Here is a 57671-nt window from a genome sequence, read left to right as displayed (position 1 = left end):
TCAATACCAGTGAGTATGAATAGGGCTTGGCGGCTGAATCGATAGGTGAGTCAAAGCCTCGTATCGGGATATTTTATCTTTGAACTCACTGGTGGCGATTGCGATCAATGTTTATCTGGTGACAGGCGAGTGCAAACACCCCTGCTCCGTACCTGTGGTTGTTTTCTCCGCGAGGATACCTGTACAGGAGATGATGACCACATGGTTGTTAGCAAATATGTTCGGTAAGAGCACGCTCTTGATTACCCAGTGATCAGCAGCATCAATATCGACTTGCTCTCACTGGCCAGTATCCGCTCGGTGTTGTTCAGCTGGCTCTGATTGGCCACTGGTGCTATGGACTGCAGGCCGGAAGAGAAAAGGATTGATGGACTGTTCGGTCAAGGTGTTTGACATGCTGGCGAGTAACACACCGATACGCGCGGAGTTCATTCTTGGGTCACCTTGGGGCATTACGTCGCCGATGATGGTGCCGTCAATGTGTTGATATCGATGTCAGGTATCTGTGAAATCAATGCTTTGAGTACGCGGGGCAGTATGCCGTTTGGGTGGGTATGAAAGAACATGCTTTGGTGTCGCCTTGTCGCCTGAAGGTTGGATGGTAGCGATGATCTGAGCGCCTTGGATCTACTTCGTGATTGGAATCGCTCCAGATTCTTGGAACTCTGGTGTCATGCTGAGGGTAAACCGGTCGGTACAGAACGACAGAGTTGCGATGCTGTGCGATTGGTTCTGTTGCGTAAGCATTGGCGAAATCTTCGGGTTCGAGTTAGAGCGGTCGCTCTTTCGAATCTGTACTTGACATTTCTGCCGCATAAGATACTGATGATTTCGATGTTGTGCTTACCTCATCGAATAGTCTGTATGTTGATCAACATCATTTTAACGTAACGATAACGATGTTATAGATCATGGGGATGTGCTGAGATCGAAGTGATGCACGATAGGTTTTCCTGTCATGGTGACTCCTTCAGCCTTAGCTAAGTATTAAGTATAGGCGGTGTGCGTTGAATATCACTTTGCCTTAGACCCAGGTCTCTTACGTTTTAATTGCTGAGGGTGCGACTTTATCTATCCTAATGGCCTTGAATATCTTGCTTTAAGTTCTGTAAATACGTTGTCTGCCCTGTACCGTGCGCAGTGTCATTATCCTGAGAGGAGGATTACCGGTTGGCAGAAAAGCGATGCAGCCTTTGACTAGAAGGTCGGTCAAGTTGGTGCTGTTTGAAAATGTTTCTTGGGGTTGGCAGATTACCCGACCGGCGAAATCGCGATTGGTACGGGGGGACACTTTGTTAAATCTAGGTAGTACGTGAGGGGAAAATGGTCAGACGTAAATTTGCCGAAGTTTTTGTTGTTCTAAGGGAAGCGGGGAGAAAGATCTGCACAAAGGTACCAACGTTCATCTATAGCAGCTAATGCGTTAGCTTGGCGAACGCTCCTAGAACTGCACTTGCGTTATTAGAATGTTGGCGTAATACGATCTGCAATTGTGGTATGAGTTCAGTATTCTCTATTGCAATGTACGGCGCAGAAAAAACGCATTGAATCCAGTAATTATCATTGGAAATATTGATAATGAATTTTTAAAAATTCACCGATGTGATGCTAGCATCGCTGGTTGCTCGGTACGGCGGGGTTTTCTGGTGCAGTCGTTATCTTGGGTATGTTCCTTGCTCGAGGTCTGAGCAAGCAAAATCAAGAATCAAACGAATCGCTAGAGATTATATATTTGCACTTTATGGTTCAGGAATGCCTACGTGAGCAGTGTGCAAAGCGGGTTGCGACCAGCTAGAATTCACCCTTGTAAAACTATAGGCTAAGCCCGCGTTCAGACGCGGGTTTTTTTCATGTAGACTTTCGGGCTATCAGTGGCCCGCCCAACAGGAGATCCTGTGCATGGCGCTCGAGCGTACTCTTTCGATTATCAAGCCTGATGCTGTCGCGAAGAACGTGATTGGTGATATCTATAGCCGTTTTGAGAAAGCTGGTCTTAAGATCGTTGCTGCTAAGTATAAGCAGCTGTCGCGTTGTGAGGCCGAGGGTTTTTACGCTGTGCATCGTGACCGCCCGTTTTTCAACCCATTGGTTGAATTTATGATCTCAGGGCCAGTGATGATTCAGGTGTTGGAAGGTGATAATGCTGTGGTTCGCCATCGTGAATTGTTAGGAGCGACTAATCCGAAGGATGCCGTTCCAGGTACGATCCGGGCCGATTTTGCCGAGTCAATTGAAGCCAATGCTGCCCATGGTTCGGATTCGGTCGAGAATGCTGCGATTGAGATGGCTTACTTTTTTGCCGCTACCGAAATTATTTTGCGATGAGGTCGTAGGCATGAATGGGTTTGTGGTGATTCCCAGTGTGACAACCACCAGTGGTGAGCCCATTGCTGGCGATGTTGTCCAAAAACAAAATCTGCTGGAACTTGACCGCGATGGGTTGGAACGCTTCTTCGAGGATGTTCTCGGTGAGAAACGCTACCGTGCCCACCAGGTCATGAAGTGGATCCACCACCGTTATATCGCTGACTTCGAGCAGATGACGGATATTGGCAAGGCGTTGCGTGTCAGGTTACAGACATGTGCTGAGGTGCGAGTTCCTCGTATTGTGTTGGACAAGCACTCAGCCGATGGCACACGCAAGTGGTTGCTCGCGATGGGCACTGACAGTAAAAATGCGATTGAGACTGTTTATATCCCGGACAAGGGGCGTGGTACGTTGTGTGTGTCTTCGCAAATCGGCTGTGGTTTGAACTGTACTTTTTGCTCGACTGCCACTCAAGGCTTTAACCGAAACCTGACGACAGCCGAGATTATCGGTCAGCTTTGGGTTGCCGCCCGTGACCTTGGTAATGTGCCGCACCAGCAGCGTCGTCTCACCAACGTGGTGATGATGGGCATGGGCGAGCCGTTAATGAATTTCGATAACGTTGTGCGTGCGATGAGCGTGATGCGCGATGATTTAGGCTACGGTTTGTCCAACAAACGTGTGACTCTGTCGACTTCCGGCTTGGTGCCAATGATCGATCGCCTCTCGAGCGAAAGTGATGTGTCGCTGGCTGTATCACTGCATGCTCCGAATGACTTACTGCGTGAGCAGCTGGTTCCGTTGAATAGAAAGTACCCAATTGCTGAACTGATGGCATCCTGTGAGCGTTATTTGTCTGTTAATCGTAAACGTGAGTCCGTCACGTTCGAATACACCTTGATAAAGGGCGTTAACGACCAGCAAGAGCATGCGCATCAATTGGTCAAACTGATGCAACAGTTTGAGTGTGCGATGCAGGTTAAGGGTGCAGCGAAGGTTAATCTGATTCCGTTCAACCCATTTCCAGGCACTCGTTATGAACGTTCGACAGAAGCCGATATACGCGCCTTCCAAAAGATCATGTTGGATGCACGGATTTTGACGATAGTACGTCGTACCCGTGGAGACGACATTGATGCGGCGTGCGGGCAGTTGAAGGGTCAAGTCGTGGATCGTACTCACCGCCAAGCCAGGTTTCGCCACACTCTAGAAGATCGGGTTGGTCGAGATGTTGCTGCGTGATACATGTCTGATGTTAGTGTTTGCTGCTGTGCTGATCTTATCTGGCTGCGTAGCCATGCCTGATAAGAAAGAGACACGTATTAAGTCAGTTCAGAATCTTGCCCCTGTTTATAACTTCCATGATGATGCCAAAACTCGCCGTCGTGTTGCGTTGACTCAGAATCTTGGACGCGCCTATAACCAATTTAATGCTGGTGATGACGCGGCTGCGGAACGGCTGATACAAGATGTGTTGAGGCAGGATCCCTCATCAATTGATGCGTGGACGCTGCGTGCGGCGATCTACAGTAGGCGTGGCGATGTGGTTCGTTCCGGTGAGTACTACCGCAAGGCTGCCGAGTTGGCACCGCAGCGTGGTGATGTGCTCAATAACTACGGCGCTTGGTTGTGTGCGAATGGGTATCCAACCGAGGCATTGGTTTGGTTCGAACGTGCGATGACTGATCCGGCTTATGGTGAGCAACCTGGTACTCTGGCCAATGCCGGTGGTTGTGCGCTTCAGTCTGGGCAGCGCGACCGTGCCGAGCACGATTTGCGTAGGGCGTTGGAGTTGGATCCAGGCAATGCTTACGCGTTGGAATCAATGGCGCGAAGTGAGTACGACAAACATCGTTATTTCGAGGCGCGCGCCTTCAGCGAACGGCGCTTGGCAACTGCGCCTGCAACGGCTTCAGTGTTAAAACTCGCGATTCAAATCGAGCAAGGGCTAGGCGACAAGGCTGCTGCTAGCCGATATCAACAGCGGTTAATCAAGGAGTTTCCCGAAAATGTAGCCGCGGAACCCAGGGGCTAATGTATTGTGATCAGCGATTCCAATCCTAACCCTTTCGAGCATGATTCGAATCCTAACCTTTTTGAACATGCGAAAGGATGTGGGCAACGTTTACGTGATGCGCGGATGGCGGTTGGATTGACCATTGAGGATGTAGCAACTAGCTTGCGCATGCCGGTACAGGTCGTGCTTTCATTAGAGGAGGAGAACTGGCAACGTCTAGGGGCACCGGTATTCGTCCGTGGTCAGTTACGTGGTTATGCGCGGTTGCTCAATATCGATCTTGATCCATTGTTTGAACAGGCGTTCTTGACCGAAATCGAGCCAGCCGAATTGGTGAGTTATGCCCATATGCAACGAGCGCGACACCTTCTCGAGGGGGTCACCCGTAAGGCGATGTATGTGGTGATCACTGGTGTGTTTGCTGTGCCGGTATGGTATGCCATGCGCAGCAATTTCGAGCCCCACGCGCTACGTACTGCTTCGTTGGAGATGGTACCTGAGCAATCAAAGTCTGAGGTCCTTGGTGGCACGCTACCTGACTCGGAGCGTAGTTCTGATAGGTCTGCGCCGTTCATCGCTTCGATTGCACCGGTGCCGCGTAACGATTCGATGCCTGCGGAGCAGGCTGGTAGTCTGACCCTGAACTTCAAGGGGGATAGTTGGATAGAGGTGATCGCCTCCGATGGAAGCCCGATGGAGAAAGCGTTAATCCCTGCGGGGGAGATACGGCATTATGTGCTTGGCCAAGTAGGTCGTGTAGTACTGGGTAATGCCGCTGCGGTGGAAGTCCAAGAATCTGGAAATATTGTCGATCTGACACGCTACAAGCGCGCTAATGTGGCGCGTTTTGCGGTATCCTCCGATGGTTCTGTGGTTCCAGTTTCAAAATAAATCACAGCCCACAGCATTGCGTTTTCCGTTTTTAAATTAAATAGGTCCCACTGGAACGGTGGGTTTGAGGATATCGATGGCGATCGGCGATTTGCACGATGAGCAGGAACATGGCGAACGCATTCGCACTTGGTTGCGTAAGAACGGCGTTGGATTGTTATTGGGTGTGTTCCTCGGTGTTGCTGTCATTGGAGGTTGGCACTGGAGAAAGGTGAAGCAGGTCGACCAGCTCACCTTTGCTGCGCAGCAGTTCGCTGTTTTCGGTAAATTGCTCCAGGCTAAGGAGTTAGACAAGGCTGCCCAGGCGCTGGCTAAGCTTGACGGTGCTAAGGCTCGATTGTATGTCGAGCTTGGCGCATTGCAGCTCGCTAAGGCTCAGTCCGAGGCCGGCAACACTGGCGAGGCACTCAGGATCCTGCGCACGCTGCCGGTTGATAGCCAATTTAGATTGATTGCCGATCAACGTTTGGCTCGTTTGCTGGTCGCTACTGGCAAGGCCGATGAGGCGAACAAACTGTTGGCTACCCACAAGGATGAGGTCAGCTTTGAGATTCAAGGTGACGCGTTGTTGGTGCTTGGCAAGCCGGAACAGGCACGTGAGCGCTACGCTAAAGCGCTCTCTATGGTCGATATAGCTGCGCCGCAGCGCCGCATTCTAGAAATCAAGTTGATGGATGTGGGAGGCCTGGTGCCCGGGCCTGTGGATCCGATTTAAATGAGAGATGTTATGAAGTTCACGCAATTTGTCACCGCTGCATTGTTGGCGACGCTTTTGGTCGGATGTGGCAGTGTGAAAAGTGTTTTTCGCGGCAAGGACGCCGATGCTAAAAAGGCTCAAGAGCCCGCTGATCTGGTGGGTTTTACTCCGACAATGAAGGTTGGCAAGCTTTGGTCTGTGGATCTGGGGAAAGGTGAGGGCCGTATCGCTGTGCGTCAACACCCGGCTGTGGTCGATGGCAAGGTATACGCAGCGGCAATCAGTGGTGGTGTGTTTGCACTGGATTTACACACCGGAAAGATGTTGTGGAAGTATGTTGCGAGTCAAGGACGTAACGCGAAAGACAATAAGAAATCCATGCCGCGTCTTGCTGGCGGTCCCGGTGTCGGGGATGGCTTGGTGGTGATTGGTACGTTGGATGGTCAAGTGATCGCTTTGAACCAGAGCGATGGTAGCGAGAAGTGGCGTGCCAATGTACCCAACGAGGTGATTGCAGCGCCGGCTGTGGCGCAGAATCTGGTCTTCGTGCGCAGTAACGACGGTCGCGTGACCGCATTTGACGTTGCTACTGGTAAACGTCGCTGGTTTAGTGAACGAGAGTCACCCACCTTGACCGTTCGTGGTAATGCACCAGTGATCCCTGGGCCGGATCTGTTGTTCGTCGGCAACGACGACGGTACCATCAGCGCATTAGCGATGCATGACGGCCGTTCCCTGTGGGTACAGTCCGTTGCTATACCGGAAGGTCGCAGTGAATTGGAACGCATGGCTGACGTCGACGGCGTGCCTGTCCTGGAAGCAAACACCTTGTATGCAACCAGCTATAAGAATGAGACCGTTGCGATTGATAGGTCGAGCGGTCGTATGCTTTGGAATCGTGAACACGGTGGAGCTGGTGGTGTCGGTGTTTCTTCCGGTTATGTCGTGGTGGCTGATAATGCTGGCACCGTATGGGGATTGGACAAGCCGACCGGCAGTGCCTCCTGGTCTCAACCTGCCTTGGCGCGCCGCTCCTTGACAGGCGTGGCGATCCAGGGAGACTACGCCGTGGTGGGTGACTACGAAGGCTATGTGCACTGGTTGCGTCTTAGTGACGGTGCGCTCGCTGCTCGCGAACGCTCTGGGAATGCCGCTATCGTTGGCCAACCTGTTGTTGCCGACAGTGTGCTTCTGGTTCAAAGTGCCAACGGAAAGCTTGCTGCTTTTCGTCTGATGCAATAATTACGGATTTTGATGCGATGCTCCCTTTGGTCGCCCTGGTTGGACGGCCGAACGTTGGTAAGTCGACCTTGTTCAATGCGTTGACGCTCACGCGTGATGCACTGGTACATGACCAACCCGGTGTCACCCGTGATCGTCACTATGGGGTTTGCCGCCTTGAGGGGCAGCCCTCGTTTGTTGTCGTCGATACTGGAGGCATCGTTGGTAAAGAAGATGGCTTGGCCGGCGCCACTGCGCGTCAGGCGCGCGTTGCTGCGGCTGAGGCTGATGTGGTGCTGTTTGTGGTCAACGCGCGTGAGGGTGCGTCTGTGCTTGACGACGATATCCTTGCTTGGTTACGCAAGCGATCGCAGCCTACGTTGCTGGTGATCAACAAGATTGATGGTGTTAGTGATGCTACGGTGCATTCGGAGTTTGCTCACTACGGTTTTTCCGATGTAGTGCCGATCTCTGCTGTGCATCGTCAAGGCTTGGATGACCTTGTCGAACAGGTGCTTGCGTGGCTGCCTGAACGCGGGATTGGCAAAATTCTGGATGAGGATTCAGGGCGTATCCATATTGCTTTTGTTGGTCGGCCGAATGTCGGTAAATCGACATTGGTTAACCGCCTGCTTGGCGAGGAGCGGATGATTGCCTCGGAGTTGCCTGGCACAACCCGTGATTCGATCGCGGTTGATTTGGAGCGTGACGAGTACCAGTACCGTTTGATCGATACCGCGGGCTTACGACGCAAGTCCAAGGTTGAAGAGGCGGTGGAAAAATTCAGTGCTTTTAAGACATTGCAGGCGATCGAGCAATGCCAGGTTGCAGTGTTGCTGTTGGATGCCGGTGAGGGTGTGACTGACCAGGATGCCACCGTGCTTGCTGCCATCTTGGACGCTGGTAAGGCGCTGGTAGTGGCTATTAATAAATGGGATGGCCTCAGCACTTACCAGAGAGAACAAACCGAGGGCTTACTCTCACGTAAATTCAGCTTCGTCAATTGGGCCGAGGTGGTGCGACTCTCTGCCAAACACGGCTCTGGGTTACGTGAGCTATTCAGCGCGATTCACCGTGCTCATGCGGCGGCGGTGCGTCAGTTCACCACCAGCGAAGTCAATAAAGCGCTGGAAATTGCTTACCAAACCACTCCGCCGCCGAGCATACGTGGTCATGTGTCTAAGTTGCGTTATGTACATCCGGCTGGCAGTAACCCGCCAACCTTCATCGTTCATGGAACCCGCCTGAAAATGTTGCCGGATACGTACAAGCGTTACCTAGAAAATTTCTTCCGTAAGCATTTCAAACTGGTTGGCACCCCGGTACGTTTCCTGTTCAGAGAGGGTGACAATCCTTATGAAGGTAGGAAGAACGTGTTGAGCGAACGCCAGATCCAGCGTAGACGCCGTTTGATCCGCCATGTGAAGCGCAAGCAATGAGGCCGATTGTGCCAGCCCCATGTATGCCTCGGGAGAATCGTAACGCCTCTTGCCTTTAAGGAGGCTGGCTCTATTTCTGCAGTGATCCAGTTAAATTCTGGTCGATATCGAGGGTGGATGTGCTGCATATTTCGATTTTACCGATGAAAGGCACATCTGCTTTGGTTGCTGGTGAGAGCAGTGCCATGTGTTGGTTTATCGGCTGGGCTGAGCATACTGCTTAGAGTGGATTGCGGCAGAATGCGGCATAGTCAATGTACCCGGGGAACGCCCGTCCTGGCGCACAAAGTGGACACTCCGGATCCGGGGCCAGACGTATTTCCCGAAAGTGCATGGCCAGCGCATCGAAACAGAGCACACGTCCGCGTAGGGGCTTGCCAATACCCAGCAGCAGCTTGAGTGCTTCGGTGGCTTGGAGCATCCCGATGACACCAGGCAACACACCGAGCACCCCGGCTTCGGTGCAACTGGGGGTGAATTCTGGCAGCGGTGGCTCCGGGAACAGACAGCGATAACACGGCGCCTGTCCACGTAGGCGGCCGGCATCGAAGACACTGACTTGGCCCTCAAACTGGTGTACTGCACCGTAGACCAGAGGTATGCCCAGCTTGACGCAAGCGTCGTTGAGCAGGTATCGCGCTGGGAAATTGTCGGCACCGTCGATGGCTACGTCGACGTCCTGCAACAGCGCTTCGATGTTGCTGGAATTCGCTCGTACCTGCATTGCCTCGATCTGGACGTGTGGATTCAGAGCCGTCAGGCGCCGTGCTGCCGATGCGGCCTTGGGAGCCCCCAATTCCGCATCCACGTGCAGAATCTGTCGTTGCAGGTTGCTACGTTCAACCGTGTCATTGTCGGCGATGCGCAGATGGCCGACGCCGGCGGCAGTCAAGTAGAACGCGGCGGGTGATCCCAGGCCACCGGCACCAATCAGCAGCACACGTGCTTCTGTCAGGCGCTGCTGTCCATGTGGCCCGATCTGAGGCAAGCGTAAGTGGTGCGCGTAACGCTCCATGAAGTCCTGCTCGTCAGTGGTCAGGGTAGGGCGTAGCAATCGCAGCCCAGCCTCGCGCCATGCATCCGTTCCGCCAGCGACCGAGTACAACCGCCGATAGCCGGCCGCTTGCAGTCGCTCGCCGGTGTACCGGGAGCGCTGACCGGACTGACAGATCAGTACGATCTCCGCGTTTGTATCGGGTAGATGTGTGCTGGCATTGGCTTCGAGTGTGTCCTGGTCGATTCCGAGTGCACCTTCGGCTTGGCCGCTCACCCGCTCATAGGGTTGGCGTACGTCAATGAAAGCGGCACCACGGGCGATGAGAGACCACGCTTGATGCGGTGTGAGTTCAGTCATGCTCATGGTCGCATTGTCTAGTAATCCACATGCGCCGTTGATGTGTTGCGGTTTCTGGCGGCGTCAGTGTTTTGGATGTTAAGGATGCTGTGTGGGTTACTGGTGCTCAATTTCAATGATTTGGCTGCAAGGTGTGGCTTGATGTCAACGATGTTATGGGACGAAACATAACGGCGCTACCGCCAAACAACGCCAGTGTATTTGAGTGCTCCTTCCAAGTACGCTGGTCATCGCATCACCGGCGATCGTGGTTGAACTTTTTGCACACCTGCGGCTTTAAAAAAGCGTTGCGGGCTACAACGTGGACTGGGAGTTTCGATGTTCAACATCGGAGCGTCGAGCATGAACATGGGGCGAAAGTTGCAGACCATGATAGGGCGAGGGCAGCCTCTTGTTCCGAACGTCCTGTGTGTTACATGTTGCCAGAGGTAGTGAATGCGGCTTGCAAATACGGATATACATCGTGTATCTGGGCATGATGTCCAGGTGATTGCATCCGCACGCTGATCGGTGAGCGCCGCATTTCAGTGCGCACACACCAAAATGGACCAGAGCGGAGCGCCCTATCATCACGTTGGATGCTTAGATTTAAGTGCATCGAGACGCAGTCTGAGTGGGCGCAGCACCTGGATTCACTGAGCGCTGTCCCCTGTGGTGAATCAAAACGCCAATGTCCAATGCAAGCCAGCCGATTTTTAGCCCCTGACGCGATGCAGTTGTGGGAATCTCTCCCCCTTCATCATGCGGTGGCTAGACGGTTCAGAGAACGTCGCTGTTTCGATCACTTTGGGTAGCCTGATGATGTACTCCAATGTCTCAGCAGCCATCACTTCCTTCTTCATTTCCGGCAGCCTGTTTTCTAGTGAATGTAGTGGACCTCTGCCTCTCAACTGGTGTCGGTGTGATTGCTTGCAATGCCTCTGGGGTTGCAGCCATTGAGTGATCCATCCTTTTATGCAACAGAACCAATGCGTGTTGGTGCGCTTGCTGGAGCGCTGTGCCTTTGCATGCTTATAAAAGATTGCTGATGCTGCACGCTCCATCAGTGACGTGGTCGATGCATCAGCAATGCGTTTACCCACCCTCCAGGTGATAGGGACAGCACAGCTGTCGTTGAGCAACATGTAACGGACACCGTCGGCCATTGGCTTGCTCCTGATGTCTGGCACAAGGGCCAATCATCCAGGCTTCTTGTAAACGCTCGTATTCAATCGCTGTGAGATGGCGAATTTTTGTTGCAGTGCGATGATGTGTGCTTCGGGAAGCCTCGCATGAAGCGCATCTACAACGATCAAGTTGGAAAGGCAATTTTGCTTAGCATCCAAAGCAATAGGCCAGTGGCATAGCTGTTGTCGAATGCCTTGATGATTCCTCCGTCGAGTGCGAAGCCTATACCAAGCCTGCTACCACCCGAAGTGCGTGTGCTAAGGGGTGTGGCAGGTCTTCCCTTCTGCTTCCCGGCGTGGTGCACAAGCCCCCGCGCTTCAGCAGTATCGGTGGCTGATTGGCCTGACCTCCAGGGTCCAGGATGGCGAAACATGCGACCCCGCCACTGCGTCATTCCGAACCACGGCGTGTCAAGCACTCCCCATTTCACAGGCCCAGTGTTGCCTGGCGTTCCCCCCCTTCCATTTCCCAAGCCATCTATGGGGACATCAAGGACCTACTCTGCCAGGCTCCCAACCACAACAGTGCTTGGCTGGAGTCACTGCTGAGCTCCTTCACGGCATGCAAGTTGTATACGCCATCCAGACGGTTCGCTTCCAAGGACACTTCGGACCAATCGCGCCGCCTGATGCGCCATGCTCAGTGCAAAAATCCCTTCCTTAAACCATCAATGTCCGATGCGCATTCGCAGGCGTCTTGCGGCACAGCCAATGACACTCTGGATGCACATGCGGCGACGTGTCCTTTGAATGTTTGTTGTATTGAGACACTGCTTACCAGCCGATGGAGTGCTGTGAAGGATTCGAGGGCTTGCACGGTGTCTCGTCTGTTGAGAGGTGCGACGTTTGTTTGTGGCGCTTCCGCAAGACTGGAGTGGAACTGGAATGCCACCTTCGCAGCACAGCACATCGCCCATTTTGCCCAGCATGTTCCGTTCCGCACAGGTGTCAGTTCATCTGGCCGGACACCAGAAGCGACATGCGGTGGAAAATGAGCGATTTCAGCCTGAGATATGCGCACCAAAGCGCAGCGCACAGTGAAGAGACTATTTGCCGATACCAGCACAGGTTGCCTGTGTTCGTGTTGCTTGCAGGAGGGGCTCTCATCGATTTTCAGCAGACACTCCCTCCAGGTCGATGTGCTCCTGCGCCGAATGAACAGCGCAGGTTTGGTTGCCATGTCGGCCCTCGAAGTACTTCGCAATCAGCGTTGTGGACGCGGACTTCTGCCAGCTTGGAGCGCTCACGGAGGTGCAGTGTGACCGCAATGCTGGTGGGCGGGTGTGTCCATGCTGCACGTCCAGATACCACCGCTAGCTTAGTAGCGGTGTCTGTGCGATCTGATTCGAAAAACGCATCTTCAGAACTGCAAGGGTGATCCATGACGGGCTTCGGGAAGGTATTGACCAACCTTTGACAGTGGCAAGCAGGTACTTTGTATCCATGAACAGGTCGATGCGGATGTCCGGTGATACGACCACATGACAGGCTTGATGATCACACCTAGTACATAGCTGTTAAAGCCGCTGCCCAGATGCAGTTAGATCAGTGCGGGATTCCAGTGCATGACATTGTTGTCCCTATTTCAGTAGGACGTGACAGTTCCATGCCAGCACGGATGCAAAGCACATCACCTGTGAGTCTCCACCCTGGGTGGTGGACGGTATGCCGGAGACATTGTGTCGTTTGAGACCTGATTGTCTTGGAATAGACGGCAAGCATCGAGAGAATTCAGGTACATCGTTGTAGAAGAAAATGCGATTGCTTGAATTTTTTCCTGTCATGAGTTGCCGCGGTTTTGTGGTTTCCGCCCTTGTTGGTCCGCAGCATATGAACTGGACAGTTGCAATAAGTTTGAGAAATGTCACCGACCATCCTGATCCAGTTGATCGTTACACGCCATGCGTTTAATGAGAATGCATGGAGTGCAGCTGCAACGTTCGATGAGGTATCAATCTTTTCTGCATGGGTCTCATCCCACCAGCGTCACGGTAACCTTTGGCTGTTCAGGGGTGACAGGTCGTGTTATCAAAACGTTGCTGAGTGATGCCGATCGATCCCGGTCGCGCAGCAGGTCGGAGAGCAAGGGTGGTGGTGCCGGTGATTCAGTACGGATTGTTGCTGCAGTTGTCCTGGTCGATGAAGTCGGTGCCCGCATCATTCAGCTTGGTTTGCTGAGTAGCCAGGCAGTCGTGTCGGATGCAGGCGAGGTCATACCGTGTCAGCGTTGTATTCGTATCCTCACTGCAAATAGATCATTGTGGCTAGTGGAGTACAGATCTTGAGGCACATACGCGATACGGTTAAATACGCATTTGTCTTGCAGCCAGGAGAGTATTGTTAACTAAACAAAAGGGTTTAAGTGGTGTGTGTTGCAGTCCGAGATGTGCGATCAACACGCTTTAAGATTTGGAGCATGACTGCATGATTCACAGGCCAGTGTGTGGAGCGAATATTTTTATTAAAGTGTGCAGTTGTTGCGACTGCTTCCGATCAGCGTGTTGTATGCAGCTGCTGTGCAGATGTGTAGATTGGAGGCAATGCATGCTGTTCAGAGGGGGTTCCAGAGGATGATGAATGGTGCTGCTCAGTGCGGCACGGCTGTAGATCTTTCAGTAAGATGGCTGTCTTTCTACAGGAGTGCTGGAGAAGTCTCCGGCACCCACCAGTCAGCGCAGGTGATTCCGCCTGTTGTGATCCCATGTAGAAATAAAATGGAAAATATTACTTAAGTAATATAAATTCTCCAGATTTAAGTGGCTAACAATTGTGTTGGATATACCGTGGCGTTATTCAGATGCAGTGTGCACTCCAGTATTTCGAATCTCTTGGCTGTCATTGCTGTGACTTTGTGACCCTCCCTTGAAACGTCGTTGGGCTCGTATCGTTGGTGCCACGCTTTGCATAGCGTGTCTTGCCGTTTCAGTGGCCTTGGCTGATTACTATGCTTGGTTCACGACCCAGCGTCACGAGCAGCAGCGCCTACGTGACTTGGCTCAGCAATTGGGCCAGCGAGTGGATCAAATTGTTGTTGAATCATTGTTGGTACTGTCAGACATAGAGCATTCGCAGCTGACCCCGTGTTCTCCAGAGCACATCACGCGGATGCGTGCATTGGTGCTGTCTACCCACTACATCACAGAACTCGACTATGTTCCGGCACAGAAGCTGCGCTGCACATCGTGGGGACTGTTTGATGTTGCGCGCAAAGAGCCGCCGGCCAACTATGCCAGAGACGATGGCCTTGAACTGGTGAAGCGGGTACCTTCAAAGGTGAACCCTGAGCAGCGTCTGCTGGGTCTGCACCATGGTAACTACCATGCGCTGATGAAGCTCAGCACCATTACTGATTTTTCAATTCCACCGGGTGTTGAATTGGCAGTGGCCACCATGAATGGGGTACTGCTACAGAGCACCGGTGCTCATGTGAAGGCACTGTTTGGTAAACGTGCGGGCGATACTTTGCATGGCTTGGTAGCGGCCCGCATCCAGAATCGTGATCATGATTGGCAGATCGCCGTCATTGAACCAATACAACAGTTGGTAGGTGCGGTCCATCGCAAAGAGTGGCGAGCAATCCCGCTTGCTTTATTGGTTTCATTGAGCTTGTGTGGCTTCGCGATCTTGTATGTGCGCCGGCGGCGTTCTCCGTTGACTCGGTTACGTCAGGCGGTGCAGCGATGTGAATTCTTGGTTTGCTATCAACCGATCGTCTCACTGAGCGAGAATCGTTGTGTCGGTGCAGAAGCATTGGTGCGCTGGCGCCAGCACGACGGTACGTTGATCTTGCCGGACCAGTTCATTCCACTGGCCGAGCGGAGCGGTTTAATTCTTCCAATCACCGATCAAGTCGTTGCAGAGTCCATGCGTGAATTGGGGCCATTACTGGTGGCCGATCGTTCGCTGCACGTGGCGATCAATGTTTCAGTCAGGGACATCGAATCAGGACGCGTGCTGGAGGTGTTGAAGCTTGCTTTACAAGGCAGTGGTGTATGCAGCGAACAAATATGGATCGAAGCAACGGAGCGCAGTTTCATGGATGCGTGTGCCGCACGCGAGCATATTGTTCGCCTGCGCGAGGCTGGATATGCCGTGGTGATCGACGACTTCGGTACCGGTTATTCAAGTTTGCAGTATCTGCAGCAACTCCCCTTGGACGTGCTGAAGATTGACAAATCGTTCATCGACACGGTCGGGCGTGATGCCAATAACACAGCGGTTGCTTCGCACATTATCGACATAGCGAAGGAATTGGGCATGCGTACGATTGCTGAAGGTGTTGAGCGTGAGGAACAACTCGTTTATCTGCGTGCGCGTGGTGTGGATATGGCTCAAGGTTGGTTGTTCTCACGTCCATTAAGCGCCCCCGGATTTGCTGACTATCTTGCTCGCAATCGCAGTATGCAACCCGGTTGCTGAGGTACGTGGTGCTTGCTGTAGCGCCCCTTGGGCAAGAGGTCGGATTCTTGAAGTTGACGTGTGGCTGGGATGGACCAGAGTCGCTTGGGTAGCGAGAGCTACACATCTCGTCAGATCACGAGGCCAAATGAGTGCCGTACTGGGCTAGTCTTGTGAACCTGGTTGTCATGCACGCCGTGAGGTAAAACGGCGTGCAACGTTCTTCTAGGAACAGGTGCAAACATCTGTCACGGATGTCATAGTCCATCCCACGTATATGGTGTATAGAGATGGTGTTTGAAGCGATGTATCTTGCGCCGCTGGTTATCGGTTGCGACGGCGTTTGATGCATAGGTGTTGTCATTTGACCCAGGGATCGCTGATCCAATCGTACTGAGCGTGTATCGCCGCTCCATGTTCTTTAATACCTTAGAGACGATCAAGAACATGACATCCGTCATCTACACCGATACCACAACGTCCATTGCGCGGATGCGCTCAGGAATAACAGTGCACGGCGATGTGCAGTGCATCAGTCTAACTGTTGTAACAATGCACTGCATGCAGGGCGTAGGGCGTAGGGCGTAGGGCGTATCGCGGATGCGGTCCATCCAATGGTGCGTTGCAGGCTTGCAATTCAGTCTTGTTCAACAGGCGATTTTGGGCGTGATGCATGTAATGTTCTGCAACGATCCAGGATCGGATCGATACTTGGTCTATTCGCCCATCACCGTACAGTGGTGACTGGTGTGCTGTCGGGTGTACTTTTGATCAGGTGAAGAGTGATACAAGGCGGATATAAGCACAGGCATGACAGAACAGATATTGATATGGAGGTTGGCCGTAGGTCATGAGTTCACTGGCGCTCCAGCAGCAAAATTCCGCATGGCAGTTGCAGTGGCCAATGACGACGTGCCAGTACGGTGCCTATCTTGTCTTGCTTGATGACGACTTATGTTTAGGTTTGAAGCAGACACCATCCCTTGCAAACCATCATGGGCAGCAGTTACGAAATTTGTCTGGGCCGCACGGCATCGTTTGAGGCGTACGGAGCGCCTTGGAATGTATTCAGAGGGCAACGTGTCGATCCGTGGAGCTAGTTGCTTGTCCGCAGCAACACAGGCAGATATATCGCGTAATCACGGCTGGATGACAGCGGCAGCGTTCTTCGTGTCCTGTCATCCGTCAAGCGTTTTAACTGGGTGCAGAGTGATTCGCGTCTCTGTGGAGATTTTCGTGGAACCGCACTATCCCAGTGATCATGTTGCCGCATCTGTGGTTGGTGCATCTCATGGCAAGTACGTCTAAGGGATCTCTGTGATCAGTGTGTACGCCGAAAATGGTGTGTACTTGCCGACGACCCTGCAGGTCAATGAGGTGCATAGCCCTTCACAACGTTGATCGCCATTGTTGACGTTGTGTGACATCTGCTGGTCTGTGTTGGGTATGCTGAGGAGTGCGCTACATTGTTGCCATTTGGTAGGACAGCACAGGTGATGCATGAAACACGGCAGTGAGGTGATGGTGCGCGAGCGCACAGTGGTGGATGCCAGGATCTACCCAGGTAGCGGTTTGGATCTGTTGTCGCGAGTGGAGGTGGCACGGCTGCGCGATGTTTCCAGCGGGGGGATACACGAGTTGTTGCGCCGTTGCGCATTGGCGGTCCTGACCAGTGGTAGCGCTTCGGATGATCCACGCGCCATCCGCGATCTATATCCGGATTTCGACATTCATGTGATACAGCGCGATCGTGGTGTGTGTATTGAGCTCAGCCATGCGCCCGCAATCGCATTTGTAGATGATGAGATCATCTGTGGTGTGGCTGATCTGCTGTTTGCGGTTGTTCGCGACTTGACCTATATAGCGGTTGATCTCGCATCGAGTGATGCCGCTGACCTGGGGACTGGGAATGGCATCACCAATGCGGTGTTCGCGCAGTTGCGCAATGCTCGCATTTTGCAGGCGTCTGCAGAACCCAATTTGGTCGTGTGCTGGGGAGGTCACTCGATCTCGCGCAATGAATATCTGTACACCAAGCAGGTTGGCTATGCGCTTGGCTTGCGTGGCTTGAACATCTGCACAGGGTGCGGTCCCGGTGCGATGAAGGGACCGATGAAGGGCGCCACGATCGCGCACGCTAAGCAGCGTCGCCATGACACTCGCTACATCGGCATTACCGAGCCCGGCATCATCGCAGCCGAATCGCCAAACCCGATTGTCAATCATTTGGTGATCATGCCGGATATCGAGAAGCGCCTGGAGGCTTTTGTCCGCATTGGCCACGGCATCATTGTGTTCCCCGGTGGCGTGGGCACTGCCGAAGAGATTTTGTACTTGCTGGGCTTGCTGTTGCGTGATGAAAACCGCGAGCTACCGTTTCCGTTGATCCTGACAGGTCCGGCCACCGCCGTGCCGTATTTTGAGCAGATTGACCGCTTCATTCGCTTGACTTTGGGCGATGAAGCGCTGTCGCGATATCAGATCGTGATCGGCGACCCGATTACTGTGGCACGCAAGATGAGCGATGGCATCCGCCAGGTACGCGAATTCCGTAAGGAACGTAAGGATGCTTATTATTTCAATTGGTCGTTACATATCCCGTTCGAGTTTCAGCAGCCGTTCGTGCCCACCCATGAGGCTGTCGCTGCGTTGGACTTGCATCATGGCCGTCCGGCGCACGCGTTAGCGGCAGACTTGCGCCGGGCGTTCTCCAGCATCGTGGCTGGTAACGTCAAGGAAGATGGTATCCGTCAGATCGAACAGTTTGGCCCATTCCGGATTCATGGCGATCCGTCAATGATGCAAGCGTTGGATGCGCTGCTGTTCGCGTTTGTCGAACAGCGTCGGATGAAGCTTGCCGGAGAGTATAAGCCTTGTTACCAAGTCTTGGCCTGAGGACTGGAAAGCGATTGAAGTAGCAGTTGTTTAACGTTTGTCGGTTGCCACTGACCGTTTGTCCGACAGTGTTTGCTCTGTAATGTGCTGACAGTGTCTGCTTTACAGCGATAGTTTTAGACATTAACGCTGTGGAGCATTCAGATGCCACACGATGTGCGCGGCTTCACGATAATGGAGCTAATGATCGCGGTTGTTGTCGTCGCTGTTTTGGCGGCGATGGCGTTTCCCAGTTTCCACAGTCTCATCCGCTCGACTCGAGTTTCGTCCAGGACCAATGAACTGATAAGTTCTATCGCGTTGGCACGCAGTGAGGCGGTGTGCAGCGCGCATGGTGGTGGTGTGTGTCCAAGTGCTAATGGCGATACGTGCGGTGATCAATGGAGTCAGGGTTGGTTGGTTTGGAATGATGCCAACGGTAATGGCATTTTCGACAAGGGCGAGGCGGTCTTGCGCTACGTTCAGGGCAGTCCTCAATTGTCAGTATCAGCGCTCAATGCGTTGCCTATTGCTTTTGATGCTCATGGGTTGCGGCGTGGATCGAACAATCAAGTGGTGACGCTCCGTCCTGATGACTGCGAAGGCCAACCATTACAGCGTACCGTCACTATCACCGCGACCGGTCAAGCGAAGGTGGACAAGGGTGTGTGCCAATGAGAGGGCGCTCAAACCGTTGTTGGCAGTGGTCTGTGCGTCCGCTTGGAGTTTCGTTGATCGAAGTGCTCATCGCGTTGCTCGTCCTTGGCATAGGTCTGCTGGGTTTCGCGCTTCTGCAAACCATGAATGTGCGTTTCACTAAAAGTGCCCAGCAGCGGACGATTGCCAGTAACTTGGCTTACGAGTTGATAGACATCATGCGTAGCCAGCGCAGTGTGGTTGGCTATTACGCGGCCATCACCTATAAAAGTTTCGATGGTGTCGACGGCACCGATTGCAATCGTTCTGAAAACGCTACCCCAGTTGCCAACATGGCACGTTGGCGTTGTGAAGTGGTGAGCGCGCTCCCTGATGGCCGTGCAGAAGTAAAGTTGGCGACTAATGGGAAAGTCACCGTGACGATGCGTTGGGGGGATCAAAATTGGGAGACTGATGTGAACAAGCAAGTCAGCACTTTCAGTCTGAGCAGCCGATTATGACGATCTATTCCTCCGCCTTTGCCCGTCTCCGTACCAGGGGGCTGTCGTTAATCGAACTGATGATCGCACTGTTGATCGGTTCAATACTGATTGTCGGGGTGATCCAGGTGTTTGTTGCCTCATGGACTGCGTACAAACTTTCACAAGGTATCGCACGCAACCAGGAGAATGGCCGTTTTGCACTGGATTTTCTGACACGTGATATCCGCATGGCTGGTCATGTGGGGTGTATCAATGATCAAGGGCTGCTGTCTGCTGATGATAACGGCCACCCGAATGGAGGAAATATCCGTTCGTTGTTTCTCAATGCGACCGATCGCAATGCCAACAACGTTGCCAATCAACCATTCCCGCTGCGTTTTGACATTGCTATTGAGGGATTCGATGCGGTTGGTACAGGGAGAGGCAGTGCACTGTCGCTTGATGCTGTCCCGGTCGTCGGTAATGCGTCTGATTGGAATCCAGTATTGCCGGCTGAACTTGCAGTTCTAAAACCGCTCAAGGGAAGCGATGTTCTAGTACTACGTTATCTTTCCCCTGAGGGAAACATACTGAAGGATTTCAATCCAGCGTCCAGTCCTACCATCTCTTATGCTGATGAGTCGGTTCAGGGGAGCAGTAAAGTCGCGACCGGTGGCAGCGGCTTGTATGCCATTGCCGATTGCAATGGGGCCAGTGTCTTCCAGTCCAGTACTGCACCGACTGCGACAGGGATGAATGTCAGTGCCAGCGGTCTGAACAAGACCACACTTGATTTCGTTGGTACTTACGATCATGCGCTCTCGTTTTTCCCAGGGAATTTAACGTTGTTTCGTGCCGAATCGATTGCTTATTACATCGGCTTGAACGACCGTGGGGTTCCAGCACTGTATCGTGCCCATTGGACTTCGGTGCCTGCCGGGATTGAACTGTCCACGAACGTCGAGGAGTTGGTCGAGGGAGTGGAATCCTTGCAATTTCTTTATGGTGAAGATTCCGCAGCGTTGAACAAAGCGACATCAAGTGGCTACATCGATCATACGAATCCGGCAAGCATCATTGGTGATGCGAGTAACGTGCTGCGTTGGCGCCGGGTTGGTGCGGTGCAGATCGGATTATTGGTGCGTGGTGGTGGGCAAGAACGTGCCAATGCGCTGAAGGCGGCAGTCAATCCGACAGTGCTATCGGTTCATGTCACTCCACCGTCTGATGATCACTATCGTGCGGTTTACGAGACGACGGTGGCTTTGCGCAACCGGTTATTTGGAAACTGATGATGAAGCCACAAGAATTTGTCGATTCGCATCTTCAAAGTCGCCGCTGTTCGCAGCAAGGAGCTGTTCTATACGTTGCGCTGATTGTGTTGGTGGTGTTGGCGTTGGTTGGAATAGTCGGCATGCAGATTGCAACCATGCAGGAGCGCATGTCTGCGAATTATCTCGCGGCTAACATGGCTTTTCAGGGGGCTGAGTCGTTGGTGCGTTATCAGGAGTCCGTGATCAACACGGGAACCGAGTATGACTACCAGAACTGCTCGGTTCCCTATGATCCTGTTGCTTGGGTGAATAGTGTCGGCAATGACGTGGTTGCTGAGGCGCTGGTGCGTAACATCAGTGTTTGCATGCAACAGTGCAGTGCCAGTGCCAGTGTTGATCGATCCGAGAGTGGCTGCAACATGTTCCGCATCACTGTATTCAGTCGGGATCGTAATTCCGTTGATGCTTCAAGTTCCTTGTCATCGATCGACACTATTTTTATTAGACCTTGAACCATGAAAACCAACGTTCTTAAGTACGTTCTGCTGTGTGCCACGTTGCTTGGCATCGGTTTCCTTGTACGGCGTGGTATCACTGCGCCTGGCCCGCTGGATATCGCACAGGCACCGTTGTTCACCCGCAATGTGGTTCCACCACTCAATATGTTAGTGATGGGGCGCGATCATAAGTTGTACTACGAGGCCTACAACGATGCATCCGACCTGGACGGTGATGGCGTACTGGATGTTGGTTACAAGCCAGATAAGATTACTTATTACGGGTATTACAACTCTAATGTGTGCTATCGCGCGACCGGAGATATGTTTCAGCCTGTTTCTGTTGCCCAAGGGAGCAACGGAAAAAAGTGTGCAGGGACCTGGAGTGGTGATTTCCTGAATTATTTAACGACTTCGCGCATGGATGCGTTGCGCAAGGTGTTGTTTGGCGGTTATCGCGAAGTCGACACGCCGACGCAGACTATTTTGCGTGCTTCATTTACTCCACAAGACGCGCATAGCTGGGGGAAGGAGTACGCCGGCGTACCGCATGATGGCTATGACATCTCTGAGTATGCTCCGCTGAGTGCACCTAGCGGTGGCCATTACCATTTGTTTGCGGTGACGACGCTCAGTGATAATGGCATTCCACAATTACGTGTACTTGCTGATACCACGTTCCGTGTTTGGAATTGGGTGTCGATCGAGCAGCCAGTGGCTGGTAGCGATTGCTTTACTCCCCAAAATCAGCGTGTCAGTTGTATGAGTGGGGGTTCCACAGGTATCAGTGATTACCCGTTACGGGTTGAGACCTGCTCTGTTGCTGAGGAACTGCGCGAGAGCAACTGTAAGCTCTATCAGAACAACACGTCCTATAAGCCGACCGGAATCTTGCATGATTATGGGGAGAACGATCGCATGTACTTTGGTCTACTGACCGGTTCATACCAGAAGAACATCACTGGTGGTGTCTTGCACAGCAATGTATCCAGTTTCTCTCGTGAGGTTAATCAGGTGACTGGGCAGTTTTGCTTGAATGGCAACTGCGGCAGTGGGAAAGACGTCAAAGGAATCGTACATACGATCAGTAGTTTCCGTATGCTGGATTTCAGCTATAAGAACCATACATATGGGTGCGGATGGATCACGACGCGCCCCGTGAGTGAGGGCGAGTGTTGGATGTGGGGCAATCCCATCGCTGAGATGATGTACGAAACATTACGTTACTTCGGAGGAGCGACGGCGCCACGTATTGAGTACGACATTAATGACAGTTCACAGGACATCGCCACGTTGCAGCTCTCGCACCCCAGTTGGAAGCCGCCGTATACGTCTGTCGATCAGGGAGGCGGCGGTTATTCGCTCTGTGCGCAGCCGACAATGACGGTGTTCAGCGATATCAACCCCTCTTATGATTACAAGTTGCCCGGTTCGCGCTGGTCCAATTTCAATGCATCGGCTGATCCTGCTTCGCTGCGCAATTTGGACGTTTCCGCAGAGGCTGATCGAATCTGGGCAGATGAGGGTGGCGGTAGCAAACTGGTTTTTATCGGCGAATCCAATAACAACTCCGATAATGCGCCAACACCGAAAGTGGTGAGCAACTTATCCACAGTGCGCGGGTTAGCTCCTGAGGAACCCAGCAAGCGTGGCACTTATTATTCGGCTGCGGTTGCCCGCTACGGTGCCAACCACAAGATCGGCGGCAGCAAATTCGTACGAACCTATGCTGTTGCACTGGCCTCACCGCTTCCGAAGTTTGAATTTCCTGTTGGCAATGGTCGAGTGAGTCTAGTACCGTTCGCCAAATCTGTGCGTGGTGCCGGTATTTCTCCGACTGGTAATTTCCAGCCTACCAACCAGATCGTCGATTTCTATGTGCAGCGTATCGCTAATATGGCCGGCTCCTCTGGGATGGACTACGATGCAACCGTCAATGGTGGCCGCCCCTATGCAGAGTTCCGCATCAATTACGAGGATGTGGAACAAGGCGCTGATCATGACATGGACGTAATCGTGCTTTACACGATTTCCGTCGATGCCAAGAATCAACTCGTGGTGACACTCAAAACTGAATATTCTGCTGGTACCATGGACCAGCATATGGGTTATGTCATCTCTGGGACCACACAGGACGGTGTGTACCTGGAAGTGTGCGATCTTGCTGATGGCCACAGTAATGACGGTACGCGCAGTAGCTGTGCGGGACAACAAGCCTACAAACTAAATACTCCTCCTGATCATCCACCGGGTTATTGCAATGCTATTCCGATGCCTGGGGATTGTAATGGCTTGCCACCTGTTGCGACGCGAACATTTGCTGTTGCTTCTCAAGGCACGAATGCGGTGTTGTTAAAAGATCCACTGTGGTATGCGGCCAAGTATGGTCATGATCAGGGCGTCATCCTCGATAGTAATGGTGCTCTGGCTGATTATTTTCCAGTGAACAATCCGCTCTATTTGCGTAAGCAGGTGGCTAAAGCGTTTGCGGCCATCCAGAATCAGGCGGGTAGCAGTGGTTCGGTTGCGGTTGTTGGGACAAGTGTTTCTAGTACATCGTTCGCAGTGATCCCTAGTTACTCGAGCACCAATGATGGTAAAGATTGGACGGGCGAGATGACTGCTTATCGGATCAATCCCAATGGCATGGTAGGCGATGTGCTGTGGTTGGCAAGCGCTGGTGTGCCGAGTGGTATCAATGGGATATCGAAGCGTCTGATCTATACGGCGTTGAGCAATGTAAACGAAACCAACCGCTCCTCTGTGGTGCGTCCTTTCGTCGCCGAAAAGCTGGTCCAGAGTAGTAGCGGTGATGCAGCTACTGATGCCGCAGAGGTCTTCGGCCACCTTGGGTATACAGCACGTGGTGTCATTGATGACTTCGGTAGTTCTGTCACGCCCAACCAATTAGTGAATTATTTGCGTGGTGATAAGAGCATGGAGGGTGTAACACTCAATAGCGCACCGTTCCGCCGTCGTTTCGCTCCGCTGGGTGACATTATTAATTCGATTCCTGTTGTCGCGACGCGTCGTGCGAATTATGGGTGGGCCACTGCGAGTGGGTTACCGCAGGTGCAGCGCGACAGCTACTCTGCTTTTATTAAGGCTCGCCGGGACTCAACGGCCGCTGAGCATATCTTTGTTGGTGCGAACGACGGCATGCTGCATGCCTTTGACGATAAGGGGACAGAACGTTTTGCGTATGTGCCCAACAGTGTGCTTCACCAACTGGGTTACCTGGCTAACCGGGACTATCAACATCGCTACTATGTTGATGGCAAATTGACATTGAGCGATGCCTATTTGGGGGGAGGCTGGAAGACTGTGCTGGTTGCTGGCACTGGAGCTGGCGGCCGTTCGATGTTTGCCTTGGATGTAAGTAGCCCAACCACTTTCGCGGAGTCGAATGTGTTGTGGGAAATTAACAGCCAGAATGACGATGATATGGGGTACACCATGGGCAAGCCCTACATCGTGCCGTTACAGGATGGCAGTTGGGCGGCAATCTTCGGAAACGGTTACAACAGCAGTAATGGCCGGGCGGTGCTCTTCATCGTGAATCTGGCTACTGGCCAGCTTATCCGCAAGATTGAGGCGCGTGACGGGATTGATCCCGATGGCACTGATCCTGCGAACATGGGATATAACGGTCTGGGCAATTTAGCGGTGTTGGATACCGATGGCGACGGGTTGGTCGATATGGTGTACGGCGCTGATTTGCACGGTAATCTTTGGAAGTTCAACCTCATGGGCAAAGATCCAGAAAACTGGGGTATCGCTTACAAGGATGGGTTGAACAATCCAATGCCGCTATTTGTTGCCCGTGATGCCAAAGGCTATCGCCAATCGATTACGGGAGGTCTGGAGGTGGCGGTGGGGCCGAACGCTGGTTATATGATCTATTTTGGCAGTGGCCGCTACTTTGTTGTCAGTGACAACAGCAGCAAAGACCTCAGTACGTTGTATGGCATCTGGGATAGCGGGAGCCCTGTCACTGCGGGGCGTGCAGCCTTATCAGCTCAAATGATCCAGGCCAGCGACAACCCGACCTCGCCAGATACCCGCATTGTGACCCGTAACCAGCTGAGTTATATGACCAAGCGTGGTTGGTATGTCGATTTAGTGGTACAGGGACAGGATCCACAGGGTGAGCGTTCCATTGCCGCGCCATTGTTGCAGGGTGGACGTGTCTTCTTCTCAACCTACGTGCCGGGGGTGAGTGTGAACTGCGCTCCAGGCGGTAGCAATTGGCTTTATGCATTAGATGCTACTACAGGTGGTGCTGCGCTTGGTCAGGTCAATGTACCGTCTCGTAGTTCCAGGTCTAGCGTTGGTAATAGTGACACCGGTGCGGTTTCGACGGGTGGCGACGCTCCAATTCAGAGTATTGCCGTGACCCGGCCGATGCCTAAGCAACCGGTTTTCTGCAATCCAGGTGAAGATGATTGTCCTTTGGTGCCTGAGAAACCTGCCGGGCCTGTGGATACCCGATGCAGCGAGGTCATCATTGATCCAAATGATCCAACCAAGTCCATTTCAGTGCTCAGAGCATGTGGACGACAATCGTGGAGGCAGTTGCGATGATTGTGATCCTAAAGGATGAGAGCGCCAGCAGGTCAATGCGGATGGGTGCGCTGCATCGATCATACGGATTTAACCTGATCGAGTTAATGGCTGTGGTTGCCATCATTGCTATCTTGTCGGCCATTGCGTACCCGTCCTACCGGAATTACATTCGCAAGGGGCATCGAGATCAGGCTAAGGCTGATTTGGTAGAAATTGCCCAGTTAGCGGAGCGTTTCCGTACTGTGAACAATACTTATGTTGGATTCCCTGCCACCAACCCGATTACCCAATCCCCACGCCAGGGGGTTGCCTTTTATGGTGTAGAGTTTGTTGGCGATCCCACCCTCTCTGCGTTTACTGTCAGTGCCGTGCCACAAGGAGCCCAGCAAGACGATAAGTGCGGTACCCTCTTTATCAACCAGGCTGGAGTCAAGACGAATAGTCAAGGCCAATTATCCGAGTGCTGGTAAAGCACTCAGGAATTGCTTTTAGCTGAAAGCGTCGCGATGTTCCAGAAAATGCTTTGGAAATAATGTTGATTCACCCATGAGTGGCTGGTTACAATCCTAAGATTGCCCGAATAGCTCAGCCGGTTAGAGCACTTGACTGTTAATCAGGGGGTCGTTGGTTCGAGTCCAACTTCGGGCGCCATGAATTGCTTTAAATGCAAGGGTTTTCAGAGATGAAGGCCCTTGTTGTTTTTCCGCGTGTCTAATAAACGCTGAGTTGTCTAATAATCACCGGGTTGTCATCCTCCGTCGGTAGCGCCGCTGCATTACTTGTGTATCGGAATGACCTAATACTTGCGATGCCTCTTCGACCGTTTCCCGTTTCCTTCCCGTCTTGGGCTCTCATGTCATGCAGGCGCACATCTGATAGCCCTGCCTTACGAGTGCGTCTGTTGCGGATACGGGTACGTTGGCATCGTGGACAAATAACGACGGTTACCAAAGTGGCGGTTCCGTCTCTTGGTGCGCTGGTGGCCATGAGTGATGACATGCTTGCAGCAGCCATGCTGAACATCAATATCACGTCAACAGTCACCGCTAATGTGTCCGCTGGCTGGCAGATTCAATCGCTGGCGACGACGAGGGATTTACGCTTGCTTGTCGCCGTCGCGGTGCTGGTGAGTCCAAATCTGGCCACGCCTGTCCTGGATATGTGGCCGAATACCACGACTTCTGGAAATTTCAAGGTGACCATTGCACTAGGGATTGCGTCACGATGATGACGGTCTTGCTCCACACCAGCATTGCACATTTATCCGGCAATCTTACCGGCCTGGTGATGTTCGGCCCGTGTATCGCACGTGCCATCAGCATGACCTGCGTCCATAGTACCGGCGAGTTGACCAACGGTGCGGCGGTGGTGCTGATCGACTGGCCTGTGATCGGTGCCAGCGCCGTCGTATTTGCGCTCGACGAGGGCTGGCTGGCGCTGTTCCTGCATGACTGCACTGCGTTCGCCAGTTAATTGCTCTGCAGGTGGTGTTTGCTGCACGCGTGCTCGACTTTGGCAGCGTGGCGTGGGTTGCGCATCTGCTCGGCGCGGCGTTTGGCGCTCTGTTGGCACGTGCTCAGCGCGCAGTGAAAAGAAGTTCGGTCATGGTATAGCATCGGGGACATCATCGAGATGCTCCAGGTCCGCCTACTTTGGGTGATCGTATGATGCTAAGGTCGATACTGGCCGCAGAAGTTGGTCGACCGTGGGCTCAATGCGATCAGGATGTGGGTTGGGCAGGCCCTAGGCCGTCTGTACCTGTAACGTGGAGGTTAACGGCTATATGAGGATAAACATGAAAGAAAGAATATTTTTTCTGATATTGGTTTTATTAGGTGTCAACGATATCCCTATTGCCAATGCAACGTTAAATCCAGATGAAACCGTTTTAATAAATCACATTGATGAAAATAAAAAAAATCAACTCGAGTTATTAGAGCGTCTGGTCAATATCAATAGCGGCACAGCAAACAACGAGGGTGTCAAAAAAGTTGGTGAACTGATTCGCCCACAGTTTGAAAGTATGGGCTTCAAAACACAATGGGTCGACCTCCCTCCATCAATGAAACATGCCGGCAGTTTAGTGGCTACCCATCACGGAGTGGGGAAGCGGATCTTGTTGATTGGTCATCTAGATACGGTTTTTCCTGCTGACAGTCCTTTTCAGTCGTTCGTGCTTTCCTCGGATAAAAAATCAGCAACAGGGCCGGGTGTCATTGATGATAAAGGTGGCATAGTCACGCTCTTATATGCTCTCAAGGCGCTGGATCAGGTAGATAAACTAAAGAATGCCAATATCACGGTCGTACTTACCGGCGATGAGGAGCAGGCGGCAAAGCCAACCGAAATATCGCGTAAAACACTACGTGAAGCCGCTCAGGGCAGTGATATTGCACTGGGGTTTGAGTTCTCTCTGACCACCAACCAGCTGGTGACCAATAGAAGAGGATTAAGTGAATGGTATCTTTCCAGCAGTGGTACATCACGACATTCATCCACAATATTTGAGTCTGGTGCTGGTTTTGGTGCTATTTATGAAATTGCACGGGTGCTGAATATGTTTCGCACCACTCTTTCGGATACGTCCGGTTTAACCCTTAATCCAGGGATTATTCTTGGTGGACAGACCGTGAGTGAAGATGTACAGCAAGGTATCGGTCATGCTAGCGGGCAGAAAACCATTATTGCAGCACAAACATTAGTGCATGGCGATTTGCGCTTTTTATCCAATGCACAGAAAAGCCTCGCAGAACAAAAGATGCGTGACATTACGGTGACTCCATTACCGCTCACCTCCAGTCAATTGATATTCAAAGATATCATCCCGGTTATGCCGGAGACTGATGCCAACAAGCAACTTTTAGTCCAATTCAGCACTATCAGTACGGCATTGGGTGGAGAACCATTGCAGGCAGCGCCAGCGGCTGAACGTGGAGGAGCGGATATTTCTTATATTGCACAAGATGTTTCTGCCAGCATTGATGGTTTAGGTCCGTGGGGAACTGGGGCGCACAGTAAAAATGAAACTTTAGAGATAGCTGCTCTCCCCATAGTCACCAAAAGAGCAGCTATTTTTATTAGCCGTTATCTCAGCGATAACTTCTAGCCTGTCTTAACAGTAACAGGCGTCCCGAAATTTCAGATGGTTCCCTTTCACAACCCCCAGCAGGACATTACGTATGCCTTGTATTCATGCTTAAAGAGACTGAAGGCCGTATCAAGCGACGTCCTATCAGCCCCCGTTATATGCACCAGAAAGAGATTAATCATTATGTATGAAGGTCAAATCTAAGCCCATGCCATCGCTGCGTAGCGACGTAGCGGCTGATGAATTCGTCGCTAAGGCCGACCTGTTGCTCTATGATCTTTCCGGGTTTAAGCCGATGCACTTTGAGATCGAACCCAAAACAGCCGTATTGAATATGCGATTACCCACCCAACTACTGGAAGCGTTGAAAGCTAAGGCCAAAACGAAAGGTGTGCCATACACGCGCTATGTGCGGATGCTGCTCGAAAGCGATGCGGCTTCGCTACGCGGAACAAGCGGAGATCCACCTATAAAATGAACAGCGCCGTTTCCTTGCACCTTACTGCCTCACCCCGCTGGACGTTGCCAGCGATTTGCCACATGATGACGGTATGGAAGCACGTATAGTCCAACTTGAAACCATCATCCCCACACTTGCCACCAAGGCCGATTTTGAAGGCTTGCGCGCTGATTTAAACAAGTCGGTGGGGGAGTTGCGTGCTGATTTAAACAAGTCGGTTGGGGAGTTGCGTGCCGATTTAGACAAGTCAGTGGGGGAGTTGCACACCGATTTCGAGAAGGCTCAAAAAGAAAATCGAACATGGATGCTCGCGACGGTATTAGCCCTTTTCGCAGGCATTCTTGGCGTTGGCGGCTTCGTTGCCAGTAGTGTGAAGGTCACTTCTCAAGCGTTGCCAACTCAGTCTGCCCCAATCATCATTCAGGTTCCGGTTCAAGCATTGCAGCCGCCACCACAGCCAGCCAAGCAGCCTTAATCATTCTGTTTTTGACCTGAGCAACGATGTGGGAGGCAATCTTCATCGCGAAGCGATTTAAGCATTGCAACGGGGTCAATATCTTGTTTCCAGGTATCTAATGGGAGATCACGAATTCTGCAAACCGTTTCAGCCAAGGTATCGTTGTTTAGCGGTCGAAATTCAACTGCTTTGAGACTGCTGTATTGCCATTACCCTGCTGCATCTCTAGGCAAACGGACACTGCCCTTTAGCCGAACAGGCTTTCCGAACAAGTGGTGAGCCAAGTCCTTAGCCAATTCCCCAGTGGCTTCAAAACTCCACGTGTTGCCGTCACCATCTTCAGTGATGGCATGTGCGCTTTGTCCTTGCCTTCGATGCTGACCAAAACGTTATCCTCAACGACGTCTTGAGTAAATGGTCCGAGCTACGGTGGACACAACTGTTTTCTTCTACGAGTCATGTCGGCAGTGATGTCTATAGCCTCAGAACGTGAGGCTATATTGCTGGCTTAATTTGAGTGCGTGGATTATATAATTTCATTTGATATATAGATAGATTATTAAAAAATATTAATATTTTTTAGAAATAACGTTAAATCTCTCTATAGGTAATACTTTATAATGGCTTAGAATTTATTATATGAATTGATCGCATAAATTCTTTCTTATATAAAAAATATTTTTTGAGACAATTGTCTTGGTATTTAGCTGGCGATCATATAAATATTATAACTCGTTCAAGTGAGTCTAATCTCATGCTTTATTTCAGAAAAAAACCGATACTTCCAGGTCTTCGCCTGCTTATTATGACTAGCGTTGTTTTTCCTGTGGTCGCAGCAGCTTGGCCTCAACGTGGTACGGTGATTGAGAGCAATCTCCTTGCCAGCTATAAAAGAGATGAGATTGCTGCCTTTCTCACCAAGGAGCCTGCGTCCGAACAACCCAAATGCGACGTTCATGTTGTTGAGTTGAATTATGCAACGGTTGGTGTGTCCGGTGAACCGACGACGGCGTCGGGGGTACTGCTCATCCCAGATGGTTCGTATTGCCCGGCTCCCTATCCTATGCTCTCTTGGGGTCCGATGATCAGCGCGCTGCGTCATGCTGGACAGGCTAAGGCTATCTTTAACGCTAAGGGCAATACTCCATTGGTCACACGTTTAGCTAGCCAGGGCTATGTGGTTGTTGGCGTTGATTATCTTGGATTAGGTAACTCTGACTACCCCTTCCATGCTTATCTACAGGCGTCTTCAGAGGCCAGTGCTACGATTGATGCGATGCGTGCCGCTCGTACTGTACTGCGGGGTTTAAAGACGCCACTGTCGGACAAAGTGATGGCGTCTGGCTTTTCGCAAGGTGGCCATAGTGCACTGGCTACCCAGCGTGAGATTGAAGCACACCTGTCAAATGAGTTTTCGCTTGTTGCGAGTGCGCCGATTTCTGGGCCGTATGCGCTTAGCCAAACGATCCTTGATAGTTGGTATGGCCGTAGTGACGCTCTTGACCTTATCCCGTTGGCCACCGCTCTGATTATCGGCATGAACCGTACCTACCACAATATCTATTTCTCCCCCATAGACGTTTTTCAGGAGCCTTGGGCAGATGAGGTTGAAGTGTGGTTTCCTGGTGATAAGAAGCTGACACTTGATGACTTTCCTAAGCCTGACCAGATCAAGACGTATTTCCAGCCTGGTTTTTATAGAGATTTCTATAATCCGGGAAATCCATTTCGTTTGGATCTAGTACGTAACAATTTGTTGCGTTGGGCGCCACAGGCTCCGACCCTGCTGTGCGGTTCTAGCAATGATTCCCTTATTCCATTGCAGAATGCCGTCGCTGCGATGATCTCTTTCCAGAGACGTGGTAGTAAACAGGTCTCTGTGTTGGACGTTGACGCAGGAAAGCCTAGAAACAAAGATGCTAACGATGGTCTGGTTGCGCACTTGGCCAGTCTGGAGAGTTGCATCATTGCGGTTCGTCACCAATTGCTTGATAAGCAACGTTAGTATTCTGAGTGAGGGTGTAGGGGGCCTTTGGCCCCTTACGCTTTGGAAGATTAATCTGTTCTACTTACTCAACTCATCGACGGCCACTGACGAGCTATGTGTACCAGGTTCAGCACGCGCACCAAGTCGTCAACTACTCCATAAATAAAGATGTAATTCCGATGTACAACGAACTCACGTGTATCTGGAACTCTGCCAATCTGTCTGAGAGCTGGGTACCTGACCAACAACGTCGCTTTTTCCTCTAACAATTCATCGAAGGCTAGCGTGGTGGTCGGGTTGTCGGTCTCGATACAGTCGTAAATGTCGTCGCGGTCTTGTATTGCCTCTAGTGTCCAAAACAATTCCATTACTGCAGCGCTTCAATCCGGCGACGTGTCGCAGCTCGGCGAGCTGCGAATTTGGCATCAACTGCGGCGGTGGGCACCAGGTTACCGGCGTTGGCGGAGGATCGTGACCGCTCGACCTTAGTGCACAGCCAAGCATCATATTCCGGTGCTTTCCTGCTGTTGTTTCACCTAGTCCCGGATGAATGCGCACAGGAGTTATGCGCCGGTACGGTCATGGGCGCCTTCGCAGTCATAGAAAACTCGGCTTGCAGCGCCTGATCAATCCGGAAGGTGAGCGGCATCATCTAATGTATTACACAATATTTCCATCAATGCTGCGTTAGACGACGGATCGGTGGAATCAGCCCGAATTTCCGCCGTTCCAGGTATCTCATGGAAGATTACGAATTCTGCAAACCACTTCAGTCGTCGATTGGCTGTCTAATATGGTCGGACTGGTAGATTGAAAATCAATGTGTTGTGCCTGACTCATTCGTTTTGTATTAGACGAGGCTAACGGAGAAAAACGGCTTAACTTCAGGCGCCTCATGTGCTTTGAATGCGGCGACTGTTAATCAGGGAGTATTGGCTCCAGTCCAACTTCGGGTGCCAGAGTAAAACAGCTTAAAAGCAGGCCTCGCAGCGATGCGGGGTTTTTTCATTCTTGGCTGCGGTACGCTGCCCTGCTAGCGCACAACCCGACCGCGTGTGCAGGCCGCTTGGTTGCTGGAGTGTCCTGGTGCGTTGCCCACATGCCATGTGGTGGCAAGTCGTGGGTGCTGTGGTGCTTGCAACGCTACTACCTACATTGTGCGCACCCACTCGGGGCTTCCTTTGCTACTCGATGTTTCATCCATTCCCCACCAGACCAAGCTTTTCCACATTGTCCGGTTGGGCACTTTTACCGACAACATACAGTGCTCAGTTTATCGCTAGTTGCGTTACTCAGTAGATTTCTCTTCAGAATGGGTCGAGACCGTCATGAGTGAATACAGCGGCAAGGGCTGCACAGTGCTTGATCTTTTCGTAGGTTCTGGTGCCACACGCATCGAAGCTGAAAGTGGTGGGGTGGCGGCGTATGGTTTTGAAAGCCATCCATGCGTGCAACGTATTGCGGAGACCAAACTCTCTTAGCCACCGCTGCGGATCCATGTGCCGTAGCGGCGTGTACTGTACGGAAGCGCTACGGCACATGGCGACGCGCTTGCTCATCTAGTGCTGCACCGATACATAGAAGTATCTGGCGAGGCAGCAACTCACATGTTGACGGAGCAGCAAGCACAGCACTTCGCTGGTGCATTTTTGCGACCTACGCGCGGTTTCAGTGCTCCAGTCGCATCGCCAATCTCACTTCAAGGCGTGTTCTTTTCGAGGAAAGAAGAGCTGAGGTGTTTCGGTAACAGCCATGAAGATGCAACTTCAAGCGTTCGGCATGATGGATGACAATGACTATTCGCGCCTGATTAAATTGCGCTCGGCCAAATGGGGAAGCCGCCAAGAACCCAACGACCACGACCGTATGCTGGAGAAGCCACGGCTATTGAAGCGCACGATGGAATTGTTAGTCGATCAGGGCCTTGTCAGCGCTGATGTTTTACCTGCCGTGTTGGGACTAGCCGCGCGTGCTGTGGAGCGCCTCCTTGGACTTGCTTTTAGTCAATTGACGACCAAGAAGGCTGATGTAGTTGAGCTGTCGCTGCAACGGCGTGACACGGCTGACGGGGTGATCCTGCGCAAGGAAGAACAAGCCATGGATACCGTGGTTTCAATTGATCGTTTGCAGCGCTAGTTCAATAGGCGAAGGATGGTTGGTAGCTGCTCACTTAACGAAATCACCGGACAACATGACCGAGAAAATTGCAGATTGAGCCGAAGCGCCACAATGGTTCCTCAGGATGCCACCGGGAAACAACATGGTCTGAACTCCTTGCTACACACGGTCATTTGGCTTGACCGTTCATCAGTGTGGCGTTGCTTTGCGTCCAACTTAGGATGCCAGGAACAATGAAGATTTAAGCCGATAGTCGCTTGGTAAGCGTGCCTACTATTTGCAGCGCTTAACTGTCTTTGGCTTCCTTCGATCATGTTCGTAGCGATGCTAGATGCGGTGTGAGTGAGTCGTTTCTAAGCCTTGCCGCTGCTTGCTACGTCGGAACTTGCTTGAGCTGGTAAATAAAGACGTCGGAGGTCTTTTACTCCAGCCGCAGCCTTATCGCGTAATGCGCACCATTAGGATGCACATACCACTCATGGCGTCCTTGGAGGCGTTTTCGAACCGGGGCGTGATCTGAACGAGGTCAGAGTTTCTTACCTTCATCAACAACACGGTGTAGCTCATCGATCATGTCACTCTTGTCATCCGTCCATATTTTCCAGATGTATACGGTCGGCAGTGGATACCATCGTCAGTGAGGTCTTTCATACGTACAGATGAGTACATCTGCTTGCCGTATGCCAGTTAGGTAAGAAAAATTTATGATGGAGACTGGTTTCTGGCTCACTACCACTAAGATTCGTTTCGCGTTTTTGATGAATAAGATGCTCATTTGTGTGAGCTGACAGCACGATGCCTTGTCATGATTTGGCTTGAATCAAGTAAGTTTTCTCACTGCTTCTGCTATGAGCGATGTATCAGCCGCAGCCATTATCTGAGTCCTTCTCGGCCGGTGCGGTCACCACTGTGCAATTGTTGTGTCCTGGGTGAATTAAAGTTTCGTTGATGCGTCTTATGTGGGCAGCGCATCCAATAGGTGAGGTGGCCATCAGGGAGACGGTTTGCGGCTTGTTTTCCAATCAAGAATGTATTGCCTGCGTCACCGCAGACATCGGAATCCTCTTCACCATCATGAAATGAGCCTGCTGGATGTACATGGAGTAAGCACCTGTGAATCACAACCACATGTTCTGCAATGAATGATTCGGTCAGTCATGAGCCATGTGATTTAAAAACAGATACTGGCCACTATGCACTGATCATGTAGCGATCTGTTCGGCGTTGTTGCACATATGATGGATTGATGACGTGGTGACGGTAACAGGGGTTCGGAATGAAGCGCAACGGTTGCGCAAGGCGGCTGGTCTCTTCCAGACCTGAGAGAATGATGTGAAGTTTTACGATGACCTGCCAAGGAAGCGTTGCCTAGCGTGCGTATCTTGCTTGCGATTTCGGAATAGAACCTTGCGTTACAAGGCAGCTTGGATCCCTAAACCATCCAGCGTGACCGTGGTGGGTGTACGTAGACAATCGATCCCCTCCATGTGTGTCTGTCCGTGAGCGAGCCGGCTTGCGATCAGTGAGCAGATGCAGAGCGTCGTGGCCGTCTTCGGATCGAATGTTTGTGTCGCGTCCAGAACGCTCATGCACATGGCATGTCGAACGGGGGGTATCCATAGAGTGATGTGGCTTTCGGATGCTGGATCCTCTTTGAATCGCTCCTCCAAGCGTGCTGCGGGTGTTGGGTTTATTGCCAATCAATGCTGTTGAGGTTGATCTGTTTAGATGGGATGTAGTTCGATGCAATCCACTGGGCAAACGGGCACGCACAATTCACAGCCGGTGCAAAGCGCAGCAATCACCGTATGCATGTGCTTAGCCCCCCCGATGATTGCGTCGACGGGACATGCCTGGATGCATTTTGTACACCCGATACAGTCCGCTTCGACAATCCAGGCGACCTGTGGTCGCTGTTGGATGCCGCGGCTGCGATCGTAGGGGCGCGCTGGCACATCAAGGATGTGTGCGAGTGCGCGTGCACCGGCGTCACCGCCGGGAGGACAGCGGTCGATGCCAGCTTCGCCGCGTGCCATCGCTTCGGCGTACGGCAGGCAGCCTTTAAAGCCGCATTGGCCACACTGCGTTTGTGGCAGTAAGCGATCAAGGCGTTCGACCAGGTTGAGGGTGGCGGTGTTAGACATGGTGTGATGTTAGGCTGCGTGGTATGACGTGAAAAGCAATGTAGAGCGGATAGCCGAGCAGCCTGTTCTTTTCGTTGGGCCGGAGTGGTGGTGCTGTTGCGGTTGCGTTTTGATGACTTCCAAGATGGGAGATGTATTAGCAGCGGGTCTTCTCGCAGCGATCGCTTAGCGAGGCATGGAGCCGATGTGAGGAGCAGCCGACGATCGAGTGGAGCATGTTGGTGATGCTTTCATCTGGAGAGTAGTGCATTGCTGTCACATTCTGTCCCGTTTTTCACTCCGCCGTCACCGTCTCATGAGGGGCTGTTCCAATGGCAGTGGGTTGGGGGGACATACGTGTGATCAGGGGTGGTCCAGTGTATGGCGATCGCCTAGAGCGGCGTTCTGAGTGCTGTGGTCGGTATGCATGATCAGGCTGGATTGGGGCTGATGCAGGGCAATGCGCATTGCTAAGACGGTGTCCCGCGTGCGACGGGCCGGCGTGGCAGCGTTGTGTAACGCTTTGGGGATGTGTGAGTACAAGTAAATACGGTGGTGAAAGACAGTCAGTCAGGTTTGCTGTGGATATAGGTGAAGTCAGCCGCCAAGTGACGCGTTGCAGCATTTAAATCGCATGATGTTGGCTGCTGCCAGCGCGCCGATGGTTGGCAAACAGGTGCGCTTTTTGCGTGCCTTGAGGCAGTGGTGCGTCATGAAGTACCACTCTCAGTAGTGGCCCGCTGGTAGGTGTCAGACTTTCTATTGCTGGCTATGGATGCCTGGCGCAGTGCTGGCCATGTGTGACGTAGGATGTACACTGCCCGCGCAGGGTACGCCCAGAAGCGGAGATAGCTAGATGCTGTTGCCACAGGTCGATCATGCGTTGGATCACTTCAGGTCGCTGACGCAGTGCGCTGCTGTTTTTTAGCGGGAATGTGTTCTCGCGCTGCGGTCACGGTGCCCGTCTTTTATCTGGTGGATGTGTTGCTGTCCGGGTATTGGCCAGCCTGCCAATGTCGCGTGGGTGAGTGTGTTTTGCATCGTAGCGGGTGCACCAGGAGCGAACCGTGTTGTTGTCCAGATCGCGGGAGCACTGGAATGAGGTGAAGCCTTGGCCTTTCGTGACGTTGTCCTATGTGCCGCTTAATGGCTGTATCACGTGTTTTATGCGGGTGGATGGCCGGGCATGCGCAGGTATTTTCAGTCACATCATGCTTTGGTGCGGTGCTTTGGAGTTGGGCAGCGGAGCGACAGTCCGTTGGGATGCGGTGTCGAACACGGATGGATGCGGGGAAGCAGACATCCGAGAGGGGCAGAGCTGACGTTGATGGCGAGACACGTCCTGATGCTGCTGTTCTTTGCGCTGCTATGCAGGATGTGCGGGGTAGGGTTAACGCACCGGCATCCCTGGCTGAGCGCTGCTGTCAGCATCCAGCAGTGCTAGCGTACCGCCGTCGAAGCCGGCTGAGAGGATCATCCCCTGGCTAACACCGAAGCGCATTTTGCGCGGTGCCAGGTTAGCGATGAACACCACGTTGCGGCCAATCAGCTTGTCTGGCTCGCTGTAACTGGCTCGTATCCCCGAGAAAATCTGGCGTTTGCCTAGCGTGCCAGCATCCAATTCAAAGCGCAGCAGTTTGTCTGATCCTGCAACGTATTCGCATGCCAGCACCTTGCCGATGCGCAGATCGAGCTTGGCGAAGTCGTCGATACCGATGGTGGGGATGGCTGTTTCCTGCTCTTCTGCAGTTGTTGCTGTGCTTGACATGGAGGCGGTCTGTTGCTTGACGGGAGCAGGGGTGGGGATAGGAGTGGCGAGCGTGTCTTTGGAAGCGTTGATCATGATGCCGATCACTTTTTTGTCGATGCGGGTGAATAGGGGCGCATAGGGCCGGATGGTGTGACCACCTGTCAGTGGTTGCTCGAGGTCCTGCCATAGCGTCACTGGTGCGGCGAGGAATGCCTCGGCTTGGGTGGTGATGTGCGGCAGGATTGGTTTGAGTGCAGTGACCAGGACGCGAAACAGATTCAACCCTTGGGTGCATACGGCTTGCAACTGCGTGTGGGCGTGGACGTGGTTTTGTTTGGCGATGACCCAGGGTTTGGTCTCGTCAATGTATCTGTTGGCCTCGTCGGCCAGCTGCATGGTTTGACGAATTGCGCTCGCGGTGTCGTTGCGTTCGTAAGCTTCATGGATGGGGACCAGTGCAGCGACGAATCGATTGTATTGCATGCGGTCTGGCAGCGTGTCGGCGAGCTGGCCGTTGAAACGTGTGCCAATGAAACTTGCACAGCGGCTGGCCAGATTGACGAATTTGCCGACCAGGTCGGCGTTGACACGTGCGACGAAGTCACCCAGGTTAAGGTCCAGGTCGTCCACGTCTCCGGAAGCTTTAGCAGCAAAGTAGTAGCGTAGTGCGTCTGGTTCCAGGCCAGTGTCGAGGTAGGTGCGCGCCATGATGAAGGTGCCGCGCGATTTGGACATCTTGGCACCATCCACAGTCAGATAGCCGTTGACATGGAGCCGGGTTGGGGCGCAGTGGCCGGTACCGTGCAGGACCGCCGGCCAGAACAGACCGTGGAAGTTGACGATGTCTTTCCCAATAAAGTGATGCAACTCTGTCGCGGTGCCAGTGCGTAGATGGGCGTCGAAGTCTTCGCCGGTGCGTGCGCACCATGTCTTGAAGCTGCATAAGTAGCCGATCGGTGCATCCAGCCAAACGTAGAAATACTTGCCTGGTTGGTCGGGGATCTCGAAGCCGAAGTAAGGCGCATCGCGGGAGATGTCCCAGGCACGCAGGCCGCTTGTGGCATCCAGCCATTCCTTGAGTTTGTTTTTGACACTGGGCAGGGCGACATCGCCGCTCAGCCAATGTCGTAGGAAGGTGTCGAAGTGAGCCACTTCAAAGAAGAAGTGTTCCGAGTCACGAAGTTCCGGTGTTGCGCCGGAGATCACCGAATACGGATTGTTGAGTTCTGTGGGCGTATAGGTGGCGCCACAGACTTCGCAGTTGTCGCCATATTGGTCGGTCGCACCGCAGTTTGGGCAGGTTCCTTTGACGTAGCGGTCAGGGAGGAACATGCCTTTGGTCGGGTCGTAGAATTGAGCGACGGAACGGCATGTGATATGTCCGGCCTGTTTGAGTGTGAGATACAACTGCTCGGTCAGGGTGCGGTTGACGGGGGAATGCGTGGAGTCGTAGTGGTCGAAAGCGACGTTGAACGCTGCAAAATCGCGTTCATGGCTGGCTTGGATCGTGGCGATAAACGCTTCTGGTCGCATGTCCGCCTTTTCTGCGGCCAGCATGATGGGCGTGCCGTGAGTGTCGTCGGCGCAGACGAACCAAGTAGTGTGCCCCCCCAGGCGCCGCGCGCGTACCCAGATGTCAGCTTGAATGTAGCCGACCAGATGGCCGAGGTGCAGCGGACCGTTGGCATAAGGCAGGGCGGTGGTGACAAGTGCAGTGGTCATGAACGCAGGCGGTACCAGGGGACCGACGAGTATCGCATGCCCAGTGATCGATCCAGGCACTTCGTGCTCGCGCATCAGTCTGTGTCATCGCCGTGTGTTGTCATCGTGCCTCCCCAAAGACAAGGGCCGGCAAGCCGGCCCCTGGTGTATGCCAAGGTGCTGCGATCATCAATAAAACTTGTAGTTGAACGTCAGCATGTAGCGGCGTCCCAATGCGTCGTACACGTATGGAAATGCGACCATCTTGTCGGTCACGTTCAGTACCGCCAGATTGAGGTTGCTGTGCTTGTCGAACGTGTAGCCGATATTGGCGTCGTAACTGGTGTAGCTGGGGATGCCCAGGTAATCGCGTGTCTCCACCGTATTGGTCAGGTCGTACACCGCAGCACTTTTGTAATTTGCGCTGACGCCAAGATTCCACGGGCCGGTCAGGTAGCGGGCATTCCATTGGAGTTGACGCTTGGAATGATCGATTGTCCCGACCGATTCGGTAGGCGGGATGTCCAGAGTGGCTGCGTAATTCAGGTTCTTCGGGAAGTAGCCGTTGAGGCTGAGGTCAAGCAGGCCCCCCCAGCGTAGATGTCTCAGGTCGAAGCGGTAGTTGACCTCGGCGGTCCAGCCGCGGAAGTGAATGTACGGGCCGTTGGTATATTCCCTCCGGATACTGCTGGCCACGCCAGTGCGTGGATCGCGGGTGATCAGGCTACAGAAGTGGTTGGCGTTGGGTATATCGCTGGTATTGAACGTGTCGTTGTCGAAGCACCCGGAGGTGATGTCGTCGGGCGATAACACGGTGATCACATTACTGAGCTTGATGTCGTACCAGTCCGCGGCCATGCGTAGACCGCGTGCCCAGTCTGGTTGGAATACGATCCCGGCCGTCCAAGATTTGGCGAGCTCGTTTTCCAGGTGGGGATTGCCGCTCACTGAGCCGAGTTGATTGGTTGGTGCGGCTTCGAAAGTTGACGGATTGACATTGGAGTAGTAACCGAAAAACGCTTGGCAGTTGCGCTGCCGCACCTCGGGGCGCTTACCTGCGTTGATATCCGCCGGGGTGCAGGGTTCCGAGATGAAGGAGTAGCTTGGTTGTTGACTGGTGTACAGCTCAACGATGGCGGGCGCACGGAAGGAGCGGGTCTTGTTGCCGCGCAGTTGGATGCCCTGCAACGGTTCGTATTGGAGACCATACGTGTAGGCAGTGAACCACCCGTTGACGGTGTTGTTGACGCGGCGGAGTTTGCCGGTCAGATCGAGGCGATGCAGACCGGGGAGGCCCGCTTCTGGATTGACCAGTGGGGCTAGGATCTCGGCGAAGTACTCATTGGTGGTGAATGCGCCGCGTGAGCCTGTGGTCGGCACCGTGCGGCCTAAACCCAGACGCTGAGACTCGTCCGGGGTAAAACGGCCTTCTTCCTTACGGCGCTCGTAGCCGACGTTGAAGCCGAGCTTGCCCCCAGGCAGGTCAATGAGGCTGCCGGACAGGTTCGCATTGAACACGGTCTGCTTCATCTGTGCGGTGGCGTGTGTCGGTGTGGTGACGTAATTGCGTGCCGCTGGTGAGGCGACGCCCTCGCCAAAGAGGTTGAGCGGCACGCAGTTCGGATCAGCGGTGGTGCCTGGCGCGCTTGGGTTGCAAACGATCTCGCCGGCACTGTTGCGTATCACGTTGATGGCATTGATGAAATGTTGCTGGATCAGGCCGGTGCGGTAATAGTCGAAGTTGCCTTCGCCATGGTTGATGCTGGTTTCCCAGTCGAACAAGTGTCCGCTTGCGTCGAAGTGACCGTTGAGGCCGGCAACCGCACGCCATAGGCGGGTGTCGGTGCTGGAGTTTCCGATTACCAGATCGCGTGAGGCGCGTGACAGTTGGAAATCGGTGATCCCCAAGCGGCGCAGCGCTTGCCGGTTTTGCTCGGAGAGAAACGGATTGTCGATGTTAAAGTTCAGCGTGCCGTCTTGATCGCCGCTGCCGTCAACGTTGCCGATTCCGCCACCGACGGCGTTGTAGATGCTCTGATCGGTCAGTTCGAGTGCTTTTGAGCTGTAGTATGACCCCTCGAAGAAGCTGGTGATGCTATCGGTGATGTCGTAGTTGCCGAGCATGAACACCGACTTGCGGTCTAACTGTGAGGTCACTTGTACTGTTTGATTGAGGTCCAGCCCATCGCCTCCGGAGGAGGAGTAGTTACCGAAATTGACGCCCGGATTGTAGCTGACCAAGTTGCCTTGTTTGTCGAATTGCAGGAACTGATCCTGACCCGGGCCGAAGCCGCGTGGCTGCCCGCTGGCGTTACGGGTGAAACGGTCAGTGATGGGGAAAAGCAGGCCGCCCAAGGTCGTGTTGTTAAGCCGGCGGTCACGGATGAGTACCCGGCCAGGGATGCCGTCAGTGGCACTGGTGTCGAACGGGATAGTGGTGTGCACCCGGCCGTCGGTCGCGGAGTCGCGCCCAGGCTGAAACTGTGCGATGGCTGCGGCGTTTGGATTGGGTTGCATTGAGTAGCTGTTGCGGTAATAGCGGCGTGCGGAACCAAGCACGCCTGCGTTATCGTCCGCGTCCAGAGCAATGGTCAGGTTGCCCCGGCTATTGGCAAAGTTGCTGCCCAGCAGTGCCGAGTAGGTGTAGCGCGCGTTGTCGCCACGCTCGGTCAGGCCATAGCCAATTTTGACTTCTGCGCCTTCGTAGTTTTTTTTCAGAATCAGGTTGGTGACCCCGGAGATGGCATCCGAGCCATAAGTTGGTGCGCCACCGACGCCGATGGTTTCGGTCCGTTCGATCAACGAGGTCGGGATCACATTCAGATCGACTTGGGTACCGCCGTCGTCCGGGCCAAAGATGGTCGGTGGATTAGAGGTCACCAAACGGCGTCCGTTGACCAGAACGAGTTGACGGTTGGAACCGAGCCCGAAGCGGCCAAGGAAGCTGACGCCGGCACCGAAACCTGCTTGATCACCACGCACCTCGGCGCTTCTGTCGAAGCCAGGCTGGGAGAACAGCGCATCGGCAACATTAGTGAAGCCGAAACCTTCAAGATACTGCCGGTTGACGACAGTGGCTGGTTCCAGTGTGTCGAAGCCGGCGCGTGGAATGCGTGAGCCGGTGACGACGACGCGGTCCAGATCGGTGGCTTTGCTATCGTGGGGTGCAGACGTGCTGTCTGCGTTCGTGAGGTGCTGTGGTTCGGCGGCCGTTGTGTTGGCTGCATAGGCGACCAGCAGCAGTGTTGACGCCAGTGCCAGTGTCAAATGGTTCAACGCCGGCGCGTATCTGCTGAGTGTCTTCATTTTGCTGTTCCCTATATTAAAAAAGAGTCGTATGGATGCGTGTCGAGGTGAGTGCTGGAAATATCCGCATAACGAAACTATAACGAAGTACTAATGCCACTGTTACTCATCAATTACTCATCAATGCGATTGGAACGCGATGCAACGTTGCTTTTTTTATTGCAATTTTTATTGCAATTCGTATACGTCGCGTGCCAACACAATTGTGGTGCGCAGGTCTGAGTTTTGGGGGGAAACGGGGAATCAAGGTCATCCTTAAGCGCAAGCAGAACGAAGCTGAAGTCTGAGTGTTTGTGTCGCCACTTGATTTTGAGAAGCCTAAAAAGCACACGGCGTCAGGTCATAAGGTAGGGGGTACTTTTGTTCCCGTGTTTGCCACAATAACAAATTTCAGTTAAGTGAGATTCAGGAACTTGTCAAAGATTGTATGGATGCAGTGTCCGATGATTGAAGCGAGCGTGCCAGTTCCCCTGTTTTCCTGTGCCGTTTAATGGAAGGTGTTGGCGACGTTGCTGGCGGTCTCTGCGATGCACATGTATATCGTGCATCTGATCGGCAACTGCTTGTGATGTTCTCGTTGCAAGAAGTACACGCTGCTGGTTCCCATCCTGGTGCCAATCGATCCAGCGCCGCAGCGATCGGCAATGGAAAGAAGTCATGCATCCGTTCGCTTGCTTGCCTGCTTCAAGGGCTTCTTGTGCTGTATTTACTCGTACCCCATGTGATGTTGTTGTATGCGAGCTGCTCATCGGCGCGCATCATGTGCGTCGTTACCCAACTGAAGCGCTGGAGATAGGAGAACTGTTCCCGAGCATGTTGTGGTTATCGCTTCCCAAACGCTGATGACATGCCAAGCAGCAAGGATGCTGCATCGTCATTGCCGGCAACAGCAACATGTTCCGTATCAATGTCTTACTGAAACATTGTCTATCGCCATGACAGTTCACCAGCCGTCGATAGGCGAGCGTTTCTGGTGCCCTGACATATCATGCGCAGTGCTTTACGAGTGAAGCCTGACGGATCAGAACCGATGTGTTCAGGAATGACGCAGAATCGAAGAAAAACGATGTGACGTCAGCCGCCGTACAACGCCTTGCGTGGAGCACCCGTGATCTCGGCGGCCAGTTTGGCGGCACCTGAAGGGGGCAGGTGTGCTTTAAGTAGTGTGTAGACACGGCGGCCCTCCGCGATCCTGGCGGTGGCCTGATCGGCGGCACCTTGCACAATGACCACAAATTCCCCTTTACGCTGGTGATCGTCGTTGGCCACCTGTGTTTGCAATGTGTCCAGGGTGCCGTCAAGCACGGTCTCGAATACCTTGGTGAGTTCGCGTGCAATCACCGCTGCACGCATGCCGCCGAAGATGGTTGCTAGGTCCGTCAGACACGCGGCGATGCGGTGCGATGCCTCGTAAAAGATAAGGGTTCTGGGTTCATGCGCCAGTTGTGTCAGACGTTCGCGCCGTGCCGCTGGTTTGGCTGGCAGAAAGCCTTCGAAGGTAAAGCGGTCACTCGGCAGGCCGCAGACACTGAGTGCGGCGATCAATGCGCTTGGTCCTGGCACCGGGGTCACCCGAATTCCCGCCGCACGTGCAGCACGGACCAGAAGAAAGCCCGGGTCGCTGATCAGCGGTGTGCCGGCATCGCTGACCAGGGCCAGTGATTCGCCTCCGGTCAGTCGCGTCACTATCCGCTCAGCCAGCGTGTCCTCGTTGTGCGCGTGCAGCGCCAGCAGCGGGCGTTCAATCGCGAAGTGTGCCAGCAGTTGCCGGGTATGCCGAGTGTCTTCGGCGCATATCATGGCGACGGTGCGTAGGATGTGTTGCGCACGTGGCGACAGATCGCCCAGGTTGCCGATGGGGGTTGCGACGATATGGAGCGTGCCTGGTGTGGACATCGGCGGAGATTCTTGTGGGAGAGTAAAATCGTAGCGTTTTTCACTTGCCCGCTTCGGTGGGCCCCGTCGTATGGGTCTTGAATGAACCAGCGTTTTGCAAAAATATCCATGCTGTTGCTGGCAACGCTATTGGTTGCCGGTTGTGTGACTACATCCACTCAAGTGTTCTTGCCCCGCCAAAGTGCCGGGCTGGTATTGCTGGAGCAGGACAAACCGCGCGAGGCGGCGCAGCAGCTCGAAGCCGAGGCCAGCCAGGCCAGGGGCAGCGAACGCATGCGGTTGCTGGCCGATGCTGCCTTCGCTTGGCGCGATGCTGGAGATACCGCACGTGCACAGACGCTGGTCGCACAGGTGAGCGTGCAGCAGCTCACTGGTGACAGTAAGGCGCGCTTTGCGCTGTTACTGGGAGAACTGGCGGTAGCCAATCAGCAGCCGGTACAGGCGTTGCAGTATTTGGGTGAATCACCGGATGGGTTGCCTCCGCAACTGCAGACACGTTGGTGGTTGGGGCGTGCGGCGGCGTTGGAGGCCAACGGTGACGCTTTTGGTGCGGCGCAGCAGCGCGCGCGCGCCGATTTAGCATTGACTGGCAATGCACGCGATGAAAATCAGCGCGCGCTCGTGCGCCTGCTTGCTGGTTTAGATGACGCTGTATTAAGCACCCGCACGGCAGCGCTGCCAGTGGGTGATCCGTTGTACAACTTTGCTGGACGCGCCTTACTGCGCCGCGGTCAAGCACTCCCGCGTCCGTTCGAGCGTAGCGAGCAGCGGGGTGTGGACATCAGCAAGCGCCCACCGGCCGACTCCGATGGGTATCGCCCGCCGTTGAAGTTGGCGGTCCTGCTGCCATTGACCGGCAGTCTGGCCACAGCGGCTGCCCCAGTCCGTGATGGTTTGCTCACTGGTTACTATGCTGAAACTCGGCGTCGCCCGGAACTGGATTTCTTCGATACTGGTAGCACTCCAGCTGGAGCCAAGGCCGCGTACGCCAAGGCGGTGGCGGCCGGTGCCGACTTTGTGATCGGTCCCCTCGGTCGCGACGAGGTGAGCGTGTTGTTGGGTGAGGAGTCACTGAGCGTACCGCTGCTGGCATTGAATCGTTCGAGCGACAAGCGGGTGGCGTCGTTGCCAGGGAGCGTGAGTTTCTCGTTGGCCCCTGAGGATGATGGCGTGATGGCTGCCGAATACTTGTTAGCTCAAGAGCGGCGCAACGTGATGGTGATCAGCAGTCATGATGACATTGGCCGGCGGAGTGCGCAGGCATTCATTGAGCGCTTCCGGGAGCGTGGTGGCCAAGTGTTGGCGGTGCTGGACATCGCTGATCTCCCCGGTGATCTGGGCCCCAGGCTGCGTGACTCCGATCGTGCTGATGCAGTGTTTCTTGCAGTGCGTGGTCCCACCGCGCGTGCGGTGGTGCCGCAGCTGGCGCTGGCGGGGTTATCGAGCAAGCCCCATGTGGGCACTTCGCAACTGGTGTTGGGCACGGGTAAGCCTGAGGAAGATGCCTTGTTGGATGGGATTGTGTATCCGGCTGAACCTTGGATTGTGCAGGGCATGAAGTCATTACCAACCGCGGCGGACGTGGCTGTGCGTTTGCCAAATATGCGGGGGGCGGCCTTGCGTCTGTTCGCATTTGGTGTCGATGCCTGGACCTTGTCTGTCTATCTGGAGAGACTTTCTGGTGCTGTTGACGGTGGCGGCCTGCGCGGGGCCACAGGGACTTTGCATTTGGATGATTCCGGTAACGTCATACGTACGCCGATCTGGGCGACTTTCAGGAATGGTCAGAGCATTCCGGTGGAGATGCTCTGAGTGATGTTGAACCGGCGCGAGTGCGGTGTAGCCGTCGAAGTGGCTGCACGCCGGTATCTGGAACAGGCTGGTTTGCGTTGGTTGGCCAGTAACGTGCATTTCCGTGGCGGCGAATTGGATTTGGTGATGCATGATGTGATGAGTGTTGTGTTCGTCGAGGTCCGTTACCGTCAGCAAGATAGTCATGGGAGCGCTGCACAGAGTGTGGATCAGCGTAAACGCCGCAAGCTCGTCATGGCGGCGCAGTTGTTTTTACAGCGCCACCCGCTGTTAGCGCAGGTGCCGTGCCGCTTCGACGTGGTTGAGGGGGCAGGCAGGCCGTTGCAGCTGCATTGGATCCGTGATGCGTTTCGCCTGGATGACTGTTGAGATGCTTGGTGCTGTTGCGATGCAGCATTGATTAAACAAGCAGCGATGCTTGTATCTCGCTTTGGTCTTGATCGGCACGTTTCCCATGAGGAGCGTGTTATGTCGTTTGAGGAATCAAGGTGTAGCAACAGATCGCATTTTCCACAGCCGCCCCGTAAGTGCCATGCTGGGGCGGTGTTGAATGGCTACCAATCTTCCTGGTGCGATTGGTTCGAGATGGCTGTGGTTGGCTTGGTGACATAGGTATTTTTCATGTTTGGAGATGCGGATACGTGTTCAAGGTGTTGTGGTAAGAATCCGGTTATAGGGACGTGATGATCAATGCGATCATGGGTTGGGCGCCACAGCGCAGCATTTCGGAAAAAGGCAATACGTGTGCACGTTAGAATCGATGCATGATTGAGCCTGTTTTTGAGTATCAGATGCTTCAAGCGATTGGTTGGCCCTGGCCGGGGCCGCCTGCTGATGCAGCGTGGCGGGCGGTCTGTGCAGCGCATCCACAGAGGCGTCCAGCGCGGGTGATTGAGCAGCATCGATCTGGTTATGTCGTAGCTGAAGCGCCAGAGCTCCGGATGAAGGTTGAGTCGCCGCCCGCGTGGCAGCGGCGATCTTGCCCAAACCATGAGCGAGCTGTGGTGGGCGATTGGGTGTTGTTGGATGACCGTCGCATCGTGGCGTTATTGCCGCGGCGCACAGTGATCAAGCGCTTGGCAGCGGGTGAACATTACCGGCAACAGATGATTGCCGCTAATCTGGATACTGCATTTATCGTCTGCGGACTGGATGGTGATTTTAATCCGCGCCGGATTGAGCGTTACTGCGTGTTGATTGGCAGTGGTGGCGTTGAGCCGGTAGTGGTCCTCACGAAGGTCGATAGGTGTGCCGATGTAGGAGCGGCGGTGGCTGTGCTGCGGGAGCATTCTCTGCAGGCGGTGGTGCCTGTTGATGCGCGTGAAGCAGCGCCTGTTGCGGCGCTGCGTCCGTGGCTATTGCCGGGGCGTACGGTGGCGTTGGTCGGCTCATCGGGTGCGGGCAAGTCGACGTTGATGAACACGCTGCTTGGCGAGCAGCGTATGAGGGTTGCAGCGGTGCGTCAGAGAGATTCGCGTGGTCGACATACGACGACCCATCGGGCGTTATTGGCGTTGCCGTCCGGGGCGTGTTTGATTGATACCCCAGGGATGCGTGAGCTCAAGCTGACTGGTGAGGAGGACCTCGTCGAAGAGTTTGCCGACGTTGAGTCGCTGGCGTCGCAGTGTCGTTTTCGCGATTGTGCGCATCAGGCTGAGCCAGGGTGTGCGGTGCGTGCGGCGATTGCGTGTGGAACGTTGGATCCGACCCGTCTGCGTAACTACCTGAAACTGCATGGTGAGATTGTTGGGGCAGCAGCCAGACTGATTTCACGGCGCTATTGAGGACGTTGTCCTCCCTGACGTTCCTTCGAATTCAGGTTGAATTGTTTTAATTTTTGTAGCGTTCCGTTGATATGCATCAAGTCTAGTATGGACGGGTGAGTGCGCGTCGATGGTGGGTGGTCGTCGTTGGTGATGCATGCGCGGAAATGAGTTCGTTCAGATGCTTTGGTTCTTCCAGGATAGCTATCAATGGATCAGTGATGACGCCATGGGTATATTGCGTGCAGATCTTTTGAGTACCACACAGGTCCATGTGGGTTGCACGGATGTGTTCGAGGTGCGCTAAGTACGGTTGCACGCCTATATCTTGCTGAATGCGTATGGTGTCGTGATGGTTCCTCCTTGAATACTTGAAGGCGTTTGACAGTGTCCTGGTGGGACTGTGAATTGGCTCGGTGTGCAGCACTGGTGAGATGCGTTGATGTAACCGACCCATGAGTCTTAATGGTGTGATCGGATGCGAATGCTTTTTGTCCCAAAATGCGCTGTACAGGCTTCAGAAGAGGCTGTGTATGGTCTGCTGTGGGTGGCTTCGTACTTCAGGTGTTGCAAACGTTGTTGCTCGGATCTGCTCGTGTCTTGCCAGTGTTGTGGTCATTTTCTTTCTGGGATTCCAATGAGCAGTAAAGCGACGCGCCTGATGTGTTTATCAAGACATGGGATGTTTTATTGCACTTCTATCCTTTCTATATGTGTCTGAAGCACCAATGGTATGGAAGTGACGTTGTCAGAGTGCCGTTATCAATGAGGATGGTATTTCCATCACCTTGTTCTCCTTGCTGCGACGGGCATGCGAACACTTGTTTTTTATTGGCCAAAACTCAGGGTTCCCTGCATCAGTGCCCAGTGACCGGGAAATGAGCAGAAAAAGGTGTATGACACGTTTTTGCTGAGCTTACTGGTCGGGAAGGTGATGGTCGTGCTCTCACCGCTGCCGATGATCTTGGTATAGGCGATGACGCGCGGGTCGGCCTTGGGGAGATAGCTGTCTGCCAGTGTGGTGCGTAATCCGGCCAGTGCGACGGCCTGCATGTCGGTGGTTTTGGTCAGTACCCAATTGTGACCCATGACGCGTGCGGCCATCTTGCCGGTGTGTTTGAGTGTGAGGTTAACCTGGGTGCATTGCGGTGCGATTTTGATGGTGTTTTGGTCGAACCTCATCTGATCGTTTGCAGAAATAGTCACTGCACACGTTTCGGCCCAGAGGGCAGGTGAGCTGCTGAGCAACATGGCGGTCAAGACGGTGTTGAGTAACCGTTTCAAAGCGGCGCTTCCTAAGGTGTCATGGGATCAAGACTATGGGGATTGTAGGTGTCTGCTGGTTGTTCCGATAGCGACAGCTGTTTGTAACCGGAAACGGTGAAATAATCAGACTGAAACCCACTCGATTGAATTGGTAATGCTTGTAGCTACCAGTCACTATTGTCGTTCTGAGCGATGCGTGTTGTCCGTCTTAAGTGCTGTTGACATTCACCGGGATTGACAACTGCTTGTGGCGTGAGCCGGTATGCTGCTAGATGATGCAAGATGCAGTAGGACGCAGGGGAGATGCCTGACAAGGCGGACATCAGGATATGGTGTCGATGAAGCAATGGATACATCGTACAGGTCATGCGTAACGTGATGTGCTCTAGGGCGTTGCGTCGTTGGGGTACCGTGTGCATGGGCTTTCCCCGATCATGGTCGAACAGTGTCGGTGTCGGGATGCGCTTCGTGATGCGGTGCAACGAAAGTCGGAAGTTCAATATCTACGGAGCGTCTGTATGATCGTGAGGGTATCGCCGCATGCAACCGGAGATTCAAAAATTGCCAATTCTACATGCTCGGAGCTTTTAAAGGTGTTTTCAATACCGAGTTGTTTCCGGTGGAAGGAGTGGGATGTTTCAGACAAAGGGGTACGCAGTTGATCCTCGTCGCAGCATCAGCCCAGAACATTGGGTGTACATATGCAGCATTGTGCGTCGCATTTCCACGAGTCAGGAGCGTAGCAGCGGCGCTGATGATTGATAAAACATTGAGTGATTTGATGCGTCTGTGAAACTGAGCTCAAGCGGTGCTGATGCTGTACAGCAGAGCGAGAGATGGTCGTTAATAGTCGCTATGAAGTGGTCAAGGTGTAGGCAGGGTGTAAAAAATATGATGCTTGCTTTGCTTGTGCTGTGGTGATTTTCAGATCATCCAAACATAGTTCTTATCCGGGTATCGTTCGAGCCTGTGAGGATGTTTAAGGGCCTGTTATTTCTTGAGTGACACTTGCATGGCAATGGCCGTTATTCCATCGAATCGATAGGCATATTCTGAGGACTGCTTAGGATTGCTCCAAGGTGATATCCGGATGATGAGGTGTGTGAGCGGGCAACTGGGTAATGACAGGGGAGAGGGTATCTGGATCGCAGGAGAGTGGGGGCTTATGGTTGGAAATTGCAGGAGTGCTGCGCTCAGTAGCGTGGGAACGGTGAGTTTTAATATTCTTTGGTGCCGGCTGCTGATGCACGTTGCTTGAAAAAGCCGGACTGCTGTTGTCTAACTTGATGAATCTTTTACTGCTTACGCATGACAATGTCTGCAGCACCTTTTTTAATTATCGAAACTGGCCAGCCCTTGCCAACGGTGAGGCGTTATGGGCGCTTCCCACACTGGATTCGCGTTGCTTCTGGTTTGGCTGAGTCGCAAACGGTGGTGGTTAATGTCGAAGCGGGTGAGACGTTGCCGACACGTGAAGGGTTCGTTGGGGTGATGATCAGTGGTTCGGGGGCCTTTGTCACTGACCGTGCTGACTGGAGCGAGCGTACCGCCGATTGGTTATGTGAAGCCGCTTATGCGGGGATGCCGTTACTCGGCATTTGTTATGGACACCAATTACTAGCACATGCGCTTGGCGGAGAGGTTGCATATAACCCCGCCGGGCGTGAATCCGGGACGATTCGGCTGGAATTGTATCCTGCTGCGTTTGACGATCCGCTGTTTGCCGATTTGCCTGTGCAGTTTGCAGCGCATGCGACTCATCTGCAGACTGTATTGCGTGTGCCTGAGGGAGCGGTTGTGTTGGCACGTTCAGTTCAGGATCGGTGCCATGCATTCCGGTGGAGGCAGAATAGTTGGGGTGTGCAGTTCCATCCGGAATTCGCCACGCATCATATGCGTGGCTATGTCGCTGCACGTGCTCAGTGTTTACAGCGCCATGGCCAGTGTCCGCGTAGCATTGCGCGCCAAGTCAGTGCTGCGCCGGTGGCTCGCCAGTTGTTACGCCGCTTCGTGCGTCATGCGCAGTGCACCGTTTAAGACGGAATCTGGCCGTGCTATGACGCTGTTGTGTTTCCTGACTTTACGGCTTCCCTAGTATCTTCAGGTGTCTATATGTTCCGTCTTTGGTTTATGGCAGTCTTGAAGTGTGTTGCTAGCGTCCAGGGGTGGCTGGTGTCGGCAAAATGTTCGTATTCCGAAGCCGTCTATATCCTTGTCACTTTGAAAATGGTGATAATTGCTCCAGGGTGCTGCATCTTTATGGCATGGTATTGGAACCGAAGTTAATGAGCGAAATTCGCAAGGTCCCGGCGGCGTCCGGTGCACAATGGTTGTTGGCTGGCTTTGCATTACTGCGGCGTGCGCCGTTGCAACTGGGTGGGATTGGCATGTTATGGGGTGCGATTTCCTCGTTGCTAGTGATGCTTGGTTTCAAGTGGCCAAGCTTAAGCAACGCTTTGCAGTTTCTGATGATCCTGGTTGGACCGATACTGATGGGGGGATTGTTGTGGGCGGTACGCGAGGTTGATGAGGGCCGCACTGCACGTCTGGGACATTTATTCCATGGGTTCCAAGATGGCCGGGCGCCGCATCTGCTGGTGTCACTGCTGCCGCAATTGGTCGCAGGGGCTCTCATGGGGGTGCTTCTATGGGTGATGCTGGGTTCTAGCGGCTTGGAACAGTTATTCAAGTTGTTTGGGATAAACCAGGCTGGTGTGCAGCTTGGTCCGGATGACATCCAGCAATTACTTGTTGGTTTTCCTGCGGTACGTTTTCTGCTGTGGGTGGTCTTGGTGTTATTGGTTTTCGTTGCGATGAGTTTGGCGTTGTTTGTGATGCTACCGCAGGTGATGTTCGACGGAGCCGACGGTTTACATGCTTTAAACATGAGTCTGCGTGCTGGCTTGCGTAATTTTTCAGCGTTGTTGGTGTTCTTCCTCCTGGCCTTTATCGCGCTTTTTGCAGTTTATTTTGCCTTGATGATTGTGGCGTTATTGATCAGGCAATTGCTTGGCGAGTTGATGACCATAGTCTTGTTGCAGGTGTTTTTGGTGACTGTGCTGATGCCGGCGTTTACCGGTGCAGTGTACGAGGCTTGGAAACAGATGTTTGCACACGTGCGATTGCCGTCGCTGCGCGAGGACGTCTTTGCCGCTTAAGTCAGTGCATTGTGGGAGCCGATGGGATTTGCCTTTTCTTGTCCGAAATGGTGGGGCGATGCTTCAAGCCGTTTTCGAGTCCGTTACTGCCCATGCGGCAAGAATGCCAAGCTCGTAGAGTAGGCACATCGGTACCGCCAGCATAAGTTGCGAGACGACATCCGGTGGTGTCAGTACCGCTGCCAAGATGAAGATGGCAACGATCGCATAACCGCGGCTTTCACGCAGTTGCGTTGGTTTGACCCAACTCAGTACTGTCAGAATCACCATGGCCACTGGAAGTTCGAAGCTGGCACCGAAGGCGAAGAAGATCGCCAGCACAAAGTCCAGGTAAGCTCCAGCGTCGGGCGTAAGTTGGATGACGTCTGGTTTGAACGTGGTTAGAAAATGGAATACTGCGGGCAACACCAGGAAGTAAGCGAATGCACAACCGATGTAAAACAGGATCACTGCTGAGACTAGCAAGGGGAGTGCTAGCCGTTTCTCGCGCTGATACAAACCAGGCGCGATAAACGCCCATGCCTGGTACAACACCCAGGGCATGGCGATGAACAGGCCTAGGAAGAAAGTTAGTTTCAATGGTGCTAACACCACCCCCGCAGGTTGGGTGGAGATCACGCTCTGTCCAGCCGGTAATTGCGAGAGCATCGGTGTGACCAGCCAACTGTAAAGGACTTTTGAAAATGGCAGCAGTGCGCTTACCACCAGACCAAGACCGATCAACATCCGTATCAATCGTGCACGTAGCTCGATCAAATGCTCGGTGAGGCTGCTTTCGCTCTGTAAATGCTCCGACGAGGTCACGGCGATTTTTCTTGACCATAGTTGCCATGCTTGCTGATGCCTGGCGGTGGTGGAGGAATGGCATGGACGTTATGGGGGGCGGTCGTGGTTGGTTCCACTGTGTTGGTGTTGTGATCAATATGAATGTCGCGACTTGGCTGCTCGTGCAGTATGGAGTCCTGTATTTCCATATCTTGCTGGTTCCGGTGCAACTGCGCTGGGGCTTCGTGTAGTGTCTGCTGTGCATTTTGCAGGCTGCGTTTCAGTTCTTCGGCTTCCAATTCCCGTTCCAACTCTTGCTTGACTGATTCCCATTGCGCGCGTGCACGGCGCATCCACAAACCAGCAAAGCGGGCTGCCTTGGGTAGACGTTCTGGACCTAAAACAACCAGGGCGACCACTGCGATCAGCAGTAGTTCGCTAAAACCGATATCGAACACGGCAAACGGCCTGCGTTTCAGTGTTTACCGCGATCCTGGTGGGGCCCAGAGACTGGGCTCTGTGGGGTGTCGCTGAGCTGATCGGTCGGTTTTTCGTCTTCGCGTAGGCCTTTTTTAAATTCATTAATGGCGTTCCCGATATCTCTGGCACCATTGGTCAGCCGCTTGGTGCCGAACACCAACAGTACGATGACCAGCACGACCAGCCAGTGCCAGAAGCTGAAGCTGCCCATGATTTACTCACTATGACTTTATAAAGGGGGCTTCAGCATACCTGAACCATATCGATACCTGTACGGATTGGCGTTCAATGGTGGTTGAGAGGTTCGGTCTGGATGTCATCTTCGGACACGGGCTGGAAGCCTTGCTGTACGGGGATCGAGGCGGTTGCTTCGGATTTAATCGGTGTGGTCGTGGCTTCTTGGACCGATGGTGTCACTACCACTGGTGCACTGGGCTTGGTCGTCGTGGCGCGGTGTGATGTCCTGGGTTTCGTGGTCTTATTGCGGTTGTTGCGTGCAATATAAGTGGCTTCCTCCAGGCGATCGCGGAACGCGATCACGTCACTGGATGGGGGTTCGGCGGTCCTGGCTTCGAAAATCATGCGTGGAGTGGCACCGTTGCCATAGACCTCAAGGTTGGCATTGTCGTCGATCTGCAGTGCGGCTCCATCCAGAGCGATGCCAGCAAACAAGCCGCGAGCAACTGACCAAGAGTAGATTTCGGCTTTAAGTTGGCTATCGGTGGCTGCTAACGCGTTACGTCCAACGGGACCAGCGGCCACGCTGGCATCTGCACCCAGAGTAAATTTGCCGTTGACGATGTTATCCAGGGTACGGTCATTGCGGAACACGAGGACTACGTCCGAAGATTGCACACCGGCTTGAAAGCCGATGCTGCCGCCGGTCATTTTCACGAACACCGGTTGAGACCACGTGTTTTGCGGAGTCTTGATTGACATCAGGCCTTGGCCGTAGCGCCCGCCAATGACAAAGCCCACCTTGAGCATATCGGGGATGATAACGATCGCACGTGCTTCTTCGAGCAGTTTGTCGGGAATCGTTTGCTCTGGGATCTTCTGAAGCTCGCTCAGCACGCGTTGCGCATTGCGGGCGCGCTGGTCTTCTTCAGGTCCGGCGAATGCGTGGCCAGCAGCAAGAGCAAGCGACAGCAACATGGTTAAGTATGGCAAGCGAGGCATGGTAGCAGACTCCAGAAGTGGTTCGGGCGCGAATTGTCAACCCTTAATTGCAACTCAAACTGTTATGAGTATGGTGAATCGGTAATGAGTGCGGCTGTGCTCCCTTTATCGGTATGATCAGCTCATTTGCATCCGGAAGCGAGGTTCCATTTAGTCACAATAACACGTATGAATCACACTTCCGATACTGCTCTGTTGATTGTCAATCTCGGTACCCCGGAAGCGGCCACTGCGTCGGGGGTGCGCCGCTATCTGGCCGAATTCCTAAGTGATCGCCGTGTGGTCTCGATTCCACCGTTGTTTTGGAAGCCATTACTGCACATGGTGATCTTGCCGATTCGCAGCCCGCGCTCAGCCAAGAAGTACGCCAAAGTTTGGTTGCAGGAAGGGTCTCCGCTGAGTGTGTATACTCGTCGCCTTGCCGAGGGGCTCATGCAACATCTGCCTGATTGGCGTGTGGTCTGGGCGATGCGCTACGGTGTCCCTGCCTTCACCAAGGCGCTAGATGCGCTGCATGCGCAGCATGTACGCCGGATCGTGGTATTACCGCTGTATCCTCAGTATTCGACCACTACCACGGCCTCGGTGCAGGACTTGGTTGAAGTTTGGTGTAAGCGTACTCCGCAGGTACAGGTCGAATTCATTCGAGACTATGCCGAGGAGCCAACTTGGGTTGCCGCGGTGGCTGCTTCGATTCGCAGGCATTGGCAAGCGCACGGTCGCAGTGAGAAGCTGATGTTCTCTTTCCATGGACTGCCACAGCGCGTGGCTGACGACGGTGATCCCTATCCGCAGCGCTGCCAGGTCAGTGCGTCCTTGATTGCCTCAGCGTTGGATTTGAGTGCAAGTGAGTGGCTGCTCGGTTATCAGTCACGCTTTGGCGCTGAACGTTGGTTGCAACCATATGCTGAGCCAACGTTGTGGGCGCTTGCCGAGTCTGGTGTACGTAGCTTCGATCTCGTCTGCCCGGGTTTTGCTGTCGATTGCTTGGAGACACTGGAGGAGGTGGCGTTGGGTTTTGCAGAAACTCTGGCAGCGCGTGGTGCAACGATGCACTACATTCCTTGTCTCAATGATGACCCGGCACATGTACAGGTGCTGGCTGGACTGGCGCAACGTGCGGTGATGTAAGTGCATCATTGTTTTCTACACATTGGAGTTTGGTGCAGTGCATTGTAGGCAATGTTTACTTTTCAGCACATTGGTGTTGCGACGGATCACTGTGTTTATGGAGTGATCCGATCATAGATAAAGCACTGTGGAAGATCGTTCCATTGACTGTATGAGCAGAAGGAACAGTGCTTTGGCTGATGCTGGTGTATCAAAGGAATCGAAATAGACCCAGGTTGCCTCGGTGTGGCGGGCTGGGTTCGCGTGCAGAGGTGGCGAGTCAAGCAATTGCATTAAGGTATATGGAAAGGTGACGATTGTGTCCTGAGGGGGCCGTCGGGCACGTGTCCTTCACTCGGCTTGCAACAGTCGGCGCAGTTGTGCTTTTAGTATCCGCCCCCTGGTATGAAAATAGTGCCGTTCCTGCCGCCAGAGGGGGAAGCGGCATTCGACTTCGTGCCAGAACGCTGGTGAGTGGTTAGCTTGGATCAGGTGGCACAACTCATGCACCACCACATACTCGAATGCGGAGGGGCGACCGAGCACCAACGCCAGATCCAGTGCCATGTGGCCGTCCGGGGCAAGCGATCCCCATTGTGAGGACATGGGCTTCAGGCGTACCCGGGTCGGTGGACGTGGCAGGCCAGGTAGGTATTTCCGCAGCCAGCGACTGATGTCCGCATGTCCCTGTATCTCGTAAAACTCCTTGAGTGTGCGTCGTAATGCGCTGTCGTTGGTGTGTGTTGGTATATGAAACTGTAAACCATGCGCATCCAATTCCAGTCGTGTGTAGCGGCCCTCGCGCCAATGGAGTGGTAACTGCTTATCACGCAGTGGTAGTACGGCGGTTTCGCCGCGACGCAGCGGTATCGCTGCCGCATCGCTGGCATAGCGAGCCATTTGTGTCTCGATCCAGGCGCGCTGTTCAAGCAGAAAACGGGTGCCAGCGTCCAGACTGGCACATGGTGGCAGGGTCAGGCGCACACCGCGCTCGTCGACGCTCAGTTTGATCCGACGCGCACGCGGATTACGCACGCACAGCACATTAATCTTGCACTCGTTTGTCTGCAATTGGATGCTGTCGTGTTTCAGTTGCTTTCGAAGGGGGGGCATCAGACAGTGTGTGAGTCTGGACAGGGTGGTCCAAGCATAACGTTGCTCAGGTGTTGGACGTTATCGCGCTTAGATTTCTGCTTTGCTCAACTTCAGCGAAGTTTCTAACAAGAGAAAGAGACGTCGTACTTCAGCACTCATCAACGCGAAGCGCGCATCCAATTCAGCACGTATCCCGTCGGCTTCGCTGTGTTCAAGCTGGTCCAACATGCCGTCGAGGAATTTGAGTTTGCGGATCACGAGGTCGTCACCGAGTACAAATGAGACGTGGTCGTCGAGGATGAGTGCCAGCTTGCTCGCCTGTTTGCCAACTTCTAAG

At 53.4% G+C, this 57671-nt stretch carries 46 protein-coding genes, 1 tRNA gene and 1 pseudogene (1 of these 48 only partly in view); 33 read left to right on the top strand and 15 right to left on the bottom strand.

Features of this window, described 5'->3' with window-relative positions; genetic code table 11:
* The first annotated feature begins 1899 nt into the window (after positions 1-1899).
* The 7 genes from ndk to der all read left to right on the top strand — a co-directional run bounded on the left by ndk (position 1900) and on the right by der (position 8573).
* A complete protein-coding gene (ndk, locus tag PLS229_RS09245) occupies positions 1900-2325 on the top strand; it encodes a nucleoside-diphosphate kinase (protein WP_038270355.1) in 426 nt (141 codons plus the stop codon).
* A gap of 10 nt (positions 2326-2335) precedes the next feature.
* The gene (gene rlmN, locus PLS229_RS09240) at positions 2336-3550 is read left to right on the top strand and encodes a dual-specificity RNA methyltransferase RlmN (RefSeq protein WP_038270356.1); all 1215 of its coding nucleotides are present in this window, start codon (positions 2336-2338) and stop codon (positions 3548-3550) included.
* Positions 3551-3560: 10 nt separating this feature from the next.
* The gene (gene pilW / locus PLS229_RS09235) at positions 3561-4343 is read left to right on the top strand and encodes a type IV pilus biogenesis/stability protein PilW (protein WP_051482256.1); all 783 of its coding nucleotides are present in this window, start codon (positions 3561-3563) and stop codon (positions 4341-4343) included.
* 6 nt (positions 4344-4349) lie between these two features.
* Positions 4350-5216 carry a helix-turn-helix domain-containing protein gene (locus tag PLS229_RS09230; protein WP_051482248.1) on the top strand — a complete coding sequence of 289 codons (867 nt, stop codon included), beginning with the start codon at positions 4350-4352 and terminating at the stop codon, positions 5214-5216.
* A gap of 76 nt (positions 5217-5292) precedes the next feature.
* A complete protein-coding gene (locus tag PLS229_RS09225; protein ID WP_038270358.1) occupies positions 5293-5931 on the top strand; it encodes a YfgM family protein in 639 nt (212 codons plus the stop codon).
* On the top strand, positions 5932-7155 hold the full coding sequence (gene bamB / locus PLS229_RS09220; protein ID WP_038270359.1) for an outer membrane protein assembly factor BamB: 1224 nt from the start codon (positions 5932-5934) through the stop codon (positions 7153-7155).
* 17 nt (positions 7156-7172) lie between these two features.
* The gene (der, locus tag PLS229_RS09215) at positions 7173-8573 is read left to right on the top strand and encodes a ribosome biogenesis GTPase Der (protein ID WP_038270360.1); all 1401 of its coding nucleotides are present in this window, start codon (positions 7173-7175) and stop codon (positions 8571-8573) included.
* A gap of 220 nt (positions 8574-8793) precedes the next feature.
* Here der and moeB read toward each other — a convergent pair whose 3' ends face one another.
* The gene (gene moeB / locus PLS229_RS09210) at positions 8794-9933 is read right to left on the bottom strand and encodes a molybdopterin-synthase adenylyltransferase MoeB (protein WP_038270362.1); all 1140 of its coding nucleotides are present in this window, start codon (positions 9931-9933) and stop codon (positions 8794-8796) included.
* 689 nt (positions 9934-10622) lie between these two features.
* On the bottom strand, positions 10623-10769 hold the full coding sequence (locus PLS229_RS09205) for an AlpA family phage regulatory protein (RefSeq protein ID WP_152536571.1): 147 nt from the start codon (positions 10767-10769) through the stop codon (positions 10623-10625).
* 3186 nt (positions 10770-13955) lie between these two features.
* Here PLS229_RS09205 and PLS229_RS09200 point away from each other — a divergent pair.
* The 16 genes from PLS229_RS09200 to PLS229_RS09130 all read left to right on the top strand — a co-directional run bounded on the left by PLS229_RS09200 (position 13956) and on the right by PLS229_RS09130 (position 31830).
* Positions 13956-15512 (top strand): EAL domain-containing protein, encoded by a 1557-nt coding sequence (locus PLS229_RS09200; protein WP_038270368.1) that lies wholly within the window; start codon positions 13956-13958, stop codon positions 15510-15512.
* 1479 nt (positions 15513-16991) lie between these two features.
* Positions 16992-18386 carry a nucleotide 5'-monophosphate nucleosidase PpnN gene (gene ppnN / locus PLS229_RS09195; RefSeq protein WP_051482249.1) on the top strand — a complete coding sequence of 465 codons (1395 nt, stop codon included), beginning with the start codon at positions 16992-16994 and terminating at the stop codon, positions 18384-18386.
* Between the two features lie 183 nt (positions 18387-18569).
* Positions 18570-19043: a GspH/FimT family pseudopilin gene (locus tag PLS229_RS09190; RefSeq protein WP_230428237.1), complete on the top strand. Its 474-nt coding sequence runs from the start codon at positions 18570-18572 to the stop codon at positions 19041-19043.
* Positions 19040-19522, top strand: coding sequence for a type IV pilus modification protein PilV (gene pilV, locus PLS229_RS09185; RefSeq protein WP_038270370.1), 483 nt, complete (start codon positions 19040-19042; stop codon positions 19520-19522). Before PLS229_RS09190 ends, pilV begins: the two co-directional genes overlap by 4 nt.
* Positions 19519-20775: a PilW family protein gene (locus PLS229_RS09180; RefSeq protein WP_038270371.1), complete on the top strand. Its 1257-nt coding sequence runs from the start codon at positions 19519-19521 to the stop codon at positions 20773-20775. The genes pilV and PLS229_RS09180 overlap by 4 nt, the downstream gene beginning before the upstream one ends.
* A complete protein-coding gene (locus PLS229_RS09175; RefSeq protein ID WP_038270372.1) occupies positions 20775-21269 on the top strand; it encodes a pilus assembly PilX family protein in 495 nt (164 codons plus the stop codon). The genes PLS229_RS09180 and PLS229_RS09175 overlap by 1 nt, the downstream gene beginning before the upstream one ends.
* A gap of 3 nt (positions 21270-21272) precedes the next feature.
* Positions 21273-25838 carry a pilus assembly protein gene (locus tag PLS229_RS09170; RefSeq protein WP_038270373.1) on the top strand — a complete coding sequence of 1522 codons (4566 nt, stop codon included), beginning with the start codon at positions 21273-21275 and terminating at the stop codon, positions 25836-25838.
* Complete coding sequence (locus PLS229_RS09165; RefSeq protein ID WP_038270453.1) at positions 25835-26290, top strand: type IV pilin protein; 456 nt, start codon at positions 25835-25837, stop codon at positions 26288-26290. Before PLS229_RS09170 ends, PLS229_RS09165 begins: the two co-directional genes overlap by 4 nt.
* A gap of 104 nt (positions 26291-26394) precedes the next feature.
* Positions 26395-26471 (top strand) — tRNA-Asn (locus tag PLS229_RS09160).
* A gap of 334 nt (positions 26472-26805) precedes the next feature.
* Positions 26806-27048 (top strand): hypothetical protein, encoded by a 243-nt coding sequence (locus tag PLS229_RS09155; protein WP_152536573.1) that lies wholly within the window; start codon positions 26806-26808, stop codon positions 27046-27048.
* A complete protein-coding gene (locus PLS229_RS09150) occupies positions 27045-27293 on the top strand; it encodes a rhomboid family intramembrane serine protease (RefSeq protein ID WP_114867176.1) in 249 nt (82 codons plus the stop codon). Before PLS229_RS09155 ends, PLS229_RS09150 begins: the two co-directional genes overlap by 4 nt.
* A gap of 14 nt (positions 27294-27307) precedes the next feature.
* A complete protein-coding gene (locus PLS229_RS12490) occupies positions 27308-27433 on the top strand; it encodes a hypothetical protein (protein WP_267903158.1) in 126 nt (41 codons plus the stop codon).
* Between the two features lie 182 nt (positions 27434-27615).
* Entirely contained in the window at positions 27616-28926 is a 1311-nt protein-coding gene (locus PLS229_RS09145) for a M20 family metallopeptidase (RefSeq protein WP_038270375.1), read from the top strand.
* Positions 28927-29095: 169 nt separating this feature from the next.
* Positions 29096-29386 (top strand): BrnA antitoxin family protein, encoded by a 291-nt coding sequence (locus tag PLS229_RS09140; RefSeq protein WP_051482251.1) that lies wholly within the window; start codon positions 29096-29098, stop codon positions 29384-29386.
* Between the two features lie 73 nt (positions 29387-29459).
* On the top strand, positions 29460-29843 hold the full coding sequence (locus PLS229_RS09135; RefSeq protein WP_038270376.1) for a hypothetical protein: 384 nt from the start codon (positions 29460-29462) through the stop codon (positions 29841-29843).
* Between the two features lie 736 nt (positions 29844-30579).
* Positions 30580-31830, top strand: a complete 1251-nt coding sequence (locus tag PLS229_RS09130) for an alpha/beta hydrolase (RefSeq protein ID WP_038270377.1) — start codon at positions 30580-30582, stop codon at positions 31828-31830.
* Between the two features lie 68 nt (positions 31831-31898).
* Here the strand turns inward: PLS229_RS09130 and PLS229_RS09125 are convergent, their stop codons facing one another.
* The gene (locus PLS229_RS09125; protein WP_038270378.1) at positions 31899-32180 is read right to left on the bottom strand and encodes a type II toxin-antitoxin system RelE/ParE family toxin; all 282 of its coding nucleotides are present in this window, start codon (positions 32178-32180) and stop codon (positions 31899-31901) included.
* Positions 32181-32231: 51 nt separating this feature from the next.
* On the opposite strand from PLS229_RS09125, the gene PLS229_RS12765 reads away from it, so the two are divergent.
* The 3 genes from PLS229_RS12765 to PLS229_RS09110 all read left to right on the top strand — a co-directional run bounded on the left by PLS229_RS12765 (position 32232) and on the right by PLS229_RS09110 (position 33948).
* Positions 32232-32438 carry a hypothetical protein gene (locus PLS229_RS12765; RefSeq protein WP_160165120.1) on the top strand — a complete coding sequence of 69 codons (207 nt, stop codon included), beginning with the start codon at positions 32232-32234 and terminating at the stop codon, positions 32436-32438.
* Between the two features lie 702 nt (positions 32439-33140).
* Positions 33141-33293, top strand: coding sequence for a class I SAM-dependent methyltransferase (locus PLS229_RS12760; RefSeq protein WP_114867175.1), 153 nt, complete (start codon positions 33141-33143; stop codon positions 33291-33293).
* A 271-nt stretch (positions 33294-33564) separates the two neighbouring features.
* Positions 33565-33948, top strand: a complete 384-nt coding sequence (locus PLS229_RS09110; RefSeq protein WP_051482252.1) for a hypothetical protein — start codon at positions 33565-33567, stop codon at positions 33946-33948.
* Between the two features lie 1394 nt (positions 33949-35342).
* Here the strand turns inward: PLS229_RS09110 and PLS229_RS09105 are convergent.
* Both PLS229_RS09105 and rnfB read right to left on the bottom strand, forming a co-directional pair.
* Positions 35343-35519: a hypothetical protein gene (locus PLS229_RS09105; RefSeq protein WP_160165122.1), complete on the bottom strand. Its 177-nt coding sequence runs from the start codon at positions 35517-35519 to the stop codon at positions 35343-35345.
* Between the two features lie 135 nt (positions 35520-35654).
* Positions 35655-36074 (bottom strand): Rnf electron transport complex subunit RnfB, encoded by a 420-nt coding sequence (gene rnfB / locus PLS229_RS09100; RefSeq protein WP_038270455.1) that lies wholly within the window; start codon positions 36072-36074, stop codon positions 35655-35657.
* A 1046-nt stretch (positions 36075-37120) separates the two neighbouring features.
* On the opposite strand from rnfB, the gene PLS229_RS09095 reads away from it, so the two are divergent.
* Positions 37121-37375, top strand: coding sequence for a hypothetical protein (locus PLS229_RS09095; RefSeq protein ID WP_152536574.1), 255 nt, complete (start codon positions 37121-37123; stop codon positions 37373-37375).
* A gap of 68 nt (positions 37376-37443) precedes the next feature.
* On the opposite strand, the gene metG is transcribed toward PLS229_RS09095, so the two are convergent.
* The 3 genes from metG to rsmI form a co-directional block, all read right to left on the bottom strand.
* Positions 37444-39525 (bottom strand): methionine--tRNA ligase, encoded by a 2082-nt coding sequence (gene metG, locus PLS229_RS09090; protein WP_038270456.1) that lies wholly within the window; start codon positions 39523-39525, stop codon positions 37444-37446.
* Between the two features lie 168 nt (positions 39526-39693).
* The gene (locus PLS229_RS09085) at positions 39694-42810 is read right to left on the bottom strand and encodes a TonB-dependent receptor domain-containing protein (protein ID WP_038270380.1); all 3117 of its coding nucleotides are present in this window, start codon (positions 42808-42810) and stop codon (positions 39694-39696) included.
* 1074 nt (positions 42811-43884) lie between these two features.
* Positions 43885-44706: a 16S rRNA (cytidine(1402)-2'-O)-methyltransferase gene (rsmI, locus tag PLS229_RS09080; RefSeq protein ID WP_038270382.1), complete on the bottom strand. Its 822-nt coding sequence runs from the start codon at positions 44704-44706 to the stop codon at positions 43885-43887.
* A gap of 81 nt (positions 44707-44787) precedes the next feature.
* Between rsmI and PLS229_RS09075 the strand changes: the two genes are divergently transcribed.
* The 3 genes from PLS229_RS09075 to rsgA all read left to right on the top strand — a co-directional run bounded on the left by PLS229_RS09075 (position 44788) and on the right by rsgA (position 48302).
* Positions 44788-46518, top strand: a complete 1731-nt coding sequence (locus tag PLS229_RS09075) for a penicillin-binding protein activator (protein WP_038270383.1) — start codon at positions 44788-44790, stop codon at positions 46516-46518.
* 3 nt (positions 46519-46521) lie between these two features.
* The gene (locus PLS229_RS09070; RefSeq protein WP_038270384.1) at positions 46522-46887 is read left to right on the top strand and encodes a YraN family protein; all 366 of its coding nucleotides are present in this window, start codon (positions 46522-46524) and stop codon (positions 46885-46887) included.
* Between the two features lie 395 nt (positions 46888-47282).
* Complete coding sequence (rsgA, locus tag PLS229_RS09065) at positions 47283-48302, top strand: ribosome small subunit-dependent GTPase A (protein WP_038270385.1); 1020 nt, start codon at positions 47283-47285, stop codon at positions 48300-48302.
* Between the two features lie 807 nt (positions 48303-49109).
* Here the strand turns inward: rsgA and azu are convergent.
* Positions 49110-49532 carry an azurin gene (gene azu, locus PLS229_RS09060; RefSeq protein ID WP_038270457.1) on the bottom strand — a complete coding sequence of 141 codons (423 nt, stop codon included), beginning with the start codon at positions 49530-49532 and terminating at the stop codon, positions 49110-49112.
* Between the two features lie 1329 nt (positions 49533-50861).
* Between azu and PLS229_RS09055 the strand changes: the two genes are divergently transcribed.
* The gene (locus tag PLS229_RS09055) at positions 50862-51584 is read left to right on the top strand and encodes a glutamine amidotransferase (RefSeq protein WP_038270387.1); all 723 of its coding nucleotides are present in this window, start codon (positions 50862-50864) and stop codon (positions 51582-51584) included.
* Positions 51585-51832: 248 nt separating this feature from the next.
* Positions 51833-52705 (top strand): BPSS1780 family membrane protein, encoded by an 873-nt coding sequence (locus PLS229_RS09050; protein WP_038270388.1) that lies wholly within the window; start codon positions 51833-51835, stop codon positions 52703-52705.
* 63 nt (positions 52706-52768) lie between these two features.
* Here the strand turns inward: PLS229_RS09050 and tatC are convergent, their stop codons facing one another.
* The 4 genes and pseudogenes from tatC to PLS229_RS09030 form a co-directional block, all read right to left on the bottom strand.
* The gene (gene tatC / locus PLS229_RS09045; RefSeq protein ID WP_038270389.1) at positions 52769-53509 is read right to left on the bottom strand and encodes a twin-arginine translocase subunit TatC; all 741 of its coding nucleotides are present in this window, start codon (positions 53507-53509) and stop codon (positions 52769-52771) included.
* Complete coding sequence (gene tatB / locus PLS229_RS09040) at positions 53506-53928, bottom strand: Sec-independent protein translocase protein TatB (RefSeq protein ID WP_038270390.1); 423 nt, start codon at positions 53926-53928, stop codon at positions 53506-53508. Before tatB ends, tatC begins: the two co-directional genes overlap by 4 nt.
* A gap of 17 nt (positions 53929-53945) precedes the next feature.
* Positions 53946-54161 carry a Sec-independent protein translocase subunit TatA gene (locus PLS229_RS09035; RefSeq protein ID WP_038270391.1) on the bottom strand — a complete coding sequence of 72 codons (216 nt, stop codon included), beginning with the start codon at positions 54159-54161 and terminating at the stop codon, positions 53946-53948.
* A gap of 272 nt (positions 54162-54433) precedes the next feature.
* Positions 54434-55129 (bottom strand): annotated as a pseudogene (locus PLS229_RS09030) (lipid-binding SYLF domain-containing protein); the annotation flags it as partial.
* Positions 55130-55297: 168 nt separating this feature from the next.
* Here PLS229_RS09030 and hemH point away from each other — a divergent pair.
* On the top strand, positions 55298-56260 hold the full coding sequence (gene hemH / locus PLS229_RS09025) for a ferrochelatase (RefSeq protein ID WP_038270393.1): 963 nt from the start codon (positions 55298-55300) through the stop codon (positions 56258-56260).
* A gap of 330 nt (positions 56261-56590) precedes the next feature.
* On the opposite strand, the gene PLS229_RS09020 is transcribed toward hemH, so the two are convergent.
* Positions 56591-57352: a YgjP family zinc-dependent metalloprotease gene (locus PLS229_RS09020; protein WP_038270394.1), complete on the bottom strand. Its 762-nt coding sequence runs from the start codon at positions 57350-57352 to the stop codon at positions 56591-56593.
* A gap of 69 nt (positions 57353-57421) precedes the next feature.
* Positions 57422-57671: the 3' portion of a recombination-associated protein RdgC gene (locus PLS229_RS09015; protein ID WP_038270395.1), read on the bottom strand. 659 nt of this gene lie beyond the right edge of the window; the window shows 250 of its 909 coding nt (coding positions 660-909); its start codon lies off the right edge, out of view — the gene reads right to left on this strand; the stop codon is at positions 57422-57424.

It is taken from the genome of Xylella taiwanensis (assembly GCF_013177435.1).
Lineage (GTDB): Bacteria > Pseudomonadota > Gammaproteobacteria > Xanthomonadales > Xanthomonadaceae > Xylella > Xylella taiwanensis.
The sequence above is the reverse complement of the archived record's forward strand: the minus strand, read 5'-3'. Positions and strand labels throughout refer to the sequence as shown.

What these genes read in the sequence shown, in the direction of transcription:
- ndk (WP_038270355.1), top strand. Translation starts at nt 1,900, where the DNA reads ATGGCGCTCGAGCGTACTCTTTCGATTATCAAGCCTGATGCTGTCGCG.
- rlmN (WP_038270356.1), top strand. Translation starts at nt 2,336, where the DNA reads ATGAATGGGTTTGTGGTGATTCCCAGTGTGACAACCACCAGTGGTGAG.
- pilW (WP_051482256.1), top strand. Translation starts at nt 3,561, where the DNA reads ATGTTAGTGTTTGCTGCTGTGCTGATCTTATCTGGCTGCGTAGCCATG.
- PLS229_RS09225 (WP_038270358.1), top strand. Translation starts at nt 5,293, where the DNA reads ATGGCGATCGGCGATTTGCACGATGAGCAGGAACATGGCGAACGCATT.
- bamB (WP_038270359.1), top strand. Translation starts at nt 5,932, where the DNA reads ATGAGAGATGTTATGAAGTTCACGCAATTTGTCACCGCTGCATTGTTG.
- der (WP_038270360.1), top strand. Translation starts at nt 7,173, where the DNA reads ATGCTCCCTTTGGTCGCCCTGGTTGGACGGCCGAACGTTGGTAAGTCG.
- moeB (WP_038270362.1), bottom strand. Translation starts at nt 9,933, where the DNA reads ATGAGCATGACTGAACTCACACCGCATCAAGCGTGGTCTCTCATCGCC.
- PLS229_RS09205 (WP_152536571.1), bottom strand. Translation starts at nt 10,769, where the DNA reads ATGAAGAAGGAAGTGATGGCTGCTGAGACATTGGAGTACATCATCAGG.
- ppnN (WP_051482249.1), top strand. Translation starts at nt 16,992, where the DNA reads ATGAAACACGGCAGTGAGGTGATGGTGCGCGAGCGCACAGTGGTGGAT.
- PLS229_RS09190 (WP_230428237.1), top strand. Translation starts at nt 18,570, where the DNA reads ATGATCGCGGTTGTTGTCGTCGCTGTTTTGGCGGCGATGGCGTTTCCC.
- pilV (WP_038270370.1), top strand. Translation starts at nt 19,040, where the DNA reads ATGAGAGGGCGCTCAAACCGTTGTTGGCAGTGGTCTGTGCGTCCGCTT.
- PLS229_RS09180 (WP_038270371.1), top strand. Translation starts at nt 19,519, where the DNA reads ATGACGATCTATTCCTCCGCCTTTGCCCGTCTCCGTACCAGGGGGCTG.
- PLS229_RS09175 (WP_038270372.1), top strand. Translation starts at nt 20,775, where the DNA reads ATGATGAAGCCACAAGAATTTGTCGATTCGCATCTTCAAAGTCGCCGC.
- PLS229_RS09170 (WP_038270373.1), top strand. Translation starts at nt 21,273, where the DNA reads ATGAAAACCAACGTTCTTAAGTACGTTCTGCTGTGTGCCACGTTGCTT.
- PLS229_RS09165 (WP_038270453.1), top strand. Translation starts at nt 25,835, where the DNA reads ATGATTGTGATCCTAAAGGATGAGAGCGCCAGCAGGTCAATGCGGATG.
- PLS229_RS09155 (WP_152536573.1), top strand. Translation starts at nt 26,806, where the DNA reads ATGAGTGATGACATGCTTGCAGCAGCCATGCTGAACATCAATATCACG.
- PLS229_RS09150 (WP_114867176.1), top strand. Translation starts at nt 27,045, where the DNA reads ATGATGACGGTCTTGCTCCACACCAGCATTGCACATTTATCCGGCAAT.
- PLS229_RS09145 (WP_038270375.1), top strand. Translation starts at nt 27,616, where the DNA reads ATGAAAGAAAGAATATTTTTTCTGATATTGGTTTTATTAGGTGTCAAC.
- PLS229_RS09140 (WP_051482251.1), top strand. Translation starts at nt 29,096, where the DNA reads ATGAAGGTCAAATCTAAGCCCATGCCATCGCTGCGTAGCGACGTAGCG.
- PLS229_RS09135 (WP_038270376.1), top strand. Translation starts at nt 29,460, where the DNA reads ATGGAAGCACGTATAGTCCAACTTGAAACCATCATCCCCACACTTGCC.
- PLS229_RS09130 (WP_038270377.1), top strand. Translation starts at nt 30,580, where the DNA reads ATGCTTTATTTCAGAAAAAAACCGATACTTCCAGGTCTTCGCCTGCTT.
- PLS229_RS09125 (WP_038270378.1), bottom strand. Translation starts at nt 32,180, where the DNA reads ATGGAATTGTTTTGGACACTAGAGGCAATACAAGACCGCGACGACATT.
- PLS229_RS12760 (WP_114867175.1), top strand. Translation starts at nt 33,141, where the DNA reads ATGAGTGAATACAGCGGCAAGGGCTGCACAGTGCTTGATCTTTTCGTA.
- PLS229_RS09110 (WP_051482252.1), top strand. Translation starts at nt 33,565, where the DNA reads ATGAAGATGCAACTTCAAGCGTTCGGCATGATGGATGACAATGACTAT.
- PLS229_RS09105 (WP_160165122.1), bottom strand. Translation starts at nt 35,519, where the DNA reads ATGAGCGTTCTGGACGCGACACAAACATTCGATCCGAAGACGGCCACG.
- rnfB (WP_038270455.1), bottom strand. Translation starts at nt 36,074, where the DNA reads ATGTCTAACACCGCCACCCTCAACCTGGTCGAACGCCTTGATCGCTTA.
- metG (WP_038270456.1), bottom strand. Translation starts at nt 39,525, where the DNA reads ATGACCACTGCACTTGTCACCACCGCCCTGCCTTATGCCAACGGTCCG.
- PLS229_RS09085 (WP_038270380.1), bottom strand. Translation starts at nt 42,810, where the DNA reads ATGAAGACACTCAGCAGATACGCGCCGGCGTTGAACCATTTGACACTG.
- rsmI (WP_038270382.1), bottom strand. Translation starts at nt 44,706, where the DNA reads ATGTCCACACCAGGCACGCTCCATATCGTCGCAACCCCCATCGGCAAC.
- PLS229_RS09075 (WP_038270383.1), top strand. Translation starts at nt 44,788, where the DNA reads ATGAACCAGCGTTTTGCAAAAATATCCATGCTGTTGCTGGCAACGCTA.
- PLS229_RS09070 (WP_038270384.1), top strand. Translation starts at nt 46,522, where the DNA reads ATGTTGAACCGGCGCGAGTGCGGTGTAGCCGTCGAAGTGGCTGCACGC.
- rsgA (WP_038270385.1), top strand. Translation starts at nt 47,283, where the DNA reads ATGATTGAGCCTGTTTTTGAGTATCAGATGCTTCAAGCGATTGGTTGG.
- azu (WP_038270457.1), bottom strand. Translation starts at nt 49,532, where the DNA reads ATGTTGCTCAGCAGCTCACCTGCCCTCTGGGCCGAAACGTGTGCAGTG.
- PLS229_RS09055 (WP_038270387.1), top strand. Translation starts at nt 50,862, where the DNA reads ATGTCTGCAGCACCTTTTTTAATTATCGAAACTGGCCAGCCCTTGCCA.
- PLS229_RS09050 (WP_038270388.1), top strand. Translation starts at nt 51,833, where the DNA reads ATGAGCGAAATTCGCAAGGTCCCGGCGGCGTCCGGTGCACAATGGTTG.
- PLS229_RS09035 (WP_038270391.1), bottom strand. Translation starts at nt 54,161, where the DNA reads ATGGGCAGCTTCAGCTTCTGGCACTGGCTGGTCGTGCTGGTCATCGTA.
- hemH (WP_038270393.1), top strand. Translation starts at nt 55,298, where the DNA reads ATGAATCACACTTCCGATACTGCTCTGTTGATTGTCAATCTCGGTACC.
- PLS229_RS09020 (WP_038270394.1), bottom strand. Translation starts at nt 57,352, where the DNA reads ATGCCCCCCCTTCGAAAGCAACTGAAACACGACAGCATCCAATTGCAG.